Origin of the sequence: Streptomyces sp. NPDC046859 (assembly GCF_040645135.1) — a bacterium.
GTDB lineage: Bacteria > Actinomycetota > Actinomycetes > Streptomycetales > Streptomycetaceae > Streptomyces.
The window spans coordinates 1-56731 of record NZ_JBEYXR010000034.1 but is presented as its reverse complement, the minus strand read 5'-3'; the positions used below and the strand labels follow the sequence as shown (position 1 = coordinate 56731).

General features: G+C 69.3%; 47 protein-coding genes and 11 pseudogenes. 28 read left to right on the top strand and 30 right to left on the bottom strand.

Annotated elements, in window-relative coordinates:
* Positions 1-146: 146 nt before the first annotated feature.
* Positions 147-614 carry a nuclear transport factor 2 family protein gene (locus ABZ899_RS32770; protein ID WP_361353379.1) on the top strand — a complete coding sequence of 156 codons (468 nt, stop codon included), beginning with the start codon at positions 147-149 and terminating at the stop codon, positions 612-614.
* Between the two features lie 354 nt (positions 615-968).
* On the opposite strand, the gene ABZ899_RS32765 is transcribed toward ABZ899_RS32770, so the two are convergent.
* Positions 969-1400 carry a response regulator gene (locus ABZ899_RS32765; RefSeq protein WP_361353376.1) on the bottom strand — a complete coding sequence of 144 codons (432 nt, stop codon included), beginning with the start codon at positions 1398-1400 and terminating at the stop codon, positions 969-971.
* Between the two features lie 3 nt (positions 1401-1403).
* Entirely contained in the window at positions 1404-1766 is a 363-nt protein-coding gene (locus ABZ899_RS32760; RefSeq protein WP_361353373.1) for a hypothetical protein, read from the bottom strand.
* A 125-nt stretch (positions 1767-1891) separates the two neighbouring features.
* Here ABZ899_RS32760 and ABZ899_RS32755 point away from each other — a divergent pair, with 125 nt between their 5' ends.
* Positions 1892-3469 (top strand): ATP-binding protein, encoded by a 1578-nt coding sequence (locus ABZ899_RS32755; RefSeq protein ID WP_361353370.1) that lies wholly within the window; start codon positions 1892-1894, stop codon positions 3467-3469.
* A complete protein-coding gene (locus tag ABZ899_RS32750) occupies positions 3466-4641 on the top strand; it encodes a fused response regulator/phosphatase (RefSeq protein ID WP_361353368.1) in 1176 nt (391 codons plus the stop codon). The genes ABZ899_RS32755 and ABZ899_RS32750 overlap by 4 nt, the downstream gene beginning before the upstream one ends.
* Before the next feature lie 304 nt (positions 4642-4945).
* Here the strand turns inward: ABZ899_RS32750 and ABZ899_RS32745 are convergent.
* A pseudogene (locus ABZ899_RS32745) lies at positions 4946-5188 on the bottom strand (3-oxoacyl-ACP reductase); the annotation flags it as partial.
* 504 nt (positions 5189-5692) lie between these two features.
* Between ABZ899_RS32745 and ABZ899_RS32740 the strand changes: the two are divergent.
* Both ABZ899_RS32740 and ABZ899_RS32735 read left to right on the top strand, forming a co-directional pair.
* Positions 5693-6085 (top strand): hypothetical protein, encoded by a 393-nt coding sequence (locus tag ABZ899_RS32740; protein WP_361353366.1) that lies wholly within the window; start codon positions 5693-5695, stop codon positions 6083-6085.
* 5 nt (positions 6086-6090) lie between these two features.
* Positions 6091-6758 (top strand): annotated as a pseudogene (locus ABZ899_RS32735) (nucleotidyl transferase AbiEii/AbiGii toxin family protein).
* Between the two features lie 1089 nt (positions 6759-7847).
* Here ABZ899_RS32735 and ABZ899_RS32730 read toward each other — a convergent pair.
* Together ABZ899_RS32730 and ABZ899_RS32725 are read right to left on the bottom strand one after the other, a co-directional pair.
* Complete coding sequence (locus ABZ899_RS32730) at positions 7848-8042, bottom strand: hypothetical protein (protein WP_361353363.1); 195 nt, start codon at positions 8040-8042, stop codon at positions 7848-7850.
* A 426-nt stretch (positions 8043-8468) separates the two neighbouring features.
* Positions 8469-9929: an ornithine decarboxylase gene (locus ABZ899_RS32725; RefSeq protein WP_361353360.1), complete on the bottom strand. Its 1461-nt coding sequence runs from the start codon at positions 9927-9929 to the stop codon at positions 8469-8471.
* 379 nt (positions 9930-10308) lie between these two features.
* Here ABZ899_RS32725 and ABZ899_RS32720 point away from each other — a divergent pair, with 379 nt between their 5' ends.
* Positions 10309-11490: an amidohydrolase gene (locus ABZ899_RS32720; RefSeq protein WP_361353358.1), complete on the top strand. Its 1182-nt coding sequence runs from the start codon at positions 10309-10311 to the stop codon at positions 11488-11490.
* Between the two features lie 412 nt (positions 11491-11902).
* Here the strand turns inward: ABZ899_RS32720 and ABZ899_RS32715 are convergent, their stop codons facing one another.
* Complete coding sequence (locus ABZ899_RS32715; RefSeq protein ID WP_361353355.1) at positions 11903-12532, bottom strand: hypothetical protein; 630 nt, start codon at positions 12530-12532, stop codon at positions 11903-11905.
* 77 nt (positions 12533-12609) lie between these two features.
* Between ABZ899_RS32715 and ABZ899_RS32710 the strand changes: the two are divergent.
* Positions 12610-12742, top strand: a pseudogene (locus ABZ899_RS32710) (metallophosphoesterase); the annotation flags it as partial.
* 108 nt (positions 12743-12850) lie between these two features.
* Here ABZ899_RS32710 and ABZ899_RS32705 read toward each other — a convergent pair.
* A complete protein-coding gene (locus ABZ899_RS32705) occupies positions 12851-14194 on the bottom strand; it encodes a DUF5685 family protein (protein ID WP_361353352.1) in 1344 nt (447 codons plus the stop codon).
* Between the two features lie 267 nt (positions 14195-14461).
* Here ABZ899_RS32705 and ABZ899_RS32700 point away from each other — a divergent pair, with 267 nt between their 5' ends.
* Complete coding sequence (locus ABZ899_RS32700; protein WP_361353349.1) at positions 14462-14938, top strand: hypothetical protein; 477 nt, start codon at positions 14462-14464, stop codon at positions 14936-14938.
* Between the two features lie 494 nt (positions 14939-15432).
* Here ABZ899_RS32700 and ABZ899_RS32695 read toward each other — a convergent pair whose 3' ends face one another.
* On the bottom strand, positions 15433-16755 hold the full coding sequence (locus ABZ899_RS32695) for an MFS transporter (protein ID WP_361353346.1): 1323 nt from the start codon (positions 16753-16755) through the stop codon (positions 15433-15435).
* A 322-nt stretch (positions 16756-17077) separates the two neighbouring features.
* Between ABZ899_RS32695 and ABZ899_RS32690 the strand changes: the two are divergent.
* Positions 17078-17555: pseudogene (locus ABZ899_RS32690) on the top strand (IS5 family transposase); the annotation flags it as partial.
* Between the two features lie 402 nt (positions 17556-17957).
* Here ABZ899_RS32690 and ABZ899_RS32685 read toward each other — a convergent pair.
* The 7 genes and pseudogenes from ABZ899_RS32685 to ABZ899_RS32655 all read right to left on the bottom strand — a co-directional run.
* Positions 17958-18740 carry a ZIP family metal transporter gene (locus ABZ899_RS32685; protein WP_361353448.1) on the bottom strand — a complete coding sequence of 261 codons (783 nt, stop codon included), beginning with the start codon at positions 18738-18740 and terminating at the stop codon, positions 17958-17960.
* 180 nt (positions 18741-18920) lie between these two features.
* Positions 18921-19361, bottom strand: a complete 441-nt coding sequence (locus tag ABZ899_RS32680) for a VOC family protein (RefSeq protein ID WP_361353343.1) — start codon at positions 19359-19361, stop codon at positions 18921-18923.
* 487 nt (positions 19362-19848) lie between these two features.
* Positions 19849-20676, bottom strand: a complete 828-nt coding sequence (locus ABZ899_RS32675; RefSeq protein ID WP_361353340.1) for an alpha/beta hydrolase — start codon at positions 20674-20676, stop codon at positions 19849-19851.
* Between the two features lie 665 nt (positions 20677-21341).
* A complete protein-coding gene (locus ABZ899_RS32670) occupies positions 21342-21674 on the bottom strand; it encodes a hypothetical protein (RefSeq protein ID WP_361353466.1) in 333 nt (110 codons plus the stop codon).
* Positions 21625-21762 (bottom strand): transposase family protein, encoded by a 138-nt coding sequence (locus ABZ899_RS32665; RefSeq protein ID WP_361353445.1) that lies wholly within the window; start codon positions 21760-21762, stop codon positions 21625-21627. The genes ABZ899_RS32670 and ABZ899_RS32665 overlap by 50 nt, the downstream gene beginning before the upstream one ends.
* 391 nt (positions 21763-22153) lie before the next feature.
* Positions 22154-23302: a low temperature requirement protein A gene (locus tag ABZ899_RS32660; protein WP_361353337.1), complete on the bottom strand. Its 1149-nt coding sequence runs from the start codon at positions 23300-23302 to the stop codon at positions 22154-22156.
* A 630-nt stretch (positions 23303-23932) separates the two neighbouring features.
* A pseudogene (locus ABZ899_RS32655) lies at positions 23933-24092 on the bottom strand (IS256 family transposase); the annotation flags it as partial.
* Positions 24093-24222: 130 nt separating this feature from the next.
* Between ABZ899_RS32655 and ABZ899_RS32650 the strand changes: the two are divergent.
* Together ABZ899_RS32650 and ABZ899_RS32645 are read left to right on the top strand one after the other, a co-directional pair.
* On the top strand, positions 24223-26175 hold the full coding sequence (locus tag ABZ899_RS32650; protein ID WP_361353334.1) for an amino acid transporter: 1953 nt from the start codon (positions 24223-24225) through the stop codon (positions 26173-26175).
* A gap of 331 nt (positions 26176-26506) precedes the next feature.
* Positions 26507-26875 (top strand): XdhC family protein, encoded by a 369-nt coding sequence (locus tag ABZ899_RS32645; protein WP_361353442.1) that lies wholly within the window; start codon positions 26507-26509, stop codon positions 26873-26875.
* 223 nt (positions 26876-27098) lie between these two features.
* On the opposite strand, the gene ABZ899_RS32640 is transcribed toward ABZ899_RS32645, so the two are convergent.
* Complete coding sequence (locus ABZ899_RS32640; RefSeq protein ID WP_361353331.1) at positions 27099-28166, bottom strand: glycosyltransferase family 2 protein; 1068 nt, start codon at positions 28164-28166, stop codon at positions 27099-27101.
* 117 nt (positions 28167-28283) lie between these two features.
* On the opposite strand from ABZ899_RS32640, the gene ABZ899_RS32635 reads away from it, so the two are divergent.
* The 4 genes and pseudogenes from ABZ899_RS32635 to ABZ899_RS32620 all read left to right on the top strand — a co-directional run bounded on the left by ABZ899_RS32635 (position 28284) and on the right by ABZ899_RS32620 (position 31471).
* Complete coding sequence (locus ABZ899_RS32635; protein WP_361353328.1) at positions 28284-28736, top strand: GtrA family protein; 453 nt, start codon at positions 28284-28286, stop codon at positions 28734-28736.
* A gap of 32 nt (positions 28737-28768) precedes the next feature.
* Positions 28769-30193, top strand: coding sequence for a hypothetical protein (locus tag ABZ899_RS32630; RefSeq protein WP_361353325.1), 1425 nt, complete (start codon positions 28769-28771; stop codon positions 30191-30193).
* Between the two features lie 600 nt (positions 30194-30793).
* Positions 30794-30898, top strand: a pseudogene (locus ABZ899_RS32625) (3'-phosphoesterase); the annotation flags it as partial.
* 138 nt (positions 30899-31036) lie between these two features.
* Complete coding sequence (locus ABZ899_RS32620) at positions 31037-31471, top strand: cupin domain-containing protein (RefSeq protein ID WP_361353322.1); 435 nt, start codon at positions 31037-31039, stop codon at positions 31469-31471.
* A gap of 336 nt (positions 31472-31807) precedes the next feature.
* Here the strand turns inward: ABZ899_RS32620 and ABZ899_RS32615 are convergent, their stop codons facing one another.
* Positions 31808-32404 (bottom strand): NAD(P)H-dependent oxidoreductase, encoded by a 597-nt coding sequence (locus tag ABZ899_RS32615; RefSeq protein WP_361353319.1) that lies wholly within the window; start codon positions 32402-32404, stop codon positions 31808-31810.
* A gap of 134 nt (positions 32405-32538) precedes the next feature.
* On the opposite strand from ABZ899_RS32615, the gene ABZ899_RS32610 reads away from it, so the two are divergent.
* Positions 32539-34374, top strand: coding sequence for a glycoside hydrolase family 95-like protein (locus tag ABZ899_RS32610; RefSeq protein WP_361353316.1), 1836 nt, complete (start codon positions 32539-32541; stop codon positions 34372-34374).
* 472 nt (positions 34375-34846) lie between these two features.
* Here the strand turns inward: ABZ899_RS32610 and ABZ899_RS32605 are convergent, their stop codons facing one another.
* The 3 genes and pseudogenes from ABZ899_RS32605 to ABZ899_RS32595 all read right to left on the bottom strand — a co-directional run bounded on the left by ABZ899_RS32605 (position 34847) and on the right by ABZ899_RS32595 (position 36546).
* Entirely contained in the window at positions 34847-35272 is a 426-nt protein-coding gene (locus ABZ899_RS32605; RefSeq protein ID WP_361353314.1) for a hypothetical protein, read from the bottom strand.
* Positions 35273-35848: 576 nt separating this feature from the next.
* Positions 35849-36003 (bottom strand): annotated as a pseudogene (locus ABZ899_RS32600) (SAV_915 family protein); the annotation flags it as partial.
* Positions 36004-36141: 138 nt separating this feature from the next.
* Positions 36142-36546: a type II toxin-antitoxin system PemK/MazF family toxin gene (locus ABZ899_RS32595; protein ID WP_361353311.1), complete on the bottom strand. Its 405-nt coding sequence runs from the start codon at positions 36544-36546 to the stop codon at positions 36142-36144.
* 108 nt (positions 36547-36654) lie between these two features.
* Between ABZ899_RS32595 and ABZ899_RS32590 the strand changes: the two are divergent.
* The 3 genes and pseudogenes from ABZ899_RS32590 to ABZ899_RS32580 all read left to right on the top strand — a co-directional run.
* Positions 36655-36876, top strand: a pseudogene (locus ABZ899_RS32590) (IS701 family transposase); the annotation flags it as partial.
* Between the two features lie 291 nt (positions 36877-37167).
* On the top strand, positions 37168-37563 hold the full coding sequence (locus ABZ899_RS32585; RefSeq protein ID WP_361353308.1) for a DUF6153 family protein: 396 nt from the start codon (positions 37168-37170) through the stop codon (positions 37561-37563).
* 124 nt (positions 37564-37687) lie between these two features.
* The gene (locus ABZ899_RS32580) at positions 37688-38311 is read left to right on the top strand and encodes a DUF305 domain-containing protein (protein ID WP_361353305.1); all 624 of its coding nucleotides are present in this window, start codon (positions 37688-37690) and stop codon (positions 38309-38311) included.
* A gap of 434 nt (positions 38312-38745) precedes the next feature.
* On the opposite strand, the gene ABZ899_RS32575 is transcribed toward ABZ899_RS32580, so the two are convergent.
* The 3 genes from ABZ899_RS32575 to ABZ899_RS32565 all read right to left on the bottom strand — a co-directional run bounded on the left by ABZ899_RS32575 (position 38746) and on the right by ABZ899_RS32565 (position 41388).
* Positions 38746-39732, bottom strand: a complete 987-nt coding sequence (locus ABZ899_RS32575) for an L-threonylcarbamoyladenylate synthase (RefSeq protein ID WP_361353302.1) — start codon at positions 39730-39732, stop codon at positions 38746-38748.
* 61 nt (positions 39733-39793) lie between these two features.
* Positions 39794-40378: an AAA family ATPase gene (locus ABZ899_RS32570; RefSeq protein WP_361353299.1), complete on the bottom strand. Its 585-nt coding sequence runs from the start codon at positions 40376-40378 to the stop codon at positions 39794-39796.
* 368 nt (positions 40379-40746) lie between these two features.
* Positions 40747-41388: a carbonic anhydrase gene (locus tag ABZ899_RS32565; protein ID WP_361353296.1), complete on the bottom strand. Its 642-nt coding sequence runs from the start codon at positions 41386-41388 to the stop codon at positions 40747-40749.
* Between the two features lie 700 nt (positions 41389-42088).
* On the opposite strand from ABZ899_RS32565, the gene ABZ899_RS32560 reads away from it, so the two are divergent.
* A complete protein-coding gene (locus ABZ899_RS32560; protein WP_361353294.1) occupies positions 42089-43114 on the top strand; it encodes a 6-phosphofructokinase in 1026 nt (341 codons plus the stop codon).
* Between the two features lie 9 nt (positions 43115-43123).
* On the opposite strand, the gene ABZ899_RS32555 is transcribed toward ABZ899_RS32560, so the two are convergent.
* Positions 43124-44014 (bottom strand): universal stress protein, encoded by an 891-nt coding sequence (locus ABZ899_RS32555; RefSeq protein WP_361353291.1) that lies wholly within the window; start codon positions 44012-44014, stop codon positions 43124-43126.
* A gap of 203 nt (positions 44015-44217) precedes the next feature.
* Positions 44218-44493 carry a universal stress protein gene (locus ABZ899_RS32550; protein WP_361353288.1) on the bottom strand — a complete coding sequence of 92 codons (276 nt, stop codon included), beginning with the start codon at positions 44491-44493 and terminating at the stop codon, positions 44218-44220.
* 383 nt (positions 44494-44876) lie between these two features.
* Between ABZ899_RS32550 and ABZ899_RS32545 the strand changes: the two genes are divergently transcribed.
* The 4 genes and pseudogenes from ABZ899_RS32545 to ABZ899_RS32530 form a co-directional block, all read left to right on the top strand.
* Positions 44877-45176 (top strand): dsRBD fold-containing protein, encoded by a 300-nt coding sequence (locus ABZ899_RS32545; protein ID WP_361353286.1) that lies wholly within the window; start codon positions 44877-44879, stop codon positions 45174-45176.
* Positions 45177-45879: 703 nt separating this feature from the next.
* Entirely contained in the window at positions 45880-47004 is a 1125-nt protein-coding gene (locus ABZ899_RS32540) for a glycosyltransferase family 1 protein (protein ID WP_361353283.1), read from the top strand.
* A complete protein-coding gene (locus ABZ899_RS32535) occupies positions 47001-48179 on the top strand; it encodes a glycosyltransferase (protein ID WP_361353281.1) in 1179 nt (392 codons plus the stop codon). The genes ABZ899_RS32540 and ABZ899_RS32535 overlap by 4 nt, the downstream gene beginning before the upstream one ends.
* Positions 48176-48622, top strand: a pseudogene (locus tag ABZ899_RS32530) (SGNH/GDSL hydrolase family protein); the annotation flags it as partial. The gene ABZ899_RS32535 and the pseudogene ABZ899_RS32530, both read left to right, overlap by 4 nt.
* 140 nt (positions 48623-48762) lie before the next feature.
* Here ABZ899_RS32530 and ABZ899_RS32525 read toward each other — a convergent pair.
* Positions 48763-48978 (bottom strand): annotated as a pseudogene (locus tag ABZ899_RS32525) (MBL fold metallo-hydrolase); the annotation flags it as partial.
* Between the two features lie 781 nt (positions 48979-49759).
* Here ABZ899_RS32525 and ABZ899_RS32520 point away from each other — a divergent pair.
* A complete protein-coding gene (locus ABZ899_RS32520) occupies positions 49760-50596 on the top strand; it encodes an enoyl-CoA hydratase/isomerase family protein (RefSeq protein WP_361353278.1) in 837 nt (278 codons plus the stop codon).
* Positions 50597-50678: 82 nt separating this feature from the next.
* On the opposite strand, the gene ABZ899_RS32515 is transcribed toward ABZ899_RS32520, so the two are convergent.
* Together ABZ899_RS32515 and ABZ899_RS32510 are read right to left on the bottom strand one after the other, a co-directional pair.
* Positions 50679-51287 carry a DJ-1/PfpI family protein gene (locus tag ABZ899_RS32515; protein ID WP_361353276.1) on the bottom strand — a complete coding sequence of 203 codons (609 nt, stop codon included), beginning with the start codon at positions 51285-51287 and terminating at the stop codon, positions 50679-50681.
* A 203-nt stretch (positions 51288-51490) separates the two neighbouring features.
* Positions 51491-52045, bottom strand: coding sequence for a DUF6461 domain-containing protein (locus ABZ899_RS32510; protein ID WP_361353274.1), 555 nt, complete (start codon positions 52043-52045; stop codon positions 51491-51493).
* A 405-nt stretch (positions 52046-52450) separates the two neighbouring features.
* On the opposite strand from ABZ899_RS32510, the pseudogene ABZ899_RS32505 reads away from it, so the two are divergent.
* A pseudogene (locus ABZ899_RS32505) lies at positions 52451-53004 on the top strand (TetR/AcrR family transcriptional regulator).
* Positions 53005-53182: 178 nt separating this feature from the next.
* Here ABZ899_RS32505 and ABZ899_RS32500 read toward each other — a convergent pair.
* Positions 53183-53836, bottom strand: coding sequence for a hypothetical protein (locus ABZ899_RS32500; RefSeq protein WP_361353272.1), 654 nt, complete (start codon positions 53834-53836; stop codon positions 53183-53185).
* 272 nt (positions 53837-54108) lie between these two features.
* Positions 54109-55677 carry a helix-turn-helix domain-containing protein gene (locus tag ABZ899_RS32495; protein ID WP_361353269.1) on the bottom strand — a complete coding sequence of 523 codons (1569 nt, stop codon included), beginning with the start codon at positions 55675-55677 and terminating at the stop codon, positions 54109-54111.
* A gap of 430 nt (positions 55678-56107) precedes the next feature.
* Here ABZ899_RS32495 and ABZ899_RS32490 point away from each other — a divergent pair, with 430 nt between their 5' ends.
* Together ABZ899_RS32490 and ABZ899_RS32485 are read left to right on the top strand one after the other, a co-directional pair.
* Positions 56108-56596 (top strand): general stress protein, encoded by a 489-nt coding sequence (locus ABZ899_RS32490; protein ID WP_361353266.1) that lies wholly within the window; start codon positions 56108-56110, stop codon positions 56594-56596.
* A gap of 24 nt (positions 56597-56620) precedes the next feature.
* A partial coding sequence (locus tag ABZ899_RS32485) for an Hsp70 family protein (RefSeq protein ID WP_361353439.1) occupies positions 56621-56731 on the top strand: 111 nt, incomplete at its 3' end.

Below are 56731 nucleotides of genomic sequence, written 5' to 3'. Positions count from 1 at the left end.
ACCCCACTGCGAGCACGACACGGCCAGGGCGGGAGTTCTTGCGAGCCGCCGGTCAAGGCGCCGATGGCCGGCCGTCGGCCGCACGGCATCCGGTCCGCCGATGGCGGGCAGCTGAGGCGGAACACTGTGACGTCGTAGGAGAAACGATGGCTTCCAACCCTCCTGCGCCCCCTTTCACCAGGGAGAGCGCCATCGAGAAAGTTCGACTCGCCGAGGATGGGTGGAATACTCGAGACCCTGAACGTGTAGCGCTCGCTTACACAATAGACAGCAACTGGCGTAACCGCGCGGAATTCGTGAACGGGCGTGACGCAATAATAGCCTTCTTGACTCGGAAATGGCGTAGAGAGTTGGATTATCGACTGATCAAGGAGTTGTGGACGTTCGACGACAATCGAATCGCCGTACGTTTTGCGTACGAGTGTCACGACGACTCGGGAAACTGGTTCCGTTCCTACGGAAACGAAAACTGGGAGTTCGATGGTGAGGGATTGATGCGGGTTCGCCTGGCATGCATCAATGATCTTCCGATCAAGGAAGAGGAGCGGAAGTACCACTGGCCGCTCGGGCGTCGCCCGGACGACCACCCGGGCCTGAGTGACCTGGGCTTCTAGGCCTACGGGGGCCGTCGAGGAGCACTGCAGGATCGGCCTGGAGATGCGGCAGTGGGCAGCAAGATCAGTGCTGAGGGTGTATTGGCGTGCCCTCACCGACCGGGTGATGTCCCGGAATCCGGCACCGTGGCTCAGGCACGATGCGTCCGCACCCGGGTGGAGCGCCCCCGCTCACGGGCGGCCAGCAGCACCGCCGCCGAGGACTGGTCCCGATAGGTGCGAAGGCGGCGCGATTCGGCGCCATGCGCTCGCCGCGAAGCCGTCGGTGGCCTCTGCGGATACATATGGCTGACGCAGTTGGCGAGCACCCGTTCGCGAGCAGGCCGAAGCTCACGAACGGGTGGGCGCGGCGGGTTACGCCTTGGGGGGCTTCACGGCGATGTCGAGGTAGAAGGCGTCGATGCTGCGTACCGCCGCTTCGAAGTCGTCGAGGTTGACGGGCTTGGTGACATAGGCGTTGGCGTGGTGGTGATAGGCGCCGGTGACGTCGTCAGGGGCGGCCGAGGTGGTCAGGACCACGACGGGGATGGTGCGCAGCTCGGGGTCCTCCTTCACCACCGCGAGGAACTCCCGCCCGTTCATCCGCGGCATGTTGAGGTCGAGCACGATGAGGTCGGGACGCTCGTTGCCCTGGTCGCGCAGGAATTCCAGGGCCGCGATGCCGTCGGGGACCTGGGTGATGTTGCGGGTTCCGCGTTCGGTGAGGGCGTCCTGGATGAGCAGGGCGTCGGCAGCGTCGTCCTCGACCAACAGCACGTCGTAGGGATGGGTTGCGGCGGCGGCCATGGTTCACGAGCTCCGGGGTCGGGGGGTGGGATGGGGTGTGCTGCTGGTGATCAGGCCGGGCCAGCGGCGCCGGGCTCCTTGCCGGCTCATGTTCATGGCCTGACCGATCTCCGGGTAGCCGGCGCCGTGCGCGGCTGCGGCGTGGGCTGCCTGGTCCTCCAGGTGCCGGACGCATTCCTTGACGCTGGCCAGGATCCGCAGGCGCGCCAGTGCGCCCTGGCGGGCCTCACCGGCGGTTCGGGTGGAGACAGCCGAGAGGTCGCCGCTGTGCTGCGCCATGCAGCGGGTGAGTTCGTCGACCACCTGTGCCACCAGCGCGGTACTCTCCCCGCCTGATGGAGCCGCGGTGGAAGAAGATCTGGGCATGACAGCAGCCTAGGGCTTTGATCTCCCCCAGGACAACATCCGTTGTCATGTCGCGGGTACAGTGTGCGTGTCGCGTGTGGATGTCGTGGCGCGAGTCGTTACTTGAGGGAGAGATTCGAACCGCGATGAGCAGAAGGCCGTCGCCCGCCGAGGGTGCCCTGTCCGCCTGGACCACCCGCCGCTGGCTGCGGGTCGGCGTCTCGGTCACCCTGTCCGTGCTGACCGTGCTGGGGGCGCTGGGCATTTGGGCAATGTGGCGCACTTCACAGCTGACCAACGAGATAATCGACCGCCGCACACCTGCCCTGATCGCCTCGATCAGGCTGGAGGAAGCGCTGGTCAACCAGGAGACCGGTATCCGCGGCTACGGACTGTCCGGCAGCGAGGACTTCCTGGCCCCCTACCGACAGGGCGTGGAGGACGAGCGCTCCGCCCTCAGGAAGCTCAAGCCCCTGCTGAAGGGCGATGACGGGGGCCTCAAGGATCTGGCCGAGGTGCAGGCGCTGGCCGGTACCTGGCATGAGCGCATCGCCCGCCCCGTGTCGACAGCGGCTCCGAGCGACGTGGTCGACGCGGCCGAGAAGCGCACGACGGAAGGCAAAGCCACCTTCGACCGGCTGCGCACCGCCATGACGCGCCAGCAGGCCCACCTCCAGGAACGGCGCACCGAGGTCAGCCGCGAGCTGCGGGCGGCCATGACCGTACGGAACTGGATGTTCACCGGCATCGCCGTCGTCATCGTCCTGGTCACGGTGCTCATCTTCGAAGGCCTGCGCCGCGGCATCACCGCTCCGCTCACCCGGCTCGGCTCGTCGGCCCGTGACGTCGCACAGGGACGCTTCGACCGCTCCCTGGACGGCGGGGGTCCGGCCGACCTGCGCCGGCTGGCGGCCGACGTGGACCTGATGCGCCGGCGCCTCGTCGCGGAACTCCAGTCCAGCGAGGAGTCCCGCAGGCTGCTCGACGAACAGGCGGCGGACCTCAAGCGATCGAACACGGAGCTGGAGCAGTTCGCCTACGTCGCCTCCCACGACCTGCAGGAACCGCTGCGCAAGGTGTCCAGCTTCACCCAGCTCCTGCAACGGCGCTACGGGGGCCAGCTGGACGAACGAGCCGACCAGTACATCGACTTCGCCGTCGACGGCGCCAACCGCATGCAGATCCTCATCAACGATCTGCTGGCGTTCTCCCGCGTCGGCCGTGTGCACAACGACCACCGCACCGTGGACCTGCAGAGCGTGTTCGACAGTGCCCTGGGCAACCTCAGCGTGGCCATCGAGGAGAGCGACGCCGAAATCACCAGCGACCCGCTGCCCACCATCGCCGGAGACACCACCCAGCTCACCATGCTCTGGCAGAACCTGCTCTCGAACGCCATCAAGTTCCGCAGTCCAGAACGGACACCGCGCATCCACATCAGCGCCGCCGTCGTCGACGACGTATGGCAGTTCGCGGTCAGCGACAACGGCATCGGGATCGCACCGGAGTTCCAGCAGAAGGTCTTCATCCTCTTTCAGCGACTGCACACCAAGGACGCCTACCCCGGCACCGGCATCGGCCTGGCCATGTGCAAGAAGATCGTGGAGTTCCACGACGGGACGATCACCATCGACCCGGACCACCAGCCGGGGACACGCGTCGTCTTCACCCTCCCCGTCCCGACGAAAGGTCCTACGGTGCCGGAGGGGGAGACACAGCCGTGAGCCACCACAGAGCGGGCGGTGCCGAGCAGTACACCATCGTGCTGGTGGAGGACGACGACGGGGACGCCCTTCTCGTCGAGGAACTCCTCTACGACACCGACCTGCCGCACAGCCTGATCCGCTGCCGCTCAGCCGCCGAAGCGCGGGCGACGCTCGCGACCACGCCGGTCGACTGCGTCCTGCTGGACCTGCACCTGCCCGACGCCTCCGGCGTGGAGACCGTCGAGGCGCTCCAGCCGGAGACCCACGCCGCCGCCATCATCGTGCTGACCGGCCTGGCCGAGCCCAGGGCAGGGGTCGAAGCCCTCGCCGCGGGCGCCCAGGACTACCTCGTCAAGGGCAAGGTCGAACCGGACCTGATGCAGCGCGCGGTGCGCTACGCCGTCCAGCGAAAGCACGTCGAGCAGGCCAGCGCCGCCCTCCAGATCGGGCAGCTCCGCGCCGAGGAGAACGCGCGTCTGGAGCGCGGACTGCTGCCCGAGCCCCTTCTCACCTCCGCCACCGTCAGCGCCGCCAGCCGCTACTACCCGGGCCGGGCACAGGCACTGCTCGGAGGCGACTTCCTGGACGTCGTCCAGACCGACGACGGCCAGGTCCACGCCATCATCGGCGACGTCAGCGGCCACGGCCCGGACGCCGCGGCCCTCGGAGTGTGCCTGCGCATCGCCTGGCGTGCGCTGACCCTGGGCGGCCATCGCGACCAGCAACTGCTTCATCTGCTGGAACGCATACATGTCGCCGAGCGCACCGGCCACGACCTGTTCGCCACCTGCACCCTCATCACCCTGGACCCCACCGCCGCGACGTGCACCCTGCACCTGGCCGGCCACCACGAACCGCTGCTGCTGACCAGCGTCGGCACCCGCGAGGTGACCGCCGCCCATGGAATCGCCCTCGGCGTCGCACCCGGCCTGGGGAAATGGCCGTCGACCACCTTCTCCCTCCCTCCGCGCGGAGCTCTGCTCGCCTACACGGACGGCCTCGTCGAAGGCTTCGCCGGCACAACCGGCACCCGGCTCGGAGTCGACGGCCTGCTCGGCATCCTCGACACGCTCCGCACCGCGGACCCCGGCGCCCACCTCGACGCGCTCATCGTCGAGACCCGCGCCCTCAACGCCAACCGGCACACGGACGATCTCGCCATCCTCCGCCTGGACTGGGATCTCACGTAAGGCCGGCCTGCCGGCCGCTCCCCCGCCAGAGACACCACCCAGTGCGGCGGGTGCGAGGACGGCGGTTCCGGGCTAGCCAGCCGCTCCGTCCGCCTCAGCGGCGCCGTCGGTTCCGGGGCGTCGGTAGGCGCCGTGCCACAAGATCCGGGTGAGTTCGCGGCGGGCTGCTCCAGCAGCCAGGTTCGGGCGCCTGGTCGACGAGCCATCGTGCATGCGCCACAAGCGCGAGCGTGGCTCTCGAGTAGGCGCCGGTGGAGTTGTAGCGAACGTTCCATGTTGAGGTCATCGGGGTCCAGCGACGCGGTCAGATGCGTGGCCGAGGAGACGTGGACGCCGCGTCCGCGCGCGGTGCGAAGCAGAGGGGTGAGGCGAGTGGTGAGCAGCATAGGCGCAGGTAGTTGGTCTGCAGGGTTCGCTCGTTGCCGTCGCTGCTCAATTGCCGGGCCGGCGGCCCGGGGCGGCGCCCGGCGTTGTTGATGAGGACGTCGACCCTGTCGGTGATGTCCGCGACGCGGTCGGCAAGTGTTCCGACTGCTGCGAGCTGGTCGAAGTCCGCCTGGAGCTAGTGCCCCTCTCCCAGTCCCGGTCGGTCGAGGTCACGGGGGAGGCGGCCCTCGCTCTCGGGGGCTGGGGCCGTGGACGATCAGGTAGGAGATGTGCGCGGCCAGACGGCGACCTACGTGCTCTCCGATGCCGCTGGTTGCGCCGGTGAACACCACCGTCAAGGAGCTTCTCATGGGAGGCACCTTGTTCACGCGCCCGGATCCACACGGACGTCCCCGGCTCGGTGACCGACCGTCGCCGCCCTGTTCAGTGACCTAGGGCACGGCACTATCGCGAGTGAGTCGTAAAAGGCATAGGTCAGAGCCGCTTTCTCGGCTCGCCACCCTGGGTGCAGGCGCCCAAAGCGTCACGGCTGTCGGCCCGTCCCGCGTACTCGGGCCAGTTGAGCTGCCACGACCAGCTCCCCGGAAGGCTCCGTCCCGCTCACTGCAGCCGCCGGCTCGCTCATCATGCCCCGCGCCACTTCACCGGGCGCCATAATGGGCTCATGGCCTCCAGCTCACAGCATCGCTCACCCGCGCCGGGGGAACTCTCGGGCGCGGATGCCGAGGACCTCGCGCTGTACGTGGAGAAGTTCCGGCTCCGTCTGCCAGAGTCGCTGGACCACCTGCAGGGGCCGGCTCATGGTGTCGTGGAGCTACCGCTGCACCTGGCCTGGTCCGGGATGACGTCGTACGACCTGGGCAAGCCTCGCCAGCGCATGGGCTTGTACCGCACCGTCCTGCACGAGGGCCTGCGTGACGACCTGCCCCGCTACCTCAACCGGGACCTGCTTCTTCAGCTGTGGCCGGTCCTGCGCACACTCATCGGTCGAACCGTGCGCGCCGTGTGGGAGGACGCGTTCCCCCAGCTCGCCTCCCGCACCCGGGCAGCCGCGTGACGGACATGCCGGTGCTGCACACGCGGCTCCTGCGGATGTGATCGCGCTCGGCTCCCCGTATCCCCTGGTCCTCACCGGCGGGTATGCCGTGCGGGCGCACCGCCTCGTGAACCGCCCGAGCCAGGATCTCGACGTCGCCACCGAGAACCCGGCGCCCATGGCCGACATCGCCGCCACGCTCCGCGCCGGCCTGGAGGCCCGCGGCTGGAAGGTGCACGCGCTAGAAACTGCCCCTTTGTCCGCCCGATTCACCGTGTCCGACCCGGCCACCGGGCAGGAATGCGAAGTCGACATCCTCAAGGAGATCTTCTGGCGGCCGGTCGCCCAGAGCCCATACGGGCCCGTCCTCGCGGAGGAGGACGTGATCGGGACCAAGGTCCGCGCCCTCGCCGACCGCGGAGCGCCGCGCGACCTGATTGACGTGTTCGCAGCCTCACGCCGCTGGACCAAGGCCGAGCTCGAGGAGTTCGGCCGCCGCCACGCCCGTGGCCGCTTCGAGCGCGAGGATCTGCAGGCGAACCTCACGGGCGCCGAGTGGACCGACGACGAAGCCTTCGCCGCCTACGGGCTCGATGACGCCACAATCACCGATCTCCGCGCTTGGGCCGTGGAGTGGGCCGACGACCTCGCGGCCCGTCTCCTGGAAGAGGCCGATGATCCATCGGCATGGTGATCAATCGGAGCCGACCCTGGTGTGTCCCTCTACGCTGGCCTCCATCCCTTCGGGCGCCGCGAAACCAGCGTGAGCAGGTCAGCGCGCCGTGCGCCGCCGGGTACCGTACGCCGCATCCGGTGGTCAGCCGACCTGCCGGGATTACTTTGGCGGGGCTGATGTCTTCGGCACCCGGGTGAGACCGATGGGGAGCCGCCGAAACGGGTCGCCGAGCGATGGGTGGGCGATTGGCACGCGCGGTGCACCGGCTGTCCGCTTGGGGCGATGACGAGCTTCTTCCTGGCACCATCCGGGGATCGTGTGCGACGCGTTCAGGACCAAGCATGCGCTCAAGCGCTGTGTCCTATGCCGCCCACTGACCCAAGACATCCCTATCGACCAGCAAGCCCGCAGGGCAGTGAACCTTCGCAGCCGGTTCCGCGTGCTCCCGCTTCTCGGCGTGGTCAACCGCCTCCCCCGGCAGTGACGCATGCGGCCAGAGAGCATGGGCCCCGGCTGCACGTCGTCAGCCGTGGCTGCACGCATGCAGAGACAGCGCTGCGGTTCAGGACTCGGTGCAGCGGCAAGGGATTCCAAGATGGCGGCGACGCGCCTGCCGTCGCCATCAGCGGCGCCGGAACCCAGCGGTTATTTCTTCAGGCTCTCGCAAAACCAGCCCGCCAGAGCGCGCCTCCCAGCCAGGGCGACCTGCACGATCAGTCAGGTGACGCACTATCAAAACGAGCGTCAGATATCGCCCGTAACGCCCACACCCTATATACGGTGCATGCACAAAACCGCGGGTCAGGAGTCCTTTGCTGTCGGCTATCGGATCGCGACACACTCAACGTGGTAGGTCACCGGAAAGATGTGGGTCTGGGCCAGTCCCGGAAAAGTCCAAGTCAAAGCTGGCCTTTCGGCTCGCTGTCCCGCGTACCGACGCCCAGAGCGTCAGACGAGCGTCCTGAACAACAGTCCAGGCCTTCTTTTTCGGGCGGACCAGACTGTCACGTCCAGCTCATCTGCACGAGCCCGCTCCCGCTCACTCCGGACGCGGGCTCGCGCACATGCCCCTCACTTCTCCTTGCTCGACTTTCTGCGGGACGGTGCTCAGGCCGGGTGGTCCGGCTGCTGCTCGGGAGGCGTACCGCCGCCCTTGCCTCCGCCTTTGTTGCCACGGTCCGTGCCATGGGCGTGGCCGGCACCTTCGTGGTCGGGCTGTGCCGCCTTGCGGGACTGGCTGTCCTGCGGAGTGCCCGCCCCCTTGTCACTGCGCCGCAATTCGGGCTGTTGCGGGTTCGACATCGACTGTCCTCCTTGCCTCATCTGTTCCTCGACGCACTTGCCGACTACGAGTGGCGCACGGGTTCCGTCCGAAACGTTCAGCGAGGAAACTCACCCCGTGGGCTCGCCGCTGAGCACCTTCACCCCGTCGGTCATCACATCGCCGTACTCTCCACTCTCCGGAAGCCTCAGTTGGATGCGCGACCGCGCCGAGAAGCGGCACTCAGCCGTCGCCATGCCCGCCTACGGTCGTCCGGGGTGACCCGGGAACAGCGCGGTGACGCTCGGGCGGACCGGAAACCGCAGGGCAGATCGCACAATCCACGCCGGTCCGGGCTGGTACCACCCAGATCTCCCGCACGCCGAGCAAGCCACCGTTCGGTGACACGGGCGGCGTCACCAGGCGGTGTCGCGTACTTGCGGCTCCGCCTCTCCTCGGCCCCCGGCTCAGCGCCGCACCACCCGCAGTGTCCGCACCGACGGGTCTGCCGCGTCCGGGATCAGGACGCCGTGGTCGACGCCGCTGCGCAGATAATCGAGGATCTCGTCGGTGATCACCTCGCCGGGGGCGATCACGGGCACGCCCGGAGGGTACGGGCTGAGCATCTCCGCGGCGATCCGGCCCGCCGCGCGTCCGGCGGGCACGTGGTCGACCTCGCCGAAGTACGCCTCGCGCGGCAGCATCGCCTGTTCCAGCTCCAGGTCGGCGGGCTCGGGCAGGTGGACCGGCGGCTGCCGTTCGATGGAGTCGGCGCCTTCGACCAGGGCGCGCAGGGCGTCCAGCAGGACCTTCTCGGTCTCGTCGTCGTCGGCGTACGTGATCGAGGCGCTGATGCGACAGCTGTCGGAGCCGCCTACGTCCACATGTCGGCGGGCCCTGAGCCACTCGGCCGCCTGCATGCCGCTGATGCCGAGCAGACGGACGTCGATCACGATCTTGAGAGGGTCGAAGGAGGCGGCGAGTCCCTCCTCCACGACCTCCCGGCCCATCGGACGCAGGCCGGGCAGCTCGGCGGCAGCCCTGCGGATCCGTTCCGCTCGGTGCAGCGCGGCGTCCAGCAGGTCGTGCCCGTGCTCCACCATCTGCCGGCGCCAGCCGTCGAGTGTCGCGTACACAAGGGACGAGGCGCTGGTGGTGCCGAGCAGGTCCTCGCGCTGTTTGAGGACCTCGGGCGAGACCCGGTCGTACTGGAGGTGGAAGACGGAACTCTGCTCGATGGCCCCGCCCATCTTGTGGACGCTGGTGACCACCAGGTCGGCGTCCGCGTTCATGCCCCAGGGCGGCAGCCCGGGATGGAACGGGAAGACCGCACCCCATGCCTCGTCGACGATGAGGGGGACGCCGTACTCGTGGCACACGCGGGCCACGCCGCGGATGTCCGCGCAGGTGCCCCAGTCGGTGGGCGTGATCAGCAGCATGCCCTTGGCGTCCGGGTGTTCGCGCAGGCAGCGACGTACGTCGTCGGGCTCCGGCGGGTGGGCGAGGTGCCGCTCGGTGTCGAACTTCGGGTGGACCCAGATCGGCTCGACGCCGTTGACGATGACGGCCGCGATCACCGTTTTGTGCGCGTTGCGCGACAGCAGCAGCTTCTCGCCGGGGCCGGCCACCGCCAGCATCGCCGTCTTCACCGACAGGGAGCTGCCACAGGTGGAGAAGAAGGCGTGCTCCGCGCCGACCGCGTCCGCCATCAGTTCCTGGGCCTGGCTGAGCACGCCCTGGGACTGGCGCCGGTCGTCCAGCCCGTTGAGGGAGAGGACGTCCGAGCGGAACACGTCGAGGCCGACGATGTCCGCCACCCGCGGGTCCACACCGCGGCCCTGCTTGTGACCGGGCGGGCCGTAGGCGATGTCTCCACGGCGCCGGAACTCCTGCAACGCCTCCAGCACGGGCACCCGCGAGTGATCCATGGCTCCTCCGAAGTAGGCCCCCGAGAACAGCAGTGCATGCCTTGCACGGACACGGACCGTGTGCACCGCAGGCGGCCGCCGAAACGCGGCGCGGCCCGTACCGACGGCGGCGGGCCGCCGGGTGTCCGCGCAAAGGTTGCGCTCGCTGCGTCGGCTGCGCATCGCGAAGGGGGCATCGGCGCGGCGGCACCGTACGGGTCGACCCGCCGTGGCGTCACGAGCGCGCGCTCCCCGCCCGGCAAGGCTTGCCAACGCGTCGCCGGGCTGAGGAAGGCGACGCCTGCGGTCGGGCGTATCCGCGTCCCCGGGTTCGGAATCGGTGCGGGTGGAACCCGGGTCCGGCATGGCAGCCGCTCGCCGATCCCCGTGGGAGGTCCGAGTGTCCAGTCCAGAGCCGCGGCACTCCCGGGTCCGCGCCGAGGTCGCCCGGCGCGCGGAAGACCTATGGGCCGTGGCGTGCACGCTGCACGCGGATCCCGAGACCGCCTTCGCCGAACACCGGGCGGTGGCGCTGCTCACCGGCGAGCTGGAACGTGCCGGATTCGAGGTCCGCAGGAACGTCGCGGATCTGCCGACGGCGTTCACGGCGCTCTCAGGCCAGGGGCGGCCTACCGTGGCGCTCCTCTTGGAGTACGACGCCCTGCCCGGACTCGGGCACGCCTGTGGGCACAACCTGATCGCGGCCGCCGGCCTCGGCGCCGCGCTGGTCGTGGACGCCCTATGGCACAGCGCCGAGGGATCGGTGCTGGCGGTGGGCACGCCGGCCGAGGAGGGCGGCGGTGGCAAGGCCCTTGAGGTGCGGGCCGGGGTGTTCGACGACGTCGACGCCGCCCTGATGTTCCACCCCGGTGTGTACGACTGGGTGCGGGCGCCGCTGACCGCACAGGAGCAGTACCGGGTCGGTTTCCGCGGCCGGGCGGCCCACCCCACGGGCAACCCGACCGAGGGCATCGACGCCCTCGCGGCGCTGATCGAGCTGTTCAACGTCCTGTCGGCGCTTCATCGGCGGCTGCCGGAGGGATCCCATGTCCAGGGGATCGTCACGCAGGGCGGTACGGCGACCAACATCGTGCCCGATTACGCCGAGGGGCGCTTCGGGCTGCGCGCGCTGACCACGGCCGCCCTGGACGACCTGGCGGCGCGCCTGCGGACCGCGGCGGAGGGCGTGGCCCGGGCGACCGGTACGTCCGTCGAGGTGGAACGGGTCGGCGTCCGCTACGAGCACTTCCGGGACAGCCAGGTGCTGTCCGAGCGCTTCGCCGACCACCTGGCCCGGGCCGGGATTGCCCTCACACCGCCCGAACCCGGCGTCTACCTGGGATCCTCGGACATCGGCAACGTCAGCGGCCGCGTACCGGCCATCCACCCCTTCGTCGCGATCATGGACTCCGGCGGCAGCGATCACACTCCGGAGTTCGCCGCGGCCGCGGCCTCCGAACGCGGCCGTCACGTCCTGACTGCCGTGGTCGAGGCCCTGGCCTGCACCGCCCTGGACGTGCTGGGGGACGCGGACCTGCGCGCCCGCGCCTGGGACGCACACGCGGCCGGGGACGGGTCCTGACGACGACCGTATGTGCCGCCTTGGCCGTCCGGTCGGATCACCGGGTTGAGGACAGAGCTGCGGGCCGTCACCGAGCGAGGCGAGGCATGAGCCGACGACCACAGCACCACCCACGCAACCCAGTGACGCTTTCGATAGCGCCGCTGGCACTCGCCGCGGCGCAGCCTGTGGCTGCTGTACCGCACGGAACTGTTCGGCGCCGTGCGGCCCACTCGAAGCGGCCCAGGCCATAGCGCCGGGGCTGCGGGCCTTGTGGTCGAAGTGTCGCGTGGTCATGGTTGCCGGGTCCGGTCCGTCCACGCGTGGGTGTGCCTGTCTCGCCCACGCGTTCGGGAACGCGGCCGACCGGCCGGGGCACCGGCCCCGGTACGGCTCGGACATGAGCGATACCGAGTGGGCTGTGGTGAAAGAATCACTCAAGAGTCAACCGGGTCACATCGGGCATCTCCCGGATCGCCTCCTTGTCGTCGGCCCTGGCCAGGCCGCTCTCCACAAGCAGCCGCAACCATCTGTCCCGGTATCGGCCGCGCCGGTCACGGCCCGTCACAGCGCCCGGTCCGATCATGGCCGCGACAAGCTGGGGGTAGGCCGGCCCGAGGACGAAGCGGTCGAAGAACGTGACGATGTCGTTCGCGAACACCAGGACGTCGATCGTCTCGTCCGGGTGCTTGTACAGGTGAATGTAGTCGTCGATGTCGAAGGAGTAGACGTCCCCGTCGTCCAGGTCCAGCCATATGCGGGAGCTGCACTCGATGTCCACCGGGACGCGGTGGCGCTCGCAGCCGATGGCCAGGGGACTGCCCAGCGGGCAGTCCGGATCGGTCGCCCGGGCCGCCCACGCGGCTGGGCCCTGGACCTCGTCGGGTTGAAAGAAGCGGAAGTGGTCGGCGCCCAGCCGCGAGAAGAGGCCGAACACCTCAGTGACCCCCTGCGGCAGTTCGGGAACGGGCTCCGGGTGCCTAGCCCTCTCGATGATCACCCCGAAGCCGTGCTCGGCCTCCACCTTCGTGATCAGCTCGAGCTTGGAACGAATCCGCTCCAACCCTTCCCGGCTCCCCTCGTCCATCGGACATCCCCCTGTCTCGTCATCTCGGCGTGAGGAGCAGGGCAGTGAGGAGCATGTTGAGCCGGGCAGCCGTCTACCCAGACATCCACGCGAGTACTCCCCGCCCTGGTGGCAGTGCTCGCCGAGCCGGATGTGTCCGCCACCGACCGTACCGTGCTCACCGATGACATCACGGCCGGCCCACGTCGGCCCAGGTCCTCGATGGGCGCTGCCACGTAGCCTGACCAGGCGTCCGTGGACAGCGCACGGCAGCCGCTCCCACCTCTGTTCCCGGGGGCCCGGCTCATACATCGTTCAGTCGCAGCAATCGCAACAACACTTACAAGGGTTGCAGCAGCCACCACCACCGCAGCAGCCGTCACCCGAGCCACCGCCGGAACCACCGGATCCCCGATCCCCGCCGCCCGAACCTCCGGCTGACCCGCCCGAGTTGCCGCCGCCCCGGCCGCCGAACCAGCCGTCGCCCCCTGAACCGCCCTGGCCAGAGCCGCCATCCCGGTTGCCGTCACCGAACTGCCAGGGCTCTGCGTCGTCCTCGATGCAAATGCAGCAGTTGGAGCACACCCCGCAGCCACGGCACAACCGGCGCCATTCGCCACACCGCCGGCACTGCCCCTCCGACGGCCGGCCCGACGCCATCGAGCCGCCCTCCGGAGCCGCGCCAGCAAGCGCCCCTACGCCGCGGGCCGTGCCGGTGTCCGAAGGTATTTCCGTCGCACGGCGTCCCGGCCAGGGCAGCACGCGTGAGCCCCGCGCCTGGTGGCGACGCTGATGGTGACGATGCCGGGGTTCGAAGACGCGGTCAGTGGCACGCTCCAACTCGTCGCCCAGGAGCGCTCGTACCAGCCGCCCGTCGACGAACTCGGCTTCTGCCAGCGCGAGTCGGATTCCGTGGACGGCGTCGTCACAGAGCCGGCGCACTTCGGCGCGGTCCGTGCCGGTCACGGCAATCGGGTTCCACGCATCGGACGCCTCGTCCGCGTCCAGATCCTCCACCGCGTCCAGCAGATGCGCCAGCCGGCCGAACAGGCGGCCAGCCTCCGCCAGGGGTTCGGCGTTGCCCGGGCGGCCGGCGAGTACCGCGGTGTGAGCGAAGGCGGCTGCGGTTGCCGTCTCCGTGGGCTCCGTCACCGTCAGCAAAGAGCTGCCGGGGCCGGTCAACCGCTCGACTTCCAGCTGGCGTTCGACCGTGTCGAGCAGCACCGCGGTGTCGAAGCCGAGCCGTTCGCCGCCCGCGGCGCTCGCACGGACCCAGCCGTGGGCGATTCGGCGTGCCGCCAGCGTCACCGGGCGGCGCCCCAACAGGCCGTCGCCGTCGCTGACATGGTCACGTATCTTCGCTGCGGCCAGCACCAGCGACACCGTCGCCGCCAGCCGCGCGCCCTCGCCCTGCGCCACGTCCGCCGACCGCATCCCGCGCAGCGGGCACGGACCGGCGCCTCGCCGCCAGTCGCCGGTACGCTCCGACTGCGCCTCGGTCAGCACCGAGACGATCAGGCCGTCGTAATTGGTGGCCACCCGTGCGAACTGCCCATACTCGCCGCGCAGCGCCAGGCACAGCCCACACAGATGTGCCATCCACTCGGTACGCATGGCCTCGCCCAGTCGATGACGGCACGGCCTGATGATTCCGAACACCGAACGTTCTCCCCCGCACATACAGCTACCGGAAAACAAAGCCAGATGGACGGCCCACGGCCGCACGACCGCATGTGACCTCTACGCGCGGCCGAGGCCGACAGCCTAGAGCCAACGCCGCTGATTTCACGAGCGGTTCGAGGCTCTGATGTGCGGAAAAATGCACTGACGCGGGCTCAACCCGGTGCCGGGCTATTCATGACGGCTCGGACGCCGTGATCACACCAGCCTCAGGGAGATGGTCTCAAAGATCGACGGCATGACACGATGACCGCCATGGCAGGTCAGGTGTGGGTGTCACTCATATCGTTGGGCGGCGTCGTTCTTGGCGGCTTGCTGTCCTACCTTGTGCAGCACAGGACTCAGCTCTCGGCTGAACGTGCGGAACAGCAACGGCAGCAGAGCGCCTTGTCGGAGGCCCGGCGCGCGGAACGGCTCGCGCTGCTGGAGCGGTTCATTGAGGTCGGGGCCGAAGCCGAACGCTCCGCCTTCAGTCGGCCTTCCGAGTGGGAGGACACCGACGCCTGGTTCCTCACGACCCAAGACGTCATGAACAGGCTGTGGGTCGCGGAGCGGCTCATCCGTATCCAGTTCCCCCTGCCCGTGCACGATGCGGCACGCGCGTACTTCCTCGACCTCAACTGGACGGTGTGGGAAGGCCTGCCTGACGGCGAGAGCGTTCGGGACTACCTGGAGGGCAACCGGCTGGCCTTCCTGGACGCGGCCCGCGCGGTCATGGGGTAGCGCACCGCCGACCCCAAAGATCTTTTACGGGACAGCCCTTACGAGAACCTTCTACGACAAGCCGAGGGCGAGCCTGCAAGTGCCCGGCGGAGGCATAGCTGAGCGCGCGAGCCGGCCGCCGTCCTTGGTAAGCGAGCGACTGAGGTGAGATCTATCAGCGTTGGTGACGTGCTGGGCTCTCATCCTGTTGGCCGTCTGTTTGGCTCCCGAGCACGTCGGAGGCCCCTTCACGATCACGCGAAGGGGCCTCTGACCGCGTCGGAGTCGGGATTCCGACCCGTGGGGTTGCGTCCAGGGAAGTGGTGTATGGGTGGGCGCTCGGCGAGGTGCCGGGACCGCTCACGCTGGTGAGCGGCGCCCTGTGCCTGGCGGGTGTGGGGGTGTCGCGGCCCGGGCCCAGCCTGGGCCGGGTCGGAGCGAGGGCCCGGACGGCCGCGGTCCCGGCTCCGGAGCGGACGGAGGCAGGGGAACCGCGGCTTGGCCGGACGCCCGGCTCAGTGTGAGCGTGCCCGGTCCGCGAGGACCTTGATGGAGACCAGGGCGATCAGCGACAACCCGATGATGTAGCCGGAGACGGCCATCGAGGTGCCCGTCGCCTCCAGCAGCAGCACCATGACGAACGGTGCCAGCCCGCCGCCGGCGACAGCGGCGATCTGGTAGCCGAGGGAGGCTCCCGTGTAGCGCATCTCCGGGGTGAAGAGCTCGGCGAACAGCGCCGCCTGGGGGCCATACATGATGCTGAGGAAGCAGCTCGCGACAAACGTGCTGACCGCGAGCCACAGCAGCGACCCGGTGTCGATCAGCAGGAACATGGGTACGGCCCACAGCGCGATGCCGACCGCGCCAATCGCGTAGATCCTGATCCGGCCGAGCCGGTCGGACAGGGCGGCGGAGGCGGGGATCAGCACCAGCTGGGTGAGGCTGACGCACAGGGAGACGGTGAGGACAGCGCCCTTGTCCATGCCCAGTTCACGGGTCGTGTAGTCCAGGACGCCGGTGATGATGATGTAGAACGTCGCGGTGTTCACCGCGAAGGAGCCGCCGGCCAGCAGCACGGTGCCGAGGTGACCGCGCAGGATGGTGCGCAGGGGTGAGTTCTTCTCGCCCTTCTCCTTCTCGGCCAGCGCCCGCTCGGCCTCCCGGAACTCCGGGGTCTCCTCCACCCGGGTGTGGATGTACCAGGCGAGGGCGAGCACGGGCAGCCCGACCAGGAAGGGCACGCGCCAGCCCCAGGAGGCGAACGCGCTGTCCGAGGTGAAGGCACCGGCCAGCAGGAACACGCTGTTGGCGGTCACCACACCGATGGGAACGCCGAGCTGGACGACGCTGCCGTAGACGCCGCGCTTGCCCTCGGGGGCGTACTCGGTGGCCAGCAGCATCGCGCCGCCCCACTGCGCGCCGACGGCGACGCCCTGCACGATGCGGAGGAGGACGAGGAGGATGGGGGCGGCGACCCCGATCGTCTCGTACGTCGGGAGCAGGCCGATGCCGATGGTGGCCACGCCCATCAGGGTGAGCGCGAGCACCAGCATGGGCTTGCGGCCGCGCTTGTCGCCGAGCTGACCGGCGACGATGCCGCCGAGCGGACGGGCCAGGAAGCCGACGGCGAAGGTGGCGAAGGCCGCGAGGACCCCGGCCGTGGGACTCCCGGCCGGGAAGTACAGATCGCCGAGGACCAAGGCCGCGGCGATGCCGAAGACGAAGTAGTCGTACCACTCGACGGCCGAGGCCAGGGCGGCTGCCGTGGCGACCCTGCGGCGGTTGGGGGCCGCGAGAGTGGTGGAGGTGAGCGGCTGGGCGGAAGGCGCGGTGTCCATGCGGTGCACGCTCCGATGGGTGCGGGGACGGAACAGGCGGAACAGGGCGAATCAGAGGGAACGGTGAAACGGTGGCCCGGGTTCCGGGGAACGTACTGACCGGACGGTATGTACGTCAACGGGTTGAGCGCCGCGAGTTTTACCTGCACATTGCGCGGGGCTGTGGTCCACAGGGGCGTCGGCATGACTTGGGCCCCGGCCTCGCGGGGGGCCGAGGTCCTCGGCGGGCCGAGCCAGTGCCCCGACGGGGCTTCGCGCGTGTCTCTTTGATGGGTTGGTCAGTTGATCGGATGTTTCCGTCCAATGAGTGATCATCGATGCGATGTGGGACCGGATCGAGCCGTTGAAGCCGGCGGAACCGGTCCGCGGGCGGCGATGGGTCGACCACCGCCGCACCTTTGAGACCATCGCGTGGAAGTACCGCACCAACTCGCCCTGACGGGACCTGCCCGACGCTCGGCCCTTTCCAGACCGCGCACAAGCGGCTGATCAGATGGGCCGTGGACGGCACCTGGGAGATGATCCTCACCGCCGTCCTGGCGGCGGCGGACGCCGACGAGGACCTCAACTGGACCGTGTCAGTGGACTCCACGGTTTATGTCCGGGCCCACCAGCACGCAGCAGGAGCACAAAAAGGGGCGGCCCGCACCGGCGAGCCCGCCGATCCCGCGCTCTGACGCTCCCCCGGCCGGCTGATCACCAAGGTCCACCTGGCCGCAGACGGCCGCGCCGGGCCTCTCGCCTTCACTGTCACCGCAGGCCAGGCAGGTGACGCGCCTGCCTTCGCGACGGTGCTGTCCGCCTGGCCACACGAACCGACACACTCGTGACCGCCTACCAGGCCGCACTCCACCTCGCGGGCATCCTCATCTGGTCCCGACGCTGACCGAAGGGACAGAACCTAACCGTCGGCCGGTGCCCTCGACGGGGATCGCCGGAGAATGTGCGAGCGATGTGTGACGGCTGATCTTCGCTGGCATTCTCGAGCCCGACGCCGTTGGAATCGATGGACGAACGCCAGGCGGTCATATCACACGAGTCGACCCTTCGCGGCGTGACGGATAGCCGCCGACTGACCGGGATCAGTCTGTGCGGGCGCGGCCGTAAATTAACGCACGTGGTGCCCCGCACCTGGCAGGCGACTCCGTCGTGGCACGGAACATGGCCCGCTCTGCAGGCGGCGTGGAAGGGAGTGTCTGAGATCAGCTGGCCAAGCCGATGACCAGCCACGTGAACGCCACTCCGGCTATGGTGAACAAGAGGGTCGCCCGGGTCGGATGCGGACTATGCGCCTCAGGCAGAATGTCTGAAGTCGCCAGGTAGAGCAGGAAGCCAGCGAAGAAGCCCAGGAATATGCTCAGGATGTGTTCTGAGATGGTGAATGCCAAAGTCACTGACGCGCCTGCGAGCGGAGCCGCGGCATCGGCCGCGACAAGTGCAACACCTCTCCGCCGGTCATGGCCGTATAGCTGCGTGATGGTGAATGTGTTGAATCCGTCGGCGAAGTCGTGGGAGATTACGGCGATTGCGACCACAGTGCCCGTGGTCCCGCCCGTCTGAGTCGCCGCTCCGATCGCGAATCCGTCAAGAAAGCTGTGGCCCACTAGCGCGCCCGCAGCAGCAATTCCCAACCCATGGACTGGGCCTGAGGCCGCGTGATCATGATGATGAGGCGGTGAGAACGGGTGCGAGTGAGGCCCGTACTCCTCTTCATGTGCGCGGTGGATAGCCACACAGCGTTCCATTATGTGCAGTACATGGAAACCACCTATGAAAAGGAGCAACGGGACAGGAACCCCGAACGCCTCTGTCTCGTTCGTTTCCAGCGCTTCGGGCAGCAAGTCGAACCCGACTATCCCCAGCATCAGGCCTGCTGTGAGGCCGAGCACGAGATGTCGTCGATCACCCACATGATGCGCGACCCAGCCCCCGAGCAGGGTGGTGGCAGTGGCACCGGCTGCTATCAGTACAGGAGCGGCCACCATGATCTCCCAGAACGGACGGAGGCCGAGTGTCACAGGTTGGTCGACATGCCTGCACGAGGAACCTGACTGAAGCGAAGACTCCTCGTATGTCTGTGTGCCTGGGGCTCTTTACCGGAGGTCGCGAAAAGGAGGCACCTGTTTGGACGTAGGGCCCGCCAGGCGGTTCTGCAGGCCGCGTCCCTAGCCGATGGGGCTCGCGCCTTCCTGGAACACGTTGATGAGGTTTCCGTCAGAGTCCCGGATTGCGGTGGAGATGCTGCCATCTCCGAGATCCATTTGCTCCCAGACCGTCGTCACACCCAAATCGCGGAACGTCTGCGTCACGCTCGCCAGGTCCTCGACACGGAACACGAGGGCCTTGTTGCCGATCGCACGCACGTGGTCAGGAGGATCTGCCATCAGTTCAGGGACTCGGACGCCGTTGGCAGGCTGGAGCAGCTCGAGCCGGAAACCCGGACCCTCCAGGAACGCGACATCGGCTCCGATGGCCTCGAAGCGGGACTTCGCCAGAAGGGTGAGGCCGAAGACCCGGCGCCACCAGGCGATGGAGGCATCAAGGTTGCTTACGGAGGTCGTGACGTTGTGCAGGCTGTAGGCGAAGGGGGGGGTGATCGGCTGCACTCATACTGATCCCTCATTTGACCTGGATAGGGCGGTGACGATTCGGCGTGGGTACGGGTTATGAACTCCAACGGACGCGATGGGGAGCACCCAGAGGGAAAACACCCTCCCGGATTCCTCACATCTGACATAGCCCCCGCGTGGGAGGCTTTGCGCTGTCCGGGACTGATTGATGCTCCGCCCTGGCACGGCAGACGGCTTGGCAGCGCCTGGAGGAGTCGCCGGCACGGCCAGCGCTGAAGTCTTGGGCTGCACGGCCAGCCGTTCACGCTGCTGGGCCGACCGAGGCCGCAGCGTCGGCTGCTCCTGGTGGCTCCTCTCCGGCACGCGACTTCACCCGGGCGGGCTGCAACGGGGTACCACTGGGCTGAGTCCTGTCCGGATCATTCCCCCAATTCAGCTCAGAACTCGGGGTCCGCCCGCTGCGGTGCGGGTCGAGGTGAGCGGAGCCGCCTCGGCCCACGGCAGCGGGGGCAGCGGGCGTACTTCAACCGCGGGCGAATTCGAGGAGGTCCCTGTTGAAGGTCTCGGCGTACTTAGGCACCATGGCCAGACCGTGCGGCGCGCCCTCGTAGACCTTGTACACCACGTCCTTGACGATCTTCGAGGACTTGGCACCTGCGGAGACGATCGGAACTATCTGATCGTCGTCACCGTGCACGATCAAGGTGGGCACGTCGACCTTCTTGAGGTCCTCGGTGGTGTCCGTCTCGGAGAACGCCTTGACACAGTCGTAGGCACCCTTGATCCCGACGGTCATGCTCCAGAGCCAGAACTCGTCGCGCGTGCCCTGGGAGACGGTGGAGCCTTCACGGTTGGCGCCGTAGAACGGGGCGCTCAGGTCCTTGTAGAACTGAGACCGGTCCGTCGCCACACCCTCGCGGATCTCGTCGAACACTTCACGCGGCAGACCCTCGGGGTTCGCTTCCGTCTTGAGCATGAGAGGCGGAATCGCGCCCAGGAGGACCAGCTTCGCGACCCGGCTCGTACCGTGACGGCCGATGTATCGGGTGACTTCGCCGCCTCCGGTGGAATGACCGACCAGGATGACGTCCTGCAGGTCTTCGGCTTCTATGACCGCGGCCAGGTCATCGGCATAGGTGTCGAGGTCGTTGCCGTCCCAGGTCTGCCCGGAACGCCCGCCCCCGCGCCTGTCGTGCGCGATGGCCCGGTAGCCGTTGTCCGCCATAAGCTTCAACTGCGGGTCCCAGGCGTCCGCGATCAGCGGCCAGCCGTGGGAAAAGACTACGGGCTGCCCTGCGCCCCAGTCTTTGTAGAAGATATGCGTGCCGTCACTGGTGGTGGCGAAAGGCATGATCTGCTTTCCTCTCGAAGCTGGCTTGCAACCTCCCGCGTCATGCCATCCAGGGCTGTGACGGGAGTGCGTACATCCTGCGAATTTCACCCTAGCTCCGAGGTTCCGCCTCAGCGCGTCGAGAACAATAGGGTCGGCCAAGGGCCTGGAGGCGTGCTCTCCAACTACCGATGTCAGCTAGCACGTTGTGCGGCATCTGGCCTGACTGGCGGGATTTTTCGTCGACCACCGCAACACTCTGTATTTGCTCGACTACTCGAATATCACAGTCACATGGCGCGGGGTGTTGGCGCATGGCCCGGCTAACGACTCCGTGCATGGCAGGCGGTGGGGTGTCGAGGATGGCGGCGGGGCTCGTTGTTACATCTGCCGTGCCGACGTCAGGCCGCGGTCTGTCGGTGCGACAGCGGGCCGGCGCCGGCTTGGACGATGTCGCGCAGGTGCTCGCGGCGGCCGAGATGACGTGGCCGTAGCACGCCAGTTCTTTCATGTGCGCGGTGCCGTGCTCGACCCGGATGCGCCGTGAGGAGAGCGCTTTGCGTTGCCGCTCCTGCATTTCCTCGTACCAGTCTGGAGCGTCCTCCCTGAACTTGCCATGCGGAGGTTGTGACCACGCCCGCTGGTCTATGCACCCAGGCCCTGGTAGCCCGTGTCGGCAAGGATCTCTACGGCGGGCCCGTCGGCCAGGAGCTCGACCAGCCCTGACTGGCGGGCGTGGGTGATGTCCGTGCAGCTTCCGGGCCTTGTCGGGCTGCAGAACAGCATCCGGCCCTCCGCTCGGTGAGCACCGTGGCCTTGACGGCGTTCTGCTTGTTCTTGCCGGAAATGAAGTCGTCCCGGTCTTTGCGTCCGGCGGCCGGCCGGCGGGCCCGGATCTCGGTGCCGTCGATGATGCCGGTCTTCCCACTGGCACCGAGATGGTCGACGACCTCGGCCGGCGTCCGCATGTTAAGGCCAGGGGTGACGGTGCGTCCTCGCTCGGCGAGCAGCGGTCGCACCTCCCCCGATAGCCCGGGTGACCGTGGAGCGGTCGACGCCGAACCAGCAGGCCGGCACCTCGTGCGTGGCATCATGGCGGAGATGCACGAGCGTGGCCAGCAGCCGGTCGACGAACGCCAACTGGTGCTTCGCAGCGGCGCCCACGGCCCGCTAACGCGGCCTGGATACGGGCTTGGCGTGGTGCCGTTCATGCCACAACGGGTATAACTCGGCAACGAGTTCAGCGAGCACGTCAGCCGATAGACCCGTGATACTCCGTTCCCTGATGATCGCTGCACGAGACGCGTTCCCCACCACACGACCATGATCGACGTTCGGGAAGCCGACCCCTCACCGCTACCGTGCACGAGGGCGTCAGCCGCACTCCGACACGATGTCGTCTGCCAGTCCAAGTGGTCCTCGTGCGACAGGTGCTGGACTTCCTCCGCGACTGACCGACGGTCCGCCTGGCCGTGGCTCACCCCTCCACGCATGCCCGTCAGCCGGCAGGTCGCTCGTTGATCAGCAGACCCTCGCTCAGCCAGCGAACGAAGACGAAGACCCAGGTGGCGAAGAGCAGGAGAAGCAGGATCAGGGCGAGGAGCCACGGGGCGGGGCGGACCCATCCGACGACGAGGGCCCCGACGGCTGCCATGGTGAGCACCGTCTGCACCGACGTGCGGAGGGACGGACGGCTGTCGTAGTCCGGTAGGGCGGGCAGCAGCACCACGATTGTGATCAGCATGACGGTCACCGATCCGCCCATCAGCCAGCTCACGGCGACGGGGGTCCGCTCGTCCGCAGCGTGCTCCACCAAGCCGACCATGCCGGCCCCGGCGGCCGCCACAGCCATCGACGACGGCAGGTGGACGAAGATCCACGTGGCAAGGGAGTGACCGGTCTCGCGGGGCATGCGCCGGGCCACCAGGTCGGCGTAGTTCCACCAGAACCCGAAGCCCACGGCGAGCCCCAGCAGGCCCGTGGTCGTCACCAGGGCACCTCGTTCGGCCTCCGTCAGGCCGTTCACGACACCGATGACCACCTCGCCGAGCACGATGATGATGAACAGGCCGAACCGCTCGACCAGCGGTTCTGTCACCACGGCGTAGCTCGGCGCCCTGCGCCAGGAAATGAAGATCACACACTCCACAGCACACCACGCGACGACGAAGGCCGCCCAGACGACGAGACGGGCGTCGGCCGACAGGGGCGCCGAGACGGCCATCGCGACGATGCCCACGACCATGACGATCAGATAGCGGCGGGGGGTTCTGCGCAGCTCCGGTTTGTCCAGCCGGTACACGGAGAACCACTGGTAGCTCAACAGCGCGAGCAGGATCGCGTACAGGATCGCCAAGGTGCGGCCGTCGCCGCCGTCCGCGTGGCCGACGTAGACCGCCATGAGGGACAACAGCAGCATCTGCACGAAGACCAGCGACCGGGTGTGGCCGTCCTCCCGGCCGTGCAGTTCGTAGAAGAGCGTGCCGTTCAGCCAGGCGATCCAGATCAGCCCGAAGACCACGGCGAAGGTCGCCGTGCCGCGCCAGGTGAAGTGCTCCGCGAGCGTGTGGGCCGCCTGGCCGACCAGGACGACGTAGACGAGGTCGTAGAAGAGTTCCAGGAAGCTGACGCCGCGGTCCGGGTCCACCTCGCCGTGACGCCGTGGCGGGCGGAACAGCCACCGCCGGACACCGGTGCCCAGGGGAACTCTCTTCGGGGCGCCAGGACGGGGCTCGGGGGCACTGTCGGAGATGCGTGGCTCCTGCGGGCGGCCGGACGTGGGGCGAAGCGATCGTGACGGCTGTACGGCCGCCGTATCCGCAGGCACGCCGCACGGCTATGCCTCAGTTCAAAGCGGCTCCCTACTCCGATGATCCCAGGCGCCGCAAGCGATACACCGGCAAGCGTGATCCGCGCCCACTTACGCTCTTTCCGTATCGACATGGCGCCTTTCTCAGTCATAAACAAAGCCGCCCACCGACGGGTGCCCCACCGAGCGTGAGCTGACGAGCAGACAGAAAGCACCGATGGATACGCGGTGCCGGTTCCAGCTCAGCCTGAATCATCACCTGGGCGGGTGAAATGCGCAGGTGCACGGAAGCACAAACCGCTATCTCCAGCACGCCCCCGCGATCCCCCGCGCGGAGCAGCCTCTCCCAGCCGCAGACCCCGCCCAGGGCACCAAGGACACGCGGCGATGCCGGCGATGCCGGCGATGTGAAGTATGACGACGACCGCCACCACAAACCCGACGGCCAACGGGGGTTGGCGCGGTTCGCGCCACCAGATGGTGCTTGTCGTGGCCGAGGGTGTCGGTGATCTCGCCCTCGAGAGCGGACTCCAGCAGCCGCTCGGTCAGCTGCTGCAGCAGCCCGCTTCCGCCGCAGGCCCACGGCCTGGGCCCGGCTCACCGGCTCGTCGATCAGCTGGTCGTCCACGGCCTTCGCCGACACAGTTGCTGCCGACTCGATGGCCTCCTGCGCGTCAGCGTCACGGTGTGCATACGCTGGTGCCGCCGTCCGCGTGATGGCCGGAACCCACGCCGACCCGCGTACCAGGAGCACGCCGATGGCCACCACTGAACGCCCGTCGCACCGCCTGCGTGCCTGGATGCTGCAGGGTCTGTCCGACATGGGCAGGGCGGGCGGCCACACCGGGCCCCACGCTGTACCGGAACCGGCCCACAAGGGCCGGCCGTGGTACAGGGTCATGTGCCTCACCGGCGTGGACTACTTCTCCACGCTCGGCTACCAGCCGGGCATCGCCGCCCTCGCCGCAGGCGTCCTGTCGCCGGTCGCCACCATTGTGCTGGTGGTGGTCACCCTGGCCGGCGCCCTGCCCGTCTACCGCCGCGTGGCCGAGGAGAGCCCGCACGGTGAGGGGTCGATCGCCATGCTGGAGCGGCTGCTGTCCTTCTGGAAGGGCAAGCTGTTCGTCCTGACGTTGCTGGGCTTCGCGGCCACCGACTTCCTGATCACCATCACGCTGTCGGCCGCGGACGCCTCCACCCACCTCGTGGAAAACCCCCACCTCGATGAGGCCCTTCACGACAGGGAACTGCTGATCACTCTGATCCTCATCGCGCTGCTCGGTGCGGTGTTCCTCAAGGGCTTCCTGGAGGCGATCGGCGTCGCCGTGGTCCTGGTGGGCGTCTACCTCACCCTCAACGCCGTGGTGGTGGTCACGGGTCTGTGGCACGTGATCACCGAGGGACACGTCATCACCGAATGGTCCAGGGCCCTGACCGCAGAACACGGCAACGTCCTCGCCATGGTCGGCGTGGCCCTGATCGTCTTTCCCAAGCTCGCGCTCGGTCTGTCCGGGTTCGAGACGGGCGTGGCGGTGATGCCGCACGTCAAGGGTGACCCCGGCGACACGGAGGAGAGCCCGAAGGGCCGGATCAGAGACACCAAGAAGCTGCTGACCGCCGCGGCCGTCATCATGAGCTGTTTCCTGATCACCACCAGCTTCATCACCACGCTGCTGATCCCGGAGAAGGAGTTCGAGCCGGGCGGCCAGGCCAACGGACGTGCCCTCGCGTTCCTGGCGCACGACTACCTGGGTAACATCTTCGGCACGGTCTATGACATCTCGACCATCGCCATCCTCTGGTTCGCGGGAGCCTCCGCCATGGCCGGCCTGCTCAACCTGATGCCGCGCTATCTGCCCCGTTACGGGATGGCCCCGCACTGGGCCGGAGCCGTCCGCCCCATGGTCATCGTCTTCACCCTGGTCGGCTTCCTCGTCACCTGGATCTTCGACGCCGACGTCGACGCCCAGGGCGGCGCGTACGCCACCGGCGTCCTGGTGCTGATCAGCTCGGCGTCGATCGCGGTGACCATCGCGGCCCGCAAGGCGAGGCAGCGGGGTTGGTTCGTCGCGTTCGCGGTGATCTCCGTGGTGTTCCTCTACACCACAGTCCTGAACGTCATCGAACGCCCCGACGGTGTGAAGATCGGCGCCTGCTTCATCGCGGGCATCATCCTCATCTCCTTGCTGTCGCGGCTGCTGCGCGCCTTCGAACTCCGCGTCACCAGCGTGACGCTCGACGACATGGCGGAACGATTCGTGCGGGACATCGCCAGCCGCAAGGTCCGCTTCATCGCCAACGAGCCCGACAACCGCGACCAAGCCGAGTACCGCGAAAAGATCGAGCAGATCCGCGCCGACAACGACATCCCCCAGCAGGAGGACTTCGTCTTCCTGGAGGTGACCGTCACCGACCCCTCCGAGTTCGAGGCCGGCCTGACCGTCCGCGGCGAGGTCCTGCACAACCGCTACCGAGTCCTGACCCTGGAGTCCTCCTCCGTCCCCAACGCCCTGGCGGCCCTCCTGCTCCACGTCCGCGACACGACCGGCGCCGTCCCGCACATCTACTTCGAGTGGACCGAGGGCAGTCCCTTCGCCAACTTCCTGCGCTTCTTCCTCTTCGGCCAGGGGGAGGTCGCCCCGGTCACCCGCGAGGTGCTCCGGGAGGCGGAACCCGACCGGGCGCGCCGCCCTCGGGTACACGTCGGCTGAGGCGGGGACAACCGGAACGGGCCCAGCGACCAGAGACCGGACACGCGCGTGGCCCGGCCACCACCGCTCGGTCGCCGCGCTCGCACACGATGCCGCCCAGCACCTCCGCCCCGCCGACGTGTGCCCGGCGGTGCGCACAACGAACAGGTCTCCCAGTCCCGGCCACGTCGGACGGCCGCCCACAATGACCGGTCGGCCTCATGGCAGCCGTCGGCCGCCATGACGTGGGCGCCTTCACGACCTTGGGCACGTGGTGCAGGCACTCGTCGCCACGGAACTTCCCGCACAGCTCGGCGTACGCCATGGTGTCCAGAAAGATGGTGTGAACGCGATGTCGACGAGCTTGCTGGGCCTACGACGCCTCGCTCGACAGACCTCTGCCGGCCAGGGGCCGTGGATGCCGCTGGCCGACATCAGCCCAATGCGCTCCCGCCGTACACACGAGCAACGTCCGCGCCTGCTCGCCGACGAGGGACTCACGCCCGAGCGGCTCGACCGGTTGCACTCACTGATCGGCCGAGTCCTCAGCGTCCGCACTCCCGAGGAGACCGCTCTGCCGATCATGGCCGAGGTGGCCGCGTGGCGGAACGCGGAGCGAGCGGGTTGCCGTTGCCGTGGCAGCAGCTGGACGGACCGCTCCCCCAGTCCCTCGTGCTTGTCGGGTGACGGCGACACGCGGACCTGGTCCATGGTCCGGTAGGGGGGGGCAGCCGATCCGCGCGGCAGAAGGCCGGCCGCCGCCTTCCTGCGGTGGAGCGAATCGACCGAGCCGTCATCCGTCTTCGGGTGATCGGGGTCGATGTGCCACACCTCGGATGGACGCGGCTGAGCGGCGCACCGTGCACCCAACTGGAGGAAGGACTCGGCTGCCTGACTGTGCGCTGCATGCGGCTGTGATCCGTTATGCATGCCCTCTCAGCGGTTCAGCCGTCCGAAGGTGAGATTTCCTTCCCCTGCTCCAAGCCTCCATACAGCTCCGCGCTGCGAGCGATAGCGTCCCGCCGAGAAGCGGCGGTCTTTCGGACCGAGACCGGGCCGGTGCCGGCTCCGCGGGCGGTGAGGGGCGGGGAACAGACGGGGGCTGGGTAGGAGAGGTGCACGAGGCGGGTCTGTTCCTGCCGCATGTGCATGAGCGACTCGAGGATGTAGCCCACCAGGAGAACGAGCGTGGCGATCGTCATGATCGCGGCGGCGAGAACCGCCGTGGGGAGGCGGGGCACGGTGCCAGTCCGGACGAAGTCCGCGATGACGGGAATACCCAGGAGGATCGAGACGAGGGCCAGCGCTCCAGCGATCACAGTGTGCACGAGCGAGGGGCGCTCGCGTCTCGCCAGATCGAGGATGACCCGCAAGATGCGCCAGCCGTCCCGGTAGGTGCGCAGCTTGCTTTCTCCACCGGCCGGCCGGACTCGGTAGTCCACGGCCACCTCCGCCGTCGGGAGGCGGAGATGGAGGGCATGGATCGTCATCTCGGTCTCGGTCTCGAACTCGCGGGCCAGTGCCGGGAAGGATTTCACGAAGCGCCGCGAGAAGACGCGGTAGCCGCTGAGCATGTCGGTGACGTCATTGCCGAAGAGGAAGCGCACCGCCCCCGTGAGCACTTTGTTGCCCGCCGCGTGACCGGTCCGGTAAACCCCGTCGTCCGTGACCCGCCGGGCGCCCACGACCTGGTCGTACGGTCCCTCGAAAAGCAGATTGACGAGATCCCGCGCCCGGGATGCGTCGTAGGTGTCGTCTCCGTCGATGATGAGCAGGGCGTCCGCGGCGACGTCCGCGAAGGCCCGGCGGATGACATTGCCCTTGCCCTTGCGGGGTTCCTGCCGGACGATCGCGCCCGCCTCTCGGGCGACGTCCACCGTGCGGTCGGTGGAAGCGTTGTCGTACACGTAGACGATCGCCTCGGGGAGTGCCGCGCGTAGGTCGCGCACCACCTTGCCGACGGCCGCCTCCTCGTTATGACACGGCACGACGCATGCGATCGTCGGTTCCACGGCCGCTCCTCACTCGAACTCAACACTCACACAATAGGAAATACTGCGATATGAGCGTGCCTCGACCGCGAGGGCGCGCCGGGTCGCTACTTTCACCGTGTGTCGGTCCTTATTTCCGTGACGCTGCGTGCGCGAGACGCCATCAAGGGCACGTGGCGCGAGGCCGCCAAGTTCGGCGTCATCGGGGCTCTGGCCTTCGTCGTGGACAACGGCGGCTACAACCTGCTCGTCTTCGGCGTGCCAGGCGGCCCCGGGGGCGGGCCGATGAGCACATTTCCCGTTCAGGCGTCCGTCCTGGCGACGAGTGCCGCCACGCTCTTCAGCTGGGTCGGAAACCGCTACTGGACCTATCGACATCGGCACCGCGAGAAAGTGACCCACGAACTCGTCCTGTTTTTCGTGGCGAACGGCGTGGGCCTCGTCATCACCGCGGGGACGGTCTTTGCGTCCCGGCATCTGCTGGGCCTCGCCTCTCCGCTCAGCGACAACACGGCCCGCATCATCGGCTGGGTGCTGGCGACCTTGTTCCGTTTCTACGCCTACCGGCGCTACGTCTTCGTCGCACCCTGAGCCGTGGGCGTCCCAGCGCTAGCATCCGGCATATGGGAAAAATGGGATGGGTACTGCGGGCGCACGGTTGGGGCTGGGTACTGGCCGCCGTCGCTGCGCTCTGCTGCCTGGGCACTGTCCTCGCCTTCGCCCCCGGCTACCTGAGTCCCGACAGTCTCGACCAGCTCCGGCAGGCCAGGGGGGTAACGCCCCTGACCGACTGGCATCCGCCGGTGCTGAGTCTGGTGTGGCGTGGGCTCATCGCTGTGACCGGGTCGTTGGCGTCCATGGCCGTTCTCCAGTCACTGGTCTTCTGGGGTGCGCTGTGGGTGCTGGCCTGGTGCGTGTGGGAGCAGACGGCGAGCCGTCACGGTTCACTCGCGGTGCTCGGGCTCGGTCTGCTGCCGTGGGTGCTGACGTTCGTCGGAGTGGTGTGGAAGGACGTCCACGCGGCGTTCGCGCTGCTTGCGGCATGCGCGGTCGCATTCGTGGGGATGCGGCGGCGGGACGGTCGCTCGCGTCCCGCCCTGCGGTGGGGACTGCTCTGGCTGGGCGTGCTGTTCCTGGCGTACGCCATGCTCGTGCGCAAGAACGCGTTCCTCGCCGCGATCCCGGTTTTCGTCCTGCTGGTCCTGGCGCTTTGGCGCGGTCCCGGACGCCGTACGTGGGTGAAGTGCACGGCGGCGCTCCTGGCCGCCCTTCTCGTGCCAGCAGCCGCCATCTCCCTCTTCGCACGTCCCCTCCAGACACATCAGAGCGCGCAGATCATTCTCGACGACCTGGTCCACGTGCTGACGCCGGAGGAGCTCCGGTCGGCAGACGTGCCCCCTGAGCTCAGGAACAGGCTCGTGGCGGCGGCACGGGAGTGCGACCGGATCGGTGCCCTGTCGGACGCCTACTGGGCCTGCTACGAACGCCCGGCGGACGGACTGAAGGGGGACTCGAAGGAGATGACCTCCCTGTGGCTCAGGGAGATGAACGGGCATGTGCTGCAGTACGTCCAGTACCGGCTGCGGCTCTTCGCGAGTCTGCTCTTCGAGACGGGCTATCCGTACAAGGGAGGGGTCACCCCAAACCACCTGGGCATTGAGGTGGCCCACCCCCACCTGGAGGACACGCTCGGCACATACGTCGAAGGCATGGCCGAGGACATGCCCTGGTTGTTCCGTGGGTGGTTCTGGCTGGCCGTCGCAACGGTGCTCGCCATCCGGCCGGGCAAGGGCCTGTTCTCGATGCCGGTGCGGGCGCTGGGCATCAGCTCGGCGGCGTACGTTCTCGGCTATCTGCCGATCGTGCCCGCGACGGACTTCCGCTACGTCTACTGGCCGGCGATCGCCGGCTCCCTCGGCCTGCTCCTGCTGTGGCTGGGCCGGCGGGTGACGACACCCCCGCGAACGGCGGGCCCCGACGCCGTGACCGGCCGCACGGTGACGGCGCATCAGGCGACGGACGCCGGGAGCCGGTCACCGGCGCAGTGACGCCGCAGCGGCGGGCCATCCCTGGAGGGCACCTCGGCCGCCTTTCTCCGATGCGGCCCGCTGGGAGCGGTGGTGAGGACGTCCGCCACTCCCGGGCACGACGCAACCGTCAGGACGCAAGCCTGTAAGGGGTCAGGAATCCGCAGCTGCGGCCAGGAAGGAACGACACTAGGGTCCCGTCTGCCGCAGTCCGTGGTGACGGCAGCCTCCAAGGCGTACTGCCCTGGCTCGTCCATTGAGTGCACGCAGGCCGACGATCGATGCCGCCCGCGTGCCGATCACATCCTGCGCTGCCCGCGCGTCGACACGGCGACCAGCGTCTTCGGCGACGGTCTGCTGGTCTGGGAGAACCCAGACGAGGACTCGATCGCCTCGAGGGAGATGCGCGATGTCGCCCGCGAGGAGATTCTCCGGCTCTTCGGACTGCTGGCGGCGGGTGACATCGCATCGGTTGAGGCGCTCTCCTGGCAGAGGTGGCCGGCCTTACGCGGCAGCAGTCGCCGGATCCGCTCCCAGCCCTCATCACTCAACCCACTCCCCATCGCTCAGGAAGCCGCCAGATAAAGGCGGATGAACGTGTCGTCACCAGGGATGTCAGAAGGCGGACGGGCGAGCGGGCACGGTACGCCCGACCCGCGCCGGGCCTGCTCGGTCCGCACCGGCGGTGCTCTCGACCAGGTTGCCGAAGAGAGCGGCGAGGAGTGACGGACCGGGCAATCCTCCTCCCTCGTGAGGCGCCACCGCCCGAGGTCGCCTGCGGACTTGTGGGTTCCGGCCCCAAAGGCCCCTGTCTAGCCTTATGTTCACGGCGGTATCGGCTCTCGTACTTGTAGGAGGCCCCGCATGCGCCACGCTCTCCGTATCGCCATAACAGGGGTGGTGACCGCTGCCACCGTCCTGGTCTGCGGCACCGCCCAGGCCACGCCTCCGGGACCGGGGGTCACCGCCCGCGTGATCCGTCAGACCACCGTGAACGGCACCGACTACACCCTGCGGGAGATCACCGTTCCGCCCGGGCAGAGCACAGGCTGGCACTACCACGACGGTCCGCTGTACGGCATCGTCAAGCAGGGCACCCTCAGCCACTTCGATTCCACCTGCGCCTCCGACGGCGTGTACCCCACAGGCAGCGTCATTCAGGAACCGGCCGGAGCCGGCTACGTCCACATCGGCCGCAACATGGGTGACACGTCCCTCGTCTTGAACGTGCTTTACGTCCTGCCGCACGGCGCCCCGTTCTCGGAGGATGCGCCGAACCCCGGCTGCCCCTTCCAGTGATCACTGCGGCAGCGGCTGCCGGGGGCACCCGCGGCGGGTTTGCGGGATGAGACTGGCTACCGCAAGGCGCAGAACGCTCTAACCAGCCGAGTCTCGCACCATGAGGTCTGCTCGACGACGTAGCGGAGCTTGCCCAGACCCTTGATGGTTGCGGAGCCCTTGCGTGAGATAAGGATGAGGGCAGACCGCAAAGCCTTGACCTCGTACGGGCGCCGTCCGGACTCTCGGCCGGCGCCCGTCGCCTTGACTCGGTCATTGAAGCTCCAGCCAAAAGCCGCTCCGCCGACCTCGGCGTGGACTTCGTGCCAGGCGAACGTGCACAGTACGCCGTACGGATCAGGCCAGCAGTGCAGCGGCGTGGTGACGCGCCTGGCTCAGCCAGGAGGCGCGGGTTTCATCGGAAGAGTCGGTGACCGTTCGGAAAACGACCCTGCGAACATCGGCAACTCCTACGTACGGCAGGACGCATGCAGACCAGATCTTTTGCAGCGGGTCCCCGAACTCGGCCTCTTCGCGGTCGACGGGGGTGTCACAGGTGTTGAGGACGAGGGCCCGGCCGACTCTGAGCAGCCCTTCGGGCTCCCCTTCCGGTGTTCCCAGTTTGTAAGCGACGCCGGGCGCGAGTACACGCTGCACCCAACCCGCAAGAACAGCGGGTGGCATGCCCCACCAATTCGGATGCACGAACACCATGGCGTCAAGTGTGGCCACCTCGGCCTGATGGAGCGCCACCTGTGCATCACGAGCGCCCGTGGCAGATCGGACCGTCCCCGTCTCGTCGGCGGACAGCCCGGGTGCGAATTCCTCAGCACAGAGGTCATGCGCGAGAACCTCACATCCGAGGTCGCTCAGGTGTTGCACAACGGTGTCGAACACGGCGTGGTTGAAGCTGCCAGGCCGCGGGTGCGCGAGGTAGACCCCTATACGCGGCATTCATTACCCAAAAGAACATCAGTAGTAGCCAGCCGTGGTGCCCTGCAACCGGCCCCCACGCCGGACCATCATGGTCGGTCAGGACTGCCCAGGGAACACGCGCTGGCCCCTGGGCGTCATGTACCCGCGGCAGAGTGCCCTACCGCCGCGATGCGTTCGCCAGCCATGCCGACCAGCTGATCGTGGTCCGGCTGACCGCCGACACCCCCGGCGCCCTCTCGCTCACCGCCGCTTTCGACAGCCCCCAGCAGACCCAGAAGTCCTCCCCAGACCGGATCAGCGCCGCGCTGGAGGGCACCGGGCAGACCCGAGAGGGCATCACCGGCCGGGTCCGGTTCCGCGCGCTGGTCCGTGCCCGCGCCGAAGGCGGCACCGTGCGCAGCGGGGACGGCACCCTCACCGTCACCGCAGCCGACGCGGTGACCCTGCTGGTGTCCGTGGGCACCAGCTACAACGACTACCGCGACGCCTCCGGCGACCACCGCGCCCGCGCCGAGCGCCCGCTGAACGTTGCCGCCGACACCCCCTACGGACAGCTGCGCGCCCGCCATGTGCGCGATCACCGCGCCCTCTTCCGGCGCGTCACACTCGACCTAGGTGTCACGGAGGCCGCCACCGCACCGACCGACCAGCGGGTGGCCGCCTTCGCCCAGGCAGACGATCCTCATCTGGTGGCCCTGCACTACCAGTTCGGCCGCTATCTCCTCATAGCCTCCTCCCGCCCCGGCACCCAGCCCACCAACCTGCAGGGCATCTGGAACGACCAGCTCTCCCCGCCCTGGGACTCCAAGTACACGATCAACATCAACACGGAGATGAACTACTGGCTCGACGACCTCGCCCAGGCGGGACAGAAGACCGCGCGGGTGCAGTACGGCGCGAACGGCTGGGTCGCCCACCACAACACCGACGCCTGGCGTGGCACCGCGCCGGTCGACGGCGCGTTCTGGGGCATGTGGCCCACCGGTGGCGCCTGGCTGGCCACCTCGGTCTGGGAGCACTACCGCTTCACCGGTGACCGCGAGGCACTGCGCCGACGCCTCCCCGTGGTCGAGGGCGCCGTCCGCTTCTTCCTCGACGCCCTCGTCACGGACCCCGGCACCGGTTACTTGGTGCCCTGCCCGTCGGTCTCTCCGGAGAACGCCCACCACGACGGCGTGTCCGCCTGCGCGGGCCCCACCATGGACAACCAGATCCTGCGCGACCTGTTCGACGGTTACCTCGCCGCCTGTGACGCGCTCGGTGTCAACAGCCCGTACGCCGCCCAGGTGCGCCAGGCCCGCGCCCAGCTTCCGCCCATGAGGATCGGTGCGCTGGGGCAGTTGCAGGAGTGGCAGCAGGACTGGGACGCCGGCGCGCCCGAGCAACAGCACCGCCACGTCTCCCACCTGTACGGTCTGCACCCGAGCAACCAGATCTCCAAGCGTGGCACCCCCGAACTGTTCCGGGCCGCACTGAAGACGCTGGAGATGCGCGGGGACGCCGGTACCGGCTGGTCCCTCGCCTGGAAGATCAATTTCTGGGCGCGCACGGAAGACGGCTCGCGCTCCTACAAACTCCTCACCGACCTCCTCACTCCCGACCGCACCGCTCAGAACCTGTTCGACCTGCACCCGCCGTTCCAGATCGACGGCAACTTCGGCGCCACCGCGGGCGTGACCGAATGGCTGCTGCAGTCACACACCGACGAGGTCCAGCTCCTGCCGGCGCTGCCCCCGCAGCTTCCGCGGGGCCGGGTCTCCGGCATCCTCGCCCGCGGCGCCCTCACCGTCGACGTCTCCTGGAGCGACGGCGCGCTGACCCACGCCCGCCTCGCGGCACACCGGACCGTCCCGGTCCGGCTGCGCACCGCGGCACCGGTCGCGGTGCACGGTGAGGGCGGTGCCCGCACCGGCGTGAAGCGCCCTGAGAGCAACCTCGTGGCGTTCGACGCCCAAGCGGGTAAGAAGTACGTGATCACGCCGCTGTGACAGGTGATCGGGTCCGGGCAGGCCGACCCGGTCGGCCACGACGGAGATACCGGCCAACTGCGTCGCTCCTCGCGCCGTAGCCTCAGCGCGCGCCTGGGGACGCCTGCGGCAGGCCGGCCTGCTCAGGCGTGACACGGTCGCGCCGCGCGAGCGGGGCTTCGTTCCGTTGGCATCGATGGCGCGGAGCTGGTGGAAGGCCGCGCTGCGGCAGGAGGCCTCGCGATCGACGGTGCGGACGTCCAAACCCCGCCTCCGACGGATCATCACGCAAAACGGGTGGGGCTGCGGTGACCGGTGCACGGGGTGACAGGAGCGGGCCCAGCCTGCCACTCGCCGTCCGCTGACCCTACTCCTCAGCCAGTCTGTACCGGCTGGCTGCAATGTGGTGATGGGTTGGGTGAGTGCCGCGCCAACGAGGAGGGCCCTTCGGACGGTGCCGGCCGCTCAAAGCCGCTGGCCCCCTCGCGGGTTGTCAGCTTGAGTCATCGGGTCGGGCCCTGACGGTGATCCGCGCGTGGTCGTAACCCCCTGGATCAGGCGAGGGGTTGTAGGTGACCGTGAACGTCCGGCGGACCTCGCCGAAACGGTCGGAGTACGTCACCTTGGACGGCGTGGTGCGCTTCGGCTTCGCGGTGATGTCGTAGGTCCTGAGGAAGTCCTTGACGCTGGAGTCCTGGCCGTTGCCCACCTCGTACCGGAGCACCGCCGTGCCGTCCTTCTGCAGCTCGGCGTGCGTGGGTACGTAATAGCGCCCCGCGGATTGGTGCTGCTCGTGATGCATTCCCGCCGCGCGTTCCGCAGCCTCCTGCGGACTGTCGCCGGCCGGTGTGAACAGCGCGACGCCGGCCCAAATGATGACGCCGAGCGTCCACGCTGCGCACAGTGCAAGGAACCACACCGGCCACCTGCGCCGTCGCGGATTCGGGCTCGGGCTCGCTGCTTCTGGACGCATCCTCACCCGTTCCACGTACGTGCTTCGCTCTGGCAGCCCAAGTCGTACTCCTTGTCCTGGCCTGACTGGTGGAGTCTGGCCATCTGAGCGTCCGAGACATTACCCATTGCGGGCAACGGCGTCGCTTTGTTCGCGTCCCAGTTGTAGCGGTCGTACACATGGGGCTGGTGTCGAATCGTGGTCCTGGACCGGCCGTCCGGGCCAGGGACGACCTCCACCTGGGCGACCGTGTGTAGTGGAAGGATCCGACCGCCTGGTACCAGTCCGGGGTCCTTCGCCGTCCAGCCCTGCCAGCCCGTCTGCTGGACCAGCTTCACGGGCTTCCCGGTGCGCTCGCACTCGGCGAGGGCCTGTGCCTCCCAGTTGGCAACGTTCTCCGCGAGCTGTCTCCACGTTCCGATTCATGGCCGGGAAGTCGCCCATCAGCGCGTCCATTTCGATGTCCAGCGGTTCTCCGGTGTTGGAGAGGTAGTGCACAGCATGCGCTTGGCCGATTGAGGGCCGCCGGGGACCGCGGGGCAACCCAAGCGGCGCGGTCAGGGAGCGCAGGGCTGCTCGGCGAGCCGGATCCAGGGCCGCTCGGGGCCGAGGGTCGCGGCCAGTCTCCGCTGCGAGGTGAATTCCACGGCCATGCGGTGGCCGAGGGGCGTACGGAAGAGTCGGGCCGCGCAGGCGGCCTGTCGCAGCCTGATACTCCGGCCGTAGATCGTGATCTCGATGGTGAGGGGCGCCGAGGAGACAGGTGGTCGGTGTCGACCCTCTGGACGAGGTCGACCACGCTACCGAGGGCGTCCCTTCCTTCTCCGCCTACCCGACTACTCAAGTCCACCGAGACGGAGGGCGTCCCTTAATGCGCTGAGCTTCTCAGTCGTCGCCGGGGTCCGCTCCTTCGCCTGTCCAGCGAGTCGGAGGGCATCCTCAATCTCGTCGAGTTTCGCGTGGGGCAGGGCGCCCGCCCGCTCGATCAGGTCGTCCCGGGACACGGTGGTCAGCCACGTGCAAGGGGTGAAGCCCGGACTCGGGAGCGCGAACCGCAGCACGCCTTCAAAGGGCAGTCCTTCCATGGCGCCTACGGCCACTTCGACGCCCAGACCGCTGATGTCGACGCCCGCCGGAGCCACGACCTGCATCACCGGGATCCCGGACGCGTCGCCTTCCGACAGCAGTACGACCGGCCGCCGCTCGTCGAACTCGACCCACCAGACTTCGCCACGCTGCACATGTCCTCCTGACACAGGACCGCGTGCGGACGCTGCGCGACCCTGACGCGCTGTGGAGACGGGTGCGGCCATGTTGATCATCGAGGTGTGACGACAAACGATCACGCGGTGGCCGCAGACCACAGCGTAGACCCTGCTCGCCGACAGGAGGCGTTCGATGGCCTGATGAGCCGGATAGCCGGGCGGTTCGCGCGGGTCGAACCCCACCTCCGGGCCGCGCGCTTGGTGCTGGACCTGCTGTCGGATCTGCCGCGCAAGGGCTGCTGGACTATCTCAGAGTGGGCCGGGGAGGCCACCCCGCACGGCATCCAGCATCTGCTGTGCAGGGCGGCCTCATCCCGCGCTCCTGGACCTGCGATCCGGATCGCTGCCGGGCCGTGGGGCTCAGCAAGCCGTCAAGGACGCGCCAAGAAGAGCCGTCGAAGCCGGCCGACGGCCGGCTCCAGGTCCTGCGCGCCGAGCGTGCGGCGCGCCGTCCACGACCCGCCCGGCATCCTCGACCTCTACGCCTTCCGCCCCTCCAGCCGCGTCCAGGGCGAACTCCACGACCAGTGACCCGTGGCAGCTCTGGCTGTATGGGCCAGACAACCCGTCCCGCACCCGGCCTTCTACTATGAGACAGTGACCGCACGCAGCCCGTCCCGAAGCCGTCCCACCGAGCGGCTTCGCGTGCTGCTGGTGATGACGGTGCTGGCTGGGGTGTTGGGCATGCACGCCCTGCCCGCCAGCGCTTCACCCGCACTCCACGCCGACCGCGGCCTCACTATGGTCATGGCCCACGCGCAGGGCGCATCCGCTGCCCAGCAGTGCGCGCACCTGTCCGGCGGGGCGGGCCATCTCGATCACGCCGACCAGACGTGCGCGGCCACCGGCGTCGGCTCCCCCTATACCCCGCCCGCGCTCAGCGGCGCGTTCACCGACGCCCTCGCCGTCCCCCGGGGCGCCCGGGCCCCTGAGGCAGCCATAAGCACCCGGGCGCCACCCGACCTTTCCCAGCTGCAGCTCCTGCGGATATAGAGCGGCCCGCACGGCACCCCCTTGTCCCGGCCCTGCCGGTGACCGGTGCCGCGCTTTCGCACGCCCTCACTTCCAGCACGACCGCGCCCCCAATCCGGGGGCGGCGTCAAGGAGTTGCACCACGATGAACATCACGCGTTCCCTCATCCGCCGCGGCACCGTTCTGGCCGCCGTCGGCGCCGCCTCTGTGCTGCTGGCCGCCTGCGGCTCGGACAGCGACGGCTCGGCCGGCCACGACGGCCACAGCTCCGCGTCGGCATCGGCGTCGTCGAGCAAGCACAATGCGGCCGACGTCGCGTTCGCGCAAGGGATGATCCCGCACCACCGCCAGGCCGTCGAGATGGCCGACCTCGCAGCCAGCCGCGCCAAGTCGAGCCAGGTGAAGAAGCTGGCCTCGGACATCAAGAAGGCTCAGGATCCCGAGATCAAGACGCTCTCGGGCTGGCTGACCTCCTGGGGTGAGAGCGTGCCCTCCCAGGACGCCATGGACCACTCCACGCACGGCATGGACGGCATGGACGGCATGATGACCAGCCAGGAGATGGACGAGCTGGAGAAGGCGTCGGGTGCGGCGTTCGACACAGCTTTCCTCCGTATGATGATCAAGCATCACGAGGGGGCGGTGGAGATGGCCAAGACTGAGAAGGCCAACGGCGCCTACTCCCCGGCCACGAAGATGGCCGACCAGATCATCTCCTCGCAGAGCGAAGAGATCGACACCATGAAGCAGCTCCTGGACAAGAGCTGATCTTTGCGGCACCGCAGGGGTCCGTGCCCGCCGGCCGGTGGGCACGGACCCCTGTCTCCACCCACAGCTGCAATACCACCTGCGGGTAGAAGATTCTGTGGCGGGCACGGCACGGGGTGAACCGACACCGGTGCCGCTGGATGGACATGGGGAAGACGGTCGGGTCCGATCCGTCGTAGGACCGTCCCGAGATCCGGAAGCCCCTCAACGAACTGACCCTCTTCTGCGGCATGTCGATCGGATACGAGGACGCCGCGACGCATTGCCCCCCACAAGCCGGGCCTGCTCGCCGCAACCCCCACCTTCCTCGACGACCGAGACAGCAGACCGCCCCTCAGCGACGGTACGGACTCGGTGCACGGCCGGTAGGCCAGCGCTCTTTCACAGGCACGCCCCGGACTGCGGCACGTCACCGAGACCGGGGCGGGGTGACGTCACGCGGTGGGCCGGGGGCCGGCAGCACGGCGCAGCCGGTTGGCGATCGCCAGACCCAGCCCCTCCTCCGGCGGCAGTGACACGACGATCAGGTCGCATCCCTTCTGGTCGAGTTCGCGCAGGAACCCGTACAGCCCTCGCGCGTAGGCGGCCGACGAACGGGGCACCGGCACCACCGCATGCGCCTTGACCTCAGCGTCGGCGAAGGAGGCGGGCAGAAAGACGCCCACCCGGTGCCCCAGCTCTTGCGCCGCCTCCGCCTCGTCGACGATCTTCTCGGGCTCGACCAGGACGACCCGCGCACTCGGCGCGTAGTGGGACGGATGCTGACCCGGCACCCGGACCCGGCTCACTGCGGGCACGGTGAGTGGATATCCCAGCACCGCTTCCAGGTCCTCACGCGTCACCCCGCCGGGCCGCAGGATGGTCGGGATCTCGCCCGTGACGTCAACGATGGTCGACTCGACACCGACCTCGCACGAGCCGCCGTCCAGCACGAAGTCGACGCCGTCGCCGAGCTCGGCACGGACGTCGCTCGCGGTCGTGGGGCTGACCTGACCGAAACGGTTGGCGGACGGAGCCGTGACACCGCCGCCGAACGCCGACAGCAGCGCGAGGGCGACGGGGTGATCGGGCACCCGCACGGCAACCGTCTCCAGGCCACCAGTCGCTTCAAGAGGCACCCTCGGCCCGCGGCGCAGCACCAGTGTGAGGGGCCCCGGCCAGAAGTGCCGGCCCAGAAGACGAGCCGAGGCGGGTACGTCCTGGACCCATTCGTCCAGTTGCTCCGCACTCCCGATGTGGACGATCAGCGGGTGCGAAGAGGGCCGCCCCTTGACCTGGAAGATACGCGAGACGGCCACGGGGTTCTCGGCGTCGGCGCCCAGTCCGTAGACGGTCTCGGTCGGTACACCCACCAAGCCGCCGGCACGAAGCACTTCGGCGGCCTTCTCGATCTCACTGGCACTTGCTGTCACCGTCCCCATCCTAAAGGGCTGAAGAAGGTGCGCGTGCGCCGTAACCGTGGCCGTAGCCGGTCACACGCTGTCACGGCTCCTGGACCGCGGCTATCACGGAGTCGACCACCTCGGTCACCGGCTTGCACGCGTCGATGATCGTCGCGCCACGGCTCTCGTAGAGCGGTCGCATACGAGGATTCCACTGCAGAGCCGCCGCGAGCTCTTCGGGATGTCGACCGAACGGGTTCGTCGTGCGGGTCGCGAGCCGGTGGCGGAGAGTCTCGTCGTCGATCACCAGGCACACGATGACGTCGAAGAGGTCAAGGATGTCCGCTTCGTTCTCGGCCGACCCGCACAGGAAGGCGATGCGGGAACGGGATTCCTCGACGAGGGTTTCCACCCTCTCGCGGACGATCTCCCACCCGAATCGGTCGAGCCAGCCTTCGGGTACCGGGTACGGCGGATCCGTCACGACCTCGCCGTCAGCCCGGTCGAACCAGCGACAGAAGCCGTCCTCATCGGCGTCGACCGCGACGAAGCCACGCGCTCGCAGCACCCCGCACACCGTGGACTTGCCCGTCCCTGAATTGCCCGTCACCCACACCAATGTCACGCCGTCAGCGTAGACATGAACACACACATCCATGCGGTGCTTTTCGGGGTGCAGAGCCATGGCAGTAGGCGGAGGACTGGCCGCCACAGTCGGCCGCAATCAGCGCGCCCAGCACGGCGATGACGACCCCGCCCAGCCCCCGCAGGTGCAGCTGGTCAGGCTCGGAGGCGTCGAAGACCCGCGAGGGCACGCCGGGCGCAGCGCGTGCCGCCCCTCGTCGGTGACGACCGGGCCCAAGCCCCGGCACACCTGGCGGCCCGCAGCCCCTCCGGGTCGGCCGCAGGGGGCTCGACGCGGGGTCGGCTCCGTGAACCGTCGGGCGCCGCCCTTCCCGGGATGATCGGCGCGACCCCGGTGGGTTCCCGTCCATGGATACGGGGCGCCTCCCACCGGGGCGCATCTCGCCGAATCTGCTACGGCCGGGACGGTCAGGACTCGGCGGGCACCGCGGCATCGAGGCCGTGGGAGGCCACGAGCTGGGCACTGCCGTCGGCCAGCCGGTAGGACAACCCCACCACGCCGAGACGGCCGGCTGTCACCCGCTCGGCCAGCACGCGGGAGCGCTCCAGCAGCAGGTCCACGGTGTTCTCGATGTGCCCGGCCAGGATCTCGTCGGCCGTCTCGCGTCCAGATGCCCGGGCAGCCAGCACGCTCGGGGTCACCCGTTCGACGACGTCACGGACGAAGCCGCCGGGCACATGGCCACCGTCGGCTGCGGCACGGGCGGCTGCGATGGCCCCGCACGAGTCGTGGCCGAGTACGACGACGAGCGGGGCCTCGAGCACGCTCACGCCGTACTCGATGGAACCGAGGACTTCTGCGCCGGCGACATGCCCTGCGGTGCGCACCACGAACAGGTCGCCCAGGCCCCGGTCGAAGATGATCTCGGCGGCCAGGCGGGAGTCGGAGCATCCGAACAGCACGGCGAAGGGCTGCTGGGAGGGTGCGATTTTAGTGCGGCGCGTGGCGTCCTGGTTCGGGTGGTCGGGGATGCCGGAGATGAAGCGCTGGTTACCGGCCATGAGCAGTTCGAAGGCGTCGCGGGGCGCCGGGTTGTGGATCTCGGTCATGGCTGCAGCCTACGAGCGGGCACCAGCCGTCGCACCGCCTGGTCCCCGTCAGAGGCCGCCGGCCCGGGCCACTCCGGCGGCCTTGCCGTCACCCCCAGGCGGCGGGCCAGGGCGACCTCGGTGAGGAACCTCAGCGCGTGACGGTGCTGCCCCGCTTCGTACGGTGACCGGTCCCGGTCCGTGCGTTCGTCGTCCACATCCATATAACGAGCCAGGCACCGCCCGCGCTTGTCGGCCGAACGAGGGCCAGTGGGCCGCACGGTCCCTGTGGCATGAGCGCACTCGCCGACGTGCCCGACTACCCGACGCATGGAGACGTGGCGTATCCCGAGCCCCAGTCCCGGCACCGGCACCGGCACCGGCACCGGCGAAGTCGTGGTTGCCCGCGATCCCCGGGGCGACCTGGTCATCGGTCGCGACCGGTGGGCCCTGCGTGTGGCCGTCCACGCCGCGCTTCTCATACGCCCATCCGCCCTTCCGGCTCGATCTCGGCGGCGACGAACCGGAGCCGCACCACTGAGCACTTCGGCGCTCACGGTCCGCCCACCAGGAGGCCGGGGGTTCGCCCAGGTCGTGGCCGGCTTCGCAGCGGCCGTACGGCGACCGGCGAGGTCGCCGACGGTGCGCGCGTCGCACATCCTGGAAGAGGAGTCACACGGCTCCTGGGGTTCACGTCCGTGCGCGGATGAGGGATGAAGCCATGAAAGTCGGAGTGCTGACCGGCGGCGGCGACTGCCCCGGCCTCAACGCGGTGATCCGCAGCGTCGTCCGCAAAGGGGTCCAGGAGTACGGATTGGACTTCGTCGGCCTGCGGGACGGCTGGCTCGGCGCGCTTCGAGGCGACGTCATACCGCTGGACATCGCCGCGGTGCGCGGAATCCTGCCGCGCGGCGGGACCATCCTCGGCTCCTCGCGCACCAACCCGTTCAAGCACGAGGACGGGGTACGGCGGATCAAGGACAACCTGGCCACGCACCAGGTGGACGCCCTCATCGTGATCGGTGGGGAGGACACGCTGGGTGTGGCCACGGAGCTGAGCCGCCAGGGCGTCGATCTGGTGGGCGTGCCGAAGACCATCGACAACGACGTGGCCGGCACGGACTACACCTTCGGCTTCGACACGGCCGTGGGCATCGCCACGGAGGCCATCGACCGCCTGCACACCACCGCCGAGTCGCACATGCGCACCCTGGTGGTGGAGGTGATGGGCCGGCACTCCGGGTGGATCGCCCTGCACGCGGGTGTCGCGGGCGGCGCCAACGTGATCCTCATCCCCGAGCGGCCGTTCGACATCGATCAGGTCTGTGAGTGGGTGAAGAACCGCTTCAAGATCCACTACGCGCCGATCGTCGTCGCCGCCGAGGGAGCGGTGCCCAAAGAGGGGCAGATGTTCCTCAAGGACCGCACGCTGGACGAGTTCGGCCACGTGCGGCTGTCGGGTATCGGCGAGTGGCTCGCTCAGGAGATCGAGGCGCGCACGGGCAAGGACGCCCGCACCACGGTCCTCGGCCACGTCCAGCGTGGAGGCACTCCCAGCGCCTTCGACCGGTGGCTGGCCACCCGCTTCGGGCTGCACGCCGTGCAGGCGGTGCACGACGGCGAATTCGGCACACTGGTGGCGCTACGGGGGACGCAGATCGTCCGCATCCCCCTCGACGGCACCAGGCCGCGGACCAAGACGGTGGAACCGTCGTTGTACGACGAGTTCGAGGTGTTCTACGGCTGACAATGTGCCTCAGCCGGGATGCGGCACGATCGCCACCGGACACCGGGTGTGGTGCAGGACGGCGTGGGTCACCGGTCCCAGCCGGCCCTCCGGCGCGCGCCCATCGGTGCGGCGGCCCACGAAGAGCAGGTCCGCTTCCCGGGAGGCGTTGAGGAGTGCCTGGGCGGGGTGCAGCAGGACGACGTCGGTGCGAGCTGTCACCTGCGGATACTTGGCGCGCAAGGCGCGCAGGGCGTCGGACAGTCCGAGAACCTCCTGGTCCTCCCAGGTGGCCCGGTCCTCCTCGGTCACGAACAGCGTCTGCGGTGACACGGCCTCGGCTGGAAGCGCCCACGCCTGGACCACCCGCAGACGCGCCCCGCGTGCCTCGGCGACGGCGAACGCGAGGTCCGCGACCTCTCTGACCGGACGGTGCGCGTCGAACCCCACCACCAGTTCGGCCGCACGGGCGGCCGCGCGTGTCCCGCCGCCGAAGCCCTCCACCTGCCGTTGGGGCACCACGACCACGGGACAAGGAGCCGCCGCGGCCACACGCCGGGCCACGGATCCGACCGCGAGACCGTCGAAGCCGCCCGAGCCCCGTGTCCCGACCACGAGGAGTCCGGCGTCCTGTGCCGCGGCGAGCAGCGCCGTGGCGGGTGCCTCCGCGGTCTGCTCGCAGTACGCCCGCAGGTCCGGGTAGCGGGCGCCGAGATCGGTGACCACGCGCTGGAGCGTCATCTCGCCCAGTCGGTGCAGCGTGTCCCTGGCCCGGGCGGGGACCGCGTCGCCCGGAAGCTGCGGGGAGGCGTGCACCAGACGCAGCGGAACAGCGCGCCGCAGAGCTTCCCGGGCGGCCCACTCGGCCGCGGCGAAGCTGCGCTCCGATCCGTCGACACCCGCCAGCACAGAGCGACTCATCGCGGCCTCCTCAGCCCGCCGTGCGCGTCCGCGGACGCCTTCGGCCCTTTCGCACTGTTCCACGAGCGGCACCGGGGGTCCCCGGCCTGCACGGCCAAGTCACCACGGGCCGTCCGCTCTGGGCCGGCCGAGAGCGTCACCATCACCTGACAGGGCGGCCGGCACGACGGGGCACCACGGCGTTCGCGCACCTCACGCACACGTCAGTCGTGGGGTACCACGGCCACCGGGCACCGACCGTGATGGATGGCGGCCTGGGCCACCGGGCCCAGATGGGGTGCCGGTCCGTGCCGGTGCGCACGCCCGACGACCAGGAGTGCGGCATCCTCGGCGGCCTGTACGAGGACTATGGAGGGGTTCGCGAGGCGGATGCTCTCGGCCACGTCCACCTGCGGGTACTTCTCGCGCCAGGGCCGGAGAGCCGTGCGCAGTGCGTCGCGCGCGTCCCGTGTCATCTCTTCGGTGATCTCGTGATCCACGGCCCCAGGGCAGGCGGGCACGCAGCGGCAGGCTCCTGCCATGGGCGGCCAGCGGCCATGCGTGCGGCAGGCGCAGGATCACTTTGTGCTTCTCGGCCCCGTCGGCGGCCCATCTGATGGTGGCAGGGCTCTCGGGAGAGCCGTCGAGGCCCACGATGACGGCCTGTTGCATGGCGGCGGCCTCCGTCTCGTACGAAGCTGGAGATGTCGTGAAGGGCGATGAACGTCTCGAGGGGCGCTGACGTTCTGGACGTCGCCCACGGAACGAGTACAGCCTGTTCCTTTCCTTGAGGGGTACCTCAATCTCCGCCGCGGCGCATGTGGGCCGAGGGAGGAGAGCGCGGGCGACAGGGAGGTCGCGTCCCGAACACCGGGAGGTAGCGATGCCGCACACTGCGGAATGGAAGATCCGTCTCCATCTCTTCGAAGACGACGAAGGGATGACGAAGGCACGCGCGGTACTGGACACCGGGACGACGACGCTCACCGGGCACGGGACGGCACGCTGCAATCCGACGGACGCCAACGTGCCCGAGATCGGCGACGAGCTGGCTGGAGGCAGGGCCATGGACGACCTGGCCCAGCAACTGCTGAGTCTCGCCGTGGGCGACATCGAGGAGTGGAACGGTCCCGGCCCGGCATCCGTCAGGTCACTGAACGTCCCGTATGAGTCTCGCCTCTGAGGGCGAAAAGGAATCCGTCATGACGCGGCAGGGGCGCCGACTTCTGGGACCCGCTCCGAGTGATGGCGGATCTCCGCGTCTCCATGCATCAGCTCATGCGCGCGACCGTGAGAGTGCCCAGGGAGGCCGGCGCCTGTCCGGTCGGGGGATGGCGATTGCGTAGTCACCGGGCCCGCGCGCGAGACCGGTCCGGCGGCATCGCGGTGCCCGTACGGTCACCCGGTGGCGAGTGAGCCTCGGCGTCGTCCGTCCTAGAGGCGATGTCCCATCAGCCAGCGGACCATCCGGGACAAGGGCCACCTGCCATGTCTGAGGGTGCCGGAGCAGTGCCGGTGACCGTGCGCGGCCTGCCTGTGGCGAGGGCGCGCACCGGGGCCGGGCGGATCGCTCCGGCACGGCGCTCAGACTCGGAGCGGTCAGTCTCGGAGCCGTCGGTCTCGGAGTGGTCCCGTCCCTGGGTACGCGTCCGGATCCGGCCGCGCGGCGGTCGGGGGCCGGGGCGTCGGTCATGGTGTCCCCGCGCCGAGCACGGTACGCATCCCTTTCGGGTGCCGCGGCGGAGAAACATCGGGTGTCCCGCGGGACAGGAGGACATGGACACCGTCTGACCTGCACGGGTGCGCATCACAACGCTCACGGGGCGTTCCTCGGCCGGAAAGATCGACGTTGACGCGTCCACGTCCAGCACGGCGACAACACCGGTATGCGTGTCGTCATCGTGACCGAGTCCTTCCCTCCCGACGTGAACGGCGTGGCCCACTGCGCACTCCAGACCGCCCGGCACCTCGTCGAGCGCGGCCACTCCCCCGTCGTCGTCGCCCCGGCCCCCGCTCCTGGCATCAGGCCCGACGCCCCGGCTCCGTGCCCCGTCGTCCACGTCCCCTCCCTCCCCCTCCCCGGCTATCCGCAGGTCCGTGTCGCCCTGCCCAGCCGCCGCCTGGCCGCCACCCTCGCCGAGCACCACGCCGACGTCGTCCACCTGGCCAGCCCCTTCGTCCTCGGGGTGCGCGGCATGGCGGCCGCCGCCCGTCTGGGCATCCCCGCCGTCGCCGTCTACCAGACCGACCTGGCCGGGTACGCCCGCACCTACATGGGTGCCGGAGAGGCCGCTGCCTGGCGGCGTATCCGCTCCGTCCACGGCGCCGCCGACCTCACCCTCGCCCCCTCCAGCGCGGCCCTGCGCGACCTGCGGACGCACGGGGTGCCCCGGGTCGAGTTGTGGCCGCGCGGCGTCGACACCGAACGGTTCCGACCTGATCGCCGTGATGAGGCTCTGCGCCGCGAACTCGCCCCGAACGGCGAGATGATCGTCGGCTATGTCGGCCGGCTCGCGCCCGAGAAGCGGGTCGAACTCCTCGCCGGTGCCTGCGGCCTCGACGGCGTCCGGGTCGTGATCGTCGGCGACGGGCCCAGCCGGGCCTCGCTGGAGCAGGCGCTGCCCGGCGCCGTCTTCCTCGGCCGCCGCACCGGCGACGATCTCGCGCGGATCTTCGCCTCGCTCGATCTCTTCGTGCACACGGGCCCGTTCGAGACCTTCTGCCAGACCGTCCAGGAGGCCATGGCCAGCGGTCTGCCCGTCGTGGCACCCGCTGCGGGCGGACCCCTCGACCTGGTCGCGCACGGGCACACCGGGCTGCTCGTGCCGCCGCACGACGAGACCGCCGTACGGGACTCCGTCCGGGCCCTGGCCGCCGGCCCGGCGCTGCGCGCCGCCTTCGGCGCCGCCGGACGCGCGACCGTCGAGGGCCGCACCTGGGCCGCCGTCGGAGACCGGCTCATCGAGCACTACGCGGCCGTGCTCGCCGGGCGCCGGACGGTGGCGGCATGAACGCGAACAGCGCCGACCGCCGGTCGCTGCGGATCGTCCGGCTCGCCAACTTCGTCGCCCCCGCCTCCGGCGGACTGCGCACGGCCCTGCGCGAACTCGGCAGGGGGTACCGGGCGGCGGGGCACGAGCCCGTCCTGGTGGTCCCCGGCGAGCGAAGAAGCGACCGCGACACCGACCAGGGCCGGGTGATCACACTTCCCGGGCCGCTGCTGCCGGGCACCGGCGGCTACCGCGTCCTCGCCGACAAGCGACGGGTGGCCGGACTGCTGGAGCTGCTCGCTCCGGACCGGTTGGAGGTGTCCGACCGCACGACCCTGCGGTGGACCGGCAGATGGGCGCGGCGCGCCCGGATCCCGGCCGTGATGGTCTCCCACGAGACCGCCGACGGCGTCCTGCGCACCTGGGGCCTGCCCGAGGGGGCCGCCCGGCGCACCGCGGACGCCCTCAACGTCCGTACGGCTCACGCGTACGCGCGCGTGGTGTGCACGACCGAGTTCGCCGAGCGGGAGTTCGTACGGATCGGGGCGCGCAACGTGGTGCGGGCCCCGCTCGGCGTCGACCTGGCGCTGCGGCACCCTGCGCTGCGCGACCCCGGACTGCGGACGCGCCTCGCGCGCGTGGACGAGACGCTGCTGGTGCTGTGCTCGCGGCTGTCCGTGGAGAAGCGGCCCGGCACGGCGCTGGACGCCCTGGAGGCCCTGCGGCGGCGCGGACGCCGGGCGGTGCTGGTCGTGGCCGGGGACGGCCCGCTGCGGCCGCGCCTCGAACAGCGGGCGCGCGCGAGCGACCTGCCGGTCACCTTCCTCGGGCACGTCTCCGACCCCGCCCTGCTCGGCGCGCTCCAAGCGTCCGCCGACGTGGCCCTCGCACCCGGGCCCGCCGAGACGTTCGGGCTCGCGGCGCTGGAGGCCATGGCGTGCGGCACTCCTGTGGTGGCGAGCACGTCGTCGGCGCTGCCGGAGGTGGTCAGCTCCGCAGGGGCCGTCGCCGCGGACCACGGCGAGGCGTTCGCGGACGCCGTGGACCTGCTTCTGGAACGCCTGGAGGTGGATCGTCGCGAGCAGGCACGCGCGCGTGCGGAGCGCTTCGGGTGGCAGGCGGCGGTCGACGCGTTCCTCGCCGCCCATGACGCGGCCGTTCCGGTGGGGCCGTCCGTGCCCGGAGGCACGGCATGAGACCCACGCCGGGACCGGCGGCCTCGCGCGACGCCGGGCCCGGCCCGAACGGCGGGCCTCTGACGTTCGTGGCCCTCGGGGACTCGCTGACCGAGGGGGTGGGGGACCCGGTGGGCGACGGGTGGCGCGGCTGGGCCGCGCTGCTCGCCGCCGGGCTGGGGACCGGAACGCCCAGGTTCACCAACCTCGCGGTCAGCGGGGCGCGAACCACGGACGTGGTGGAACGGCAGCTGCCCGTCGCGCTTCTGCTGTGCCCCGACCTCGTGTCCGTCGTCGTCGGCGTCAACGACACCCTGCGCGGCACGTTCGACATCCGGGCCGTCGCCGCCCGGCTCGACCGGGTGTACGCGGCCTGCGCCGGGCAAGGCGCGGTGCTGCTCACGGCATGCCTGCCCGACCCGGGCACGATGCTCGGGCTGCCGGGGGTGTTGGCGCGTCCGCTGGTGGCGGCTTCCTTGTCGAACTGGCCGTCGAACAATGCGTGCCAGTTCTCCAGCGACTGAACCGATCGCTGCTCCTGCGCCTCACTCACCACATCCGACAGGGTCACCAGCTGTGCGTCGGGAAGGGCCGTCAGTGTGGGCCCGGCTCCGAAGAAGTGGTCGGCGTGTCCGTGGGTGACGTAGACCGTCGAGAGGTTGGCGCCCGAGTTCCGCACCCACTCCGCCAGTTCTTCTCCCTCGGAGGTGGGGAGCAGGGCGTCGACCAGGAGGGCGTCCTCCTCGCTCGCGATGAGGGTTGCGGTGGTGGCCGGCCACGTGGCGTGCTGCGGTGCGGTCCACCCGGGCGGGTTCGGAATGGGCTTCTATCCACTGTTGAAGACGTCGATGGAGACGGACATGGCGTCTCCCTTCCGAGCTGTGGGGGTGTACGGCCGCCACCGACGCGACGCCCGGGCAGTACGGCTGTCCGGCTCACTGCGGGGACAGCGCTTGACGAGCGTCGCTGGGGGTCATCGGAGCGCGTTCCCGAACACATGGGCGGGTGGCCCGGCGCCACGGCCGTGTCCGACCGCGTCCCGTCCGGCTCGCCGACCGTTCGGGCCGCCGCCGAGCCGAACAGCACCAACGGCGGACCGGACCGGCGTCACCGACCCGTCCGGACACAGGGCGGCGACGAGGTCCGTGTCATCACCAGCACAGCAGCATCGCCGAGATGGCGCATGCCGAGGGGGGAAGGGGCGGATGTGTGACTGCCGTGCGCACCGGGGGCAGAGCGAAGAGCGCCTACCCTGTGGCACCGTCTCGTTGCCTCCGGGAGGGCCGGACCGTGATCGCCGCAGACGGTGCCAGCCAGTGACCAGCACCGCACCACCGGTGGTACCGCGCTCAGGCGTGCCACGGACCCGGCGTGCGCCCGCCCAGTCCATGCCCACCCTCCGCACCGCTCCCGCCCGTCACCAGGCGAACCTGCGATCGGCGGTGCAAGGGAGCAGGATGGACCCCCTACTACGACCGCACGGCCCGCACCGCCTGATGCCTCGGCCCACCGAGCCGGACCTCCGGAAGACGTGGTCGACGCCACGCCGTCTCCGCGTGCTGACACCATTCGCGGCGGACTCGCCCTCCCTTGGAGTCGCCATGGCCTTCGACTACGCCTCGCTCCGTACTCGAGTCGAGCACGGCGTTCTGTACGCCACCCTCGACGCCGGCCCTCTCAACCTCGTTGGCGTCGACCTCGTCCGTGACCTGGTATCCCTCGTCGACGCGCTGAACACCGAACCCGCAGGCGTGGGGGTCGTCGTCATCGACAGTGCCTCGCCGGAGTATTTCTCGGCGCACGTCGATCTCACGGCTGTGCCCCAGTACACGGCCGAGGCCGCGAAAGCCGGCGGCCCCGGTGACGCGTCCCTCGGCATGTTCCTGCACAAGCTGGCACAGGTCCCGGTGATCACCATCGCCAAGGTGCGCGGTCGTGCCCGCGGCGGGGGCAACGAACTCGCTCTCGCCTGCGACATGATCTTCGCCGCACGCGAGAACGCGGTGTTCGCCCAGTTCGAATGCGGTACAGGTGCCCTGCCCGGCGCGGGCGGCCTGCAGCACCTGCCCCGACGACTCGGGCGGCATCGCGCCATCGAGGCCATCACGTCGGCCGACGACTTCGACGCCGATCTCGCCGAACGCTACGGCTGGATCAACCGCGCCCTGCCCGACGCGGAACTGGACGACTTCGTCGAGCGCCTGGCCGAGCGCATCGCAGGCTTCCCACCCGAGGGAGTCAAGGCCGCCAAGCGCACCGTCAACGGCCTCACGCTCGCCCGCCCCGCAGACGTCCGGTCCGACGCCGCCCTGTTCCAGAGCCTGATCAACCTGCCCGAGACCCGCGAGCGGCTGAGCTACCTGGCCGGCCGAGGCCTCCAAGAACTCGGCGAAGTCGAAACCCACCTCGGCAGAGTCCTGACGGAGTTCCGCCGCTGACCCAGCGCGCAGACGGGCACGTCCGGATCATGCGGGAACCGATCGCGTCGGCCGATCAGACTCGCCGTCCCGGCTCACGGTGTCAGCGTTGGACCAGTTCGCCCGCGCGGACGGCGTGCAGGGCCCGCTCGACGGTCTCGCGGTTCTCACCGACCGGTGCCACGTAGTCCAGGACGCCGCGCGCCGCGTCCTCTCCGATGGTCCGGGTGATCACCCAGGTGGCGAGATACTGGGACGCCAGGCAACCACCCGCCGTGGCGATGTTCCCCTCGGAGTGGAAGGGCGCGTCCAGCACGGTCACCCCGCGGGCCTCGACGAACGGCCGCGTCTTCACGTCGGTGCTGACCGGCATACCGCCCAGCAGCCCGAGACCGGCCAACACCAGGGCGCCGGAGCACTGAGCTCCGACCAGCTGCCGCGAGGGATCGAGCCGCAGCCGGGCCAGCAGCCGGTCGTCGGCGACCACCTCACGCGCCTTGACCCCGCTGCCGATCAGCACGACATCGGCGTCCTCGATGAACTCCATGGGACGTTGCCCGGTCACCTCGACGCCGTTCATCGACGTCACCACCGGCGTCGGTGTCGTGATGTAAGCCTCCAGGCCCTCACCGCGGCACCGGTTGATCAAGGCGGCGGCGATGAAGCTGTCCAGCTCGTTGAACCCGTCGAAGGTGACCACCGCTACCTGCATCACAACCCCTTGTGTGGGACTTCGCCGTCCGCTCACGGCGGCATCGCTGACCAAATGAGCCAATCACGACCGGCGATATTCTGCCAGGAATTCTTTGGCCGACGGCGTCGCAGTCACTCGTCGGTCGCTGCTCGGCCGAGAGCAGGGCGCACCCTGCCGTTCGACGAGGACGGGAGCGAAGTCACGGGCCGGCCGCTCCTCTGTCACGCAGAGTCGTCGGGGACCCTGCCAGTGAGTTGTTCTTCCTCCATAAGAAGCGGCTGCGAGAGCGAAAACCCGAACGCGGTCTCCGTGAAACGCAGCATGGCCATCACAGGATCCCCGGGGACAGCGGTGCCGTCCGTCGGCAGCCCCGCCTGCGCCATCCGGTCGAGATAGCGGTCAGGGTCCGCTCCGGACCGCAAGTGAGGCAAACCCGGGTCGAAGCCGCAGACCTCGTGGCCGTCATGTACATGGATGAAGGCCGGCGCCGTCGCCGTACTGATCAGCGCGACCATGTCCGTACCGGCCGCAATCTGCTCGATGACGCCTTCCTCCAGAATGCGGGCACCCCAGTGCTGCAGGGCGAAGGACCACTCCCCGCAGGCGCCCGCCATGATCACCGCGCCTTCGCCCTCGTCCCCGTCCTCGAGTTCCAGCTCCTGCGTATCACTCGATGTCAGCCATTGAAGCGAAGCCTCTGTGCACCCGAACCTGATCAGTAGCTCTCGGGGCGTCACATCGCGGACGAACACCAGAGAAAACCCCTGCTTGAACATAGAGGGCAACCATGAAATGCCAGACATTCCCGCGTCCTCAACTCCGACCAGCCGTGCCGGCTCCTTGATCGGGGTAGTCAAACACGGCAGCGAGAGCGACAACACCGAGGCCACACACGGCTTGTGACATGGCGTCAATGCCTGACTGACGGCTCGGCCCCGCCGCCCCCCGGTCCAGGCGGTCGGCCGGACCGCCGGCGGTGAAGCGCCGACCAGCTCGTCGCGGCCTTCGGTGCGGCGGGCCCAGCTGGCACTCCCTCCCCCGGCACGACCGGTCGACTGCCGCACACCCCTCTCGACCGTGGCCGGGAAGGGGGGCGGCTCGCCCGGTGGCGCGATCCGTCGGGCCACCCGGGTACACCCGCGGCACCGCCACGGGCTCGGGACTCACCGCCCCGCGGTGCTCTGCGCGCCGTTCAGCCAGGCGAGCTTCTGGAGGAGGACGGCAGCGCGGGACTGTCCCTGCGCGCGGTGGCACGACGGGCCGGCGTCTCACCGACCGCTGCCTACCGTCACTACGCCGACCGGGACTCGCTCGTCTCCGCGGTCGCCGCCGAGGGGTACCGCGAACTCGCCGATCACCTCGCGGCGGTCCATCCCGCGCCTTCGACGCCCGACGACCTGGCGGCGGTGGCGGTTGTCTACGTGCGGTTCGCGCTCGATCACCCCGCTCCGTTCCGAGCGATGTTCGCCGAGCCCTGCGATCCCAGCAGCGCGGAGCGCGTGGCCGCGACCGCGGCGATCACCGAGTACGTGCAGGGGATCGTCCGCGACGCCTTCCCGATGGCGGACAATTCGGCCGCACTGGCGACCACGGTGTGGGCCCCGGTCCACGGTCTGGCGTTCCTGCACCTCGACGGCAAACTGGACAGCTCCACACCCGAGGTCGTCGCAGACCAGTCCGCGCCTCGGTGCACGCCCTGTTCAGCGTGATGCCCGCGACCACCCCGGCCAAGTGATCCCGGTGGCCGTCCGGGTTCCCCGGATCGCCAGTCAACCGCTGTGCTTGTCCGTGGTGACCCGGTGCCGGGCCGGCGCGGGACGCGTCCCCACCGTGATCTCCGTTCGGACACGGGGGCTTTCCGAACGGGTGGGTTGCCGTAGGCGTGCCGACCGCACTCCCCTGCCCGCGTTGCCTCAGCCGGGCACGACCTCGAAGCCGACCGACTCGGTGCCCGTCTGCCGCCAGTCCGTGGTGACGTCCGCCTTCAAGGTGTACGCCCCGGGCTCGTCCAAGCTGTCCTCGAAGTTGAAGAGCGTGATACCCGGCGGCCGGCACCGCCCGCTCGTCACACGCCGCACCACCTCGGAACCACGGCTCAGCGTCCACTTGACGTAGCACCCGCGGTCCAGCCGGCCGGTGTCGTCGTACACCTCGGTGTCGGCACCAGGCCGCGCCCCCGCGCGATAGGTGTCGGGCCCCGTTTTCCCGGACGAGCCCAGCTTGATCCGTACGACCAGCGGGCCCGTGTGCCCGGAGGTCTGAACGACGGCCGCTTCGGGAGTGTCCTCCTCGACGGGCCGAGTCACGGGATCACGCGTCGGCTCGGGCGCCTCCGGCTCCTCGTCCGGCGCGGACGTGTCCTCCTCCTGCGGAGGGAGCGTGTGCGCGGCATCCGGCGTGGGCAGGGCCGCGGAGGTGTCCGTTGCGGCGGGGCCCGCGACCGACGGCGGAGCGGGGTCCGCCCCCTTCAGCTCCTTCACGCCGACGATCAGGCCCACCACGGCGGCGACGAGGCTGATGATGACGATGACCGGGTGGTCGGCCAGGCTTCCGCGTGCGGTACTCATGGTGGTCCTCCCCCGTCGGCTTCCCCAGAACCCGTGCGACGTCCCTGACGCCCGGTGCCGATGGGGCAGACCATAGCGAATACGGCATCGCGCCGAGACCGGTTCCGCGGCTCCTCTCCCCGGCGTCCTCGACAGGCCGGCTGTCCCCCTCCCCCACTCACCGGGCCGTCAGCATCGCCATGGTGCACCCCAGGGTCCCGGCCCCGTGTTCCCTTTGTACGGCCCGCCGGTCGAGGGCACAGGTCAGAGAAGCACCAAAGGGGTGGGTGTGCTCACCCGGGTCCGCCCAGCAAGATCTTCCACACCCGGGTCGCGACCTGCAGGTTGAGGCGGTCCTCCACATTCGTGAGGTCATGGCCGCTGATCTCGCGGATGCGCTGGAGCCGGTAGCGAAGCGTGCTGCGGTGGATCGCGAGGGATTCGGCGGTCTCGGCGTAGTTGCCGCCGCAGTCGAAGTACCGAGACAGAGTCTCCACGAGCGCCGCACGGTGCCGGTCGTCGTAGTCGACAAGCTCTCCGAGCCATTCCCGGACGAACCCCTCCAGCTCCTGGTAGTCGTTCCCAGGGCCCAGGATGCGGTAGAGGCCAAGGTCGTCGAAGAACGTCGTGCCGTAGCGGCTCGGAGACCGGCGGCGTACCTCCAGGGCACGCAGTGCTTCCTGGTAGCGGCCGGGAATGCCCTCCGGGCTGTCACAGCGGGCGCTCACCCCGATCGTCCCGTCCGATGTGCCGGTTTCCCGAGCGAGCGTCTCGTACAAGGCATGGTCGTCGGGCTTGCCCTCGGCGACCAGGACCACGTGGTCGGAACGCCGGGTCACCAGTGACGGCAAACCCACGGCCGAAGCCGCCCGGCCCACGGCCCGCGCGAAAGCGTCGTCCGCGGCCCGGCTCCTCCACTGCACGACGACCACGTACTGGATGCGGTGCAGGTCGTGCCCGAACGCCTCGGACCGGGCGTAGGCGCTCGCCTCGTCCGTGCCCCCCAGGAGATCGTCGACCAGTTCGCGACGCAGTCGCAGCTCCAGCTCCGCCAGGTGGCGCAGATGCGACAGCTCCAGGGCGAGTGACGCGGCAGCCTGCTCCAGAGCGAACACGGTGTACTCGTCGGCCTCGTTCCGGGGATCGACCAGGGCGAGCACTCCGAGGACCTCACCGCGGGGGCGCACCAGGGAGACCAGTCGATCCTTGATGCGCACGGGCCCGCATCTCCGGGCGACCTCCTGGAGCATCTCTTCATGGCGTGCGGGGTCCGGTTCCGGATAGGGGTCGGGCCGGCCGGGGCCGGTCCAAGACCGCAGTCGGCCGAAGCGGTCCTCCACGAGCACCGGAAGTCCGGTGAGCTCATGCAGGGCACTGGTGACGGCCTCCTCGCCGCCGCCCGAGGCCGCCGCCTCGGTGAACGCGTCGTGCACGGCCCGCTCATATCCCGCCTTGACCACGAGGGAGATCAGCCGCTGCTGGAGGGTTGCTTGTTCTCGTCGGAGCCGGTGCAGCTCCAGCACGTCCTCCTGCTCGCGGCGGTGCGCGGCGGCGACCGACAGGGCCGCGGCGGTGAGGCGTACCAGCACGGTGAGCAGGAAGTGCTGGGCAAGGGTGGGCCGGGAACGAGACGTCACCACGAGGTAGCCGTACAGTCCACCGGGACCGTGCAGGGCCAGTGCCCGACCCCGTGACCGGCCGGGAACGGCCACGGGGCCGTCCCGCCCCGTCAGCTCTCGCACCGTCCGGTCGACGACCGACGGGTGGTCCGTCCCGCCCTGCGGGCTGGGCAGCAGCTGGCCGTGCACCCTGAGGTATCCGGCCTCAGCCCTGTACGGGCCGACGGCCGAGACGTGGTCCATGGCCAGGCGCAGGATCTCGCCCTCGTTCCGGGTGTCGAACAGGGCGCGGACGACTGTCAGCAGCTCGTGGGGAGACGGGGTCGCCCGGGTTGGGAAGGTACCGACGGGGCCCTCGCCGCGGGGCCGCCGGATGCCAACCGCTCGGCTCCGTGGGGGGCTGCCTTCGTGGCCGGGACGGCCTCGGGACATGTTCCGCGCCCAGCGGCCGACCATGGGATCACTCCCTTTCCCGAGCCCTCATGGAGGTGGGCGTACTCCACGTACCCCTTTGCGACCGGCTCACCCGAGGTCTTCGGAGTTTCCACTCGTGCTCGTGGGGGGACGGGCTCCGTCGTTCTTTGACCTGCCGGGCGCAGGCGTGGAGCTGCTCGGTTCGCCAGTCTGGGGCGTGCCGGGGGCCGCCGTGCATACCGGCAGGAAGGACTGGGCGATGACCGAGCAGCCGCGCAGGCCCGTTGCGACGTACGAGACGTACCACGAGGCCGAACGTGCCGTCGACCACCTGTCGGACCAGGGGTTCCCCGTGGAGAGGGTGGCCATCATCGGCCAGGACGTCCGCCTCGTCGAGCAGGTGGTCGGACGTCTGAACTATGGCCGGGCCGCCCTGCACGGTGCGGCGAGCGGGGCCCTTCCCGGTGCGCTGATCGGCTGGCTCTTCGGGTTGTTGAACTGGGTGGACCCGGTCGTCTCCGCCCTGCTCCTCGCCCTCTACGGCCTCATTTTCGGGGCGATCGTGGGCGCGCTGTTCGGTCTGCTGCTGTACGCCCTGCAGGGCGGCCGCCGGGACTTCACCTCGGTCCGCACGATGCAGCCCAGCCGGTACGAAGTCGTCGTGGACGAAGCGGTGGCCGATGAGGCCGTACGGCTGCTCCGCGGGCTTGAGACCACCGGCGACGGCGGACGTCCCGCTCATACATGAACGATCGGACCGCAGCTGCGGCGCATGCCGCCGCACCGGGAGGAGTTCCTCATGGCGAAGGCAGTGGGCATCGACCTGGGTACGACGAACTCGGTGATCGCGGTGTGGGAGGGTGGTGAGCCTTCGGTCGTGCCC

Bases quoted from the DNA above. Each gene is read 5' to 3' on its own strand.
- ABZ899_RS32570 (WP_361353299.1), bottom strand. From the start codon at position 40,378: ATGGCTCTGCACCCCGAAAAGCACCGCATGGATGTGTGTGTTCATGTC.
- ABZ899_RS32575 (WP_361353302.1), bottom strand. From the start codon at position 39,732: ATGGGGACGGTGACAGCAAGTGCCAGTGAGATCGAGAAGGCCGCCGAA.
- ABZ899_RS32615 (WP_361353319.1), bottom strand. From the start codon at position 32,404: ATGCCGCGTATAGGGGTCTACCTCGCGCACCCGCGGCCTGGCAGCTTC.
- ABZ899_RS32520 (WP_361353278.1), top strand. From the start codon at position 49,760: ATGGCCTTCGACTACGCCTCGCTCCGTACTCGAGTCGAGCACGGCGTT.
- ABZ899_RS32740 (WP_361353366.1), top strand. From the start codon at position 5,693: ATGGCCTCCAGCTCACAGCATCGCTCACCCGCGCCGGGGGAACTCTCG.
- ABZ899_RS32620 (WP_361353322.1), top strand. From the start codon at position 31,037: ATGCGCCACGCTCTCCGTATCGCCATAACAGGGGTGGTGACCGCTGCC.
- ABZ899_RS32560 (WP_361353294.1), top strand. From the start codon at position 42,089: ATGAAAGTCGGAGTGCTGACCGGCGGCGGCGACTGCCCCGGCCTCAAC.
- ABZ899_RS32510 (WP_361353274.1), bottom strand. From the start codon at position 52,045: ATGTTCAAGCAGGGGTTTTCTCTGGTGTTCGTCCGCGATGTGACGCCC.
- ABZ899_RS32490 (WP_361353266.1), top strand. From the start codon at position 56,108: ATGACCGAGCAGCCGCGCAGGCCCGTTGCGACGTACGAGACGTACCAC.
- ABZ899_RS32760 (WP_361353373.1), bottom strand. From the start codon at position 1,766: ATGCCCAGATCTTCTTCCACCGCGGCTCCATCAGGCGGGGAGAGTACC.
- ABZ899_RS32770 (WP_361353379.1), top strand. From the start codon at position 147: ATGGCTTCCAACCCTCCTGCGCCCCCTTTCACCAGGGAGAGCGCCATC.
- ABZ899_RS32535 (WP_361353281.1), top strand. From the start codon at position 47,001: ATGAACGCGAACAGCGCCGACCGCCGGTCGCTGCGGATCGTCCGGCTC.
- ABZ899_RS32630 (WP_361353325.1), top strand. From the start codon at position 28,769: ATGGGAAAAATGGGATGGGTACTGCGGGCGCACGGTTGGGGCTGGGTA.
- ABZ899_RS32500 (WP_361353272.1), bottom strand. From the start codon at position 53,836: ATGAGTACCGCACGCGGAAGCCTGGCCGACCACCCGGTCATCGTCATC.
- ABZ899_RS32685 (WP_361353448.1), bottom strand. From the start codon at position 18,740: ATGGTGGCCGCTCCTGTACTGATAGCAGCCGGTGCCACTGCCACCACC.
- ABZ899_RS32555 (WP_361353291.1), bottom strand. From the start codon at position 44,014: ATGAGTCGCTCTGTGCTGGCGGGTGTCGACGGATCGGAGCGCAGCTTC.
- ABZ899_RS32645 (WP_361353442.1), top strand. From the start codon at position 26,507: ATGTCGACGAGCTTGCTGGGCCTACGACGCCTCGCTCGACAGACCTCT.
- ABZ899_RS32515 (WP_361353276.1), bottom strand. From the start codon at position 51,287: ATGCAGGTAGCGGTGGTCACCTTCGACGGGTTCAACGAGCTGGACAGC.
- ABZ899_RS32730 (WP_361353363.1), bottom strand. From the start codon at position 8,042: ATGTCGAACCCGCAACAGCCCGAATTGCGGCGCAGTGACAAGGGGGCG.
- ABZ899_RS32700 (WP_361353349.1), top strand. From the start codon at position 14,462: ATGACCGCCATGGCAGGTCAGGTGTGGGTGTCACTCATATCGTTGGGC.
- ABZ899_RS32650 (WP_361353334.1), top strand. From the start codon at position 24,223: ATGGCCACCACTGAACGCCCGTCGCACCGCCTGCGTGCCTGGATGCTG.
- ABZ899_RS32765 (WP_361353376.1), bottom strand. From the start codon at position 1,400: ATGGCCGCCGCCGCAACCCATCCCTACGACGTGCTGTTGGTCGAGGAC.
- ABZ899_RS32580 (WP_361353305.1), top strand. From the start codon at position 37,688: ATGAACATCACGCGTTCCCTCATCCGCCGCGGCACCGTTCTGGCCGCC.
- ABZ899_RS32540 (WP_361353283.1), top strand. From the start codon at position 45,880: ATGCGTGTCGTCATCGTGACCGAGTCCTTCCCTCCCGACGTGAACGGC.
- ABZ899_RS32725 (WP_361353360.1), bottom strand. From the start codon at position 9,929: ATGGATCACTCGCGGGTGCCCGTGCTGGAGGCGTTGCAGGAGTTCCGG.
- ABZ899_RS32545 (WP_361353286.1), top strand. From the start codon at position 44,877: ATGCCGCACACTGCGGAATGGAAGATCCGTCTCCATCTCTTCGAAGAC.
- ABZ899_RS32565 (WP_361353296.1), bottom strand. From the start codon at position 41,388: ATGACCGAGATCCACAACCCGGCGCCCCGCGACGCCTTCGAACTGCTC.
- ABZ899_RS32695 (WP_361353346.1), bottom strand. From the start codon at position 16,755: ATGGACACCGCGCCTTCCGCCCAGCCGCTCACCTCCACCACTCTCGCG.
- ABZ899_RS32755 (WP_361353370.1), top strand. From the start codon at position 1,892: ATGAGCAGAAGGCCGTCGCCCGCCGAGGGTGCCCTGTCCGCCTGGACC.
- ABZ899_RS32495 (WP_361353269.1), bottom strand. From the start codon at position 55,677: ATGGACCACGTCTCGGCCGTCGGCCCGTACAGGGCTGAGGCCGGATAC.
- ABZ899_RS32675 (WP_361353340.1), bottom strand. From the start codon at position 20,676: ATGCCTTTCGCCACCACCAGTGACGGCACGCATATCTTCTACAAAGAC.